Consider the following 57,671-nt stretch of genomic DNA (forward strand, 5'->3'; position numbering starts at 1 on the left):
GTCTTGGCATCAGCGATTCCACTCACTGGGAGGTTATAGTCTCGTTGAAACTTCCTTACTTCTTCCTCTGTTTCCGCACCGTAAAACGCTGTTGGGTTATTCCAATGTAACCCGTAGCCGAGTCTCATTAAGTCCTCTTTTAACTTTCTTACTTGCTCACTCGTCACGCCACGACGTAATGGGCTGGTTAGGATCTCTTCCATTTTCTTCAGCGTTACTTCATCCATAATCCCATTTACTACCAAACCATAATAGCGTTGGAACTGACGAACCACATTCGCTGTGTCCGGACCATACAATGTTGTCGGATTACTCCAATGCGTCCCAAAGCCAAGCTGCATTAAATCAAATTTCAACTGTTGAATTTGATCACTGCGCTTCCCTTCTTGGTATGGACTAGCCAAAATTTCATATATTTTTTTCTCGGTTACTTCATCCACAATTCCGTTGACTACTAATCCATAATAGCCTTGAAATTGGCGAACAACTTTGACTGTGTCTGGTCCGTACAAGGTCGTCGGATTGCTCCAATGCGTCCCAAAGCCGAGCTTCATTAAATCTAGCTTTAACTCTTGGATTTGATCGCTTCGCTTCCCTTCTTGAAACGGGCTAGATAGCTGCTCCGCTATTTTCGCTAGCGTCGCTTCATCTCCACGTCCATTCACCGTTAGTCCATAGTACGCCTGAAACTCACGTACCACCCGCTCCGTATCTGGGCCGAAGTAGTTTGTCGGATTACTCCAATGCGTCCCAAAGCCGAGCTTCATTAAGTCCAGTTTAAAGTCGATAACATCCGCCCGTCTTAAACCTGGTGCTAATGGCTGGTTCTTTATCTCTTCGATCTTTTTGTAGGTGACTTCGTCAATAATTCCATTGACCACTAATCCATAGTGGCGTTGAAACTCGCGAACTACATTCGCCGTATCCGGTCCGTAAAGGGTCGTTGGATTGCTCCAATGCGTCCCAAAGCCGAGCTTCATTAAATCTAGCTTTAACTCTTGGATTTGATCGCTTCGCTTCCCTTCTTGAAACGGGCTAGATAGCTGCTCCGCTATTTTCGCTAGCGTCGCTTCATCTCCACGTCCATTCACCGTTAGTCCATAGTACGCCTGAAACTCACGTACCACCCGCTCCGTATCTGGGCCGAAGTAGTTTGTCGGATTACTCCAATGCGTCCCAAAGCCGAGCTTCATTAAGTCCAGTTTAAAGTCGATAACATCCGCCCGTCTTAAACCTGGTGCTAATGGCTGGTTCTTTATCTCTTCGATCTTTTTGTAGGTGACTTCGTCAATAATTCCATTGACCACTAATCCATAGTGGCGTTGAAACTCGCGAACTACATTCGCCGTATCCGGTCCGTAAAGGGTTGTTGGATTGCTCCAATGCGTCCCAAAGCCGAGCTTCATTAAGTCCAGCTTGATCTCTCGAATCTGTTCGCTTCGCTTCCCTTCTTGAAATGGACTGGATAGCTCCTCTGCGATTTTCGCTAGCGTCGCCTGATCTCCACGACCATTTACCGTTAGTCCATAGTACGCCTGAAACTCACGCACTACCCGCTCCGTATCTGGGCCGAAGTAGTTTGTCGGGTTGCTCCAATGCGTTCCAAAGCCAAGCTTCATTAAGTCGAGCTTCATTTCTAGCACTTGTTCATTGCGATCACCAGGTTGAAGTGAATCAGATGCGACAGAAAGTGTACTCATTTCCACATCTGACTCGACGACTTCCTCTTCGGTTGCATTACTGGTTGTTTCAGTCTCTTCTCCAATTTGTACTTCTTCAGACTCATCAACCTCGGACTCTACTTTTTCTTCTGTTTGATCGGTAGACTCTAGATGTGGTTCCGTAATATCCTCTTCGGTACTCTCTTTTGAGTGGATATCCTCAAATTGCTGTTCCGCTCCTTCTATTCCCTCTAATTCATCCTCGGCTGCCTTTACAATTAGTGGACTAAAGTGGAGTGAAAGAACAAGTAGGCTTGTAACGATTAACATTCCTGCACTTCTTATCCTCACTTTAGTATCACCTCCCTAGTTTGTATTTTATATTTAGACACTTCATTAGTATCGGATATTTCACCCTTCTCTTTCAATAAAACTTTTGTCGGATTCTCAAATATTTTGTAGATTTCCGTCGGTTTTTAATCAATATGAAAGCAAGGTTTAAAAGAATCGTGTACCACTTGTTTAAAAAACCCTATCTCCCCAATAAAAAATGCCCCATTTAGGGTGCATTTTTAAAAGTTTGAAGGATTGTGCCCTTAATTTTTCTCTTTCGACAGGTAATGTTCTATAATGGCTCCAGCCATGTCTCGCCCCTTACCAATAAAAGGAAAATGCGATAGAGGAGCAGGGGAGAATTCCACCTCACTAACGATATGATTTGATGTAGTCGGTTTTTTGGTAATATCGTTTGCGATAAAATCAATCCCACCATACTCGATGCCTGGAATCGATTGAATCACCCGAACAGCTAACTCATGATAATCTGGGTGGGCAGTTTCTGTTACATCGATACTGTCTCCACCTGCTGAAAGATTTGATTGACTTCGCAATGTAACCTCTCGCCCCTTCTCGGGAACGTCCTCCAAGCTGATCTTTTGCTTCTCCAATAAGTCGAGTTGTTCCGGATCTTCTGGTATTAGATAATCAGAAAGATAAGGGTTCTTTGCCCGAAGTAAATTTTTTTGTTTTATCAATTCTAATACTGTTGAAGTTCCATCCCCGGTAACATTTGCTCTTTTCCTATGTGTTGCAGAGATGACTTTATTACCTACTACGAAAAATCGGTAATCATCTCCACTTACATGCCGTTCAACTAATAAGCGATTTGTACTTTTCTTTCGCCGATATGCTTCACAGCCTTTATCCCATGCTTTTTTAAATTCCTCCAAGGTATGAATATTGGTTGTGATACCTTTACCTCTCGCTAAACTTGTTGGCTTAACAACAACTGGAAATCCTAGCTTTTGTGCAAATTCAACCGCTTCATCATAGTGTTCAATGCCAAAAACTTCTGAATCTACAACTGAGATCCCTTTCTTTTTAAGAATGTGCCGACTATCATGTTTACGATCACAGAGATTCATGCCTATTCTACTAGAATCATTCCCATTCATATTATGAAAACCAAATTGATTACCTTCCTTACTTTCAATTATCAATAATCGACTGGAAAGACGGTCTACTTTTAATCCTCTGCTAATAGCTGCATATTCGATGAGAGCAGATTTTATACCGATTCCCTTCCTTTTTTGTTCTTCTACAAACTCAGCTTCCTGTTTTAAAAATTTGCTTTCACCCTTTGGTTTATTCTCTTGCTGCCTTTGATTTTTTTTTAAAAATGAAAAAAAACTCATTCTTAATACCTCCAAATTTTATCCTCATGATACTGTGTACATCATTCGAAGACAGATATATTTAAAGCTTAAAAACCACCTAAACCAAGCATATAAATTAGCTTGGTTTAGGTCTGTAAATAATGTAATGAAACGAAGGCCCAGGTACAAGGGTGACTTGTGGAAAATATATTTCTACCGTTACCTCATTTTTATTAAACTCGCCATGGCACGAAGAGGTTTCGTTACTTTCCATGAAGTACTCTTCTGTATCTCTTGATACTTCTTTTTATATAGATTTCTTTCTTTTTGTAACTCTTTAAGTTCTTTTGAGAGTACTTGGAGCTCACTTTCTTTGTAACTTATAGAAGGTTCCTTTATTTCAAATCCAATCTTTATCGGCTTGTCCCAATTTTTCTCATCAACCCTTGTAACTTTATACTTCTTAGGAAGTCTATTGTTCACTATCTCTCTAAAATGATCTACCGACTCAACACAGCCTGAAACAATGATTGATGTCTTATTGTTTTTCAAGTGTTTAATATAACCGTTTAGCTTTAGCTCCCTCGCTTGTTTCTGAACCCATTTATCAAAGGACGTAGAACTCTGCTTTTTAGAAAGAAGAAAACGCCTTGAGTCTATATTCCCTGTCGGTAATGACGGTACCAAAAACTCATTAGCAACTCCACGCCTAAAAGCATCATGAATTGTATCAAAATCAAAATAGTACAATAGATTTTTCCTTTTTCCTTTTGTTTCAGGAAAATAATAATCAATAATCGCTTTAGGGATATCCCGCGCTTTTCCTTCCATCGGAAAGAGATGGTTCCTAATGGCCGCCCTGGAATTAATTTCAAGAATACTAGCTGTATTTGTTTCGTAATCAATAATCATATCAATCCCACATTGGATTAATCCAGGGATAGCTTTACAGGCATCAATAGCTATTTTTTTTATTTCATCTGACAAATCATCTGTGGCATCTGTAGAGTCTCCTCCTGATGACACATTGTTTTTTGTTTTTAAGAATACTCTTTCTCCTTCTTTTGGAATGCTATCTAATGTATAGCCTACCTTCTCCAAGGTGCTATGGACCTCTTTATCAATCGTAATAGGTAGACCATTCAAAGAAGGGTTTTTATCACGTTCTTTATTTTTAACCCGTAATAATGTTCTTATTGTGTTAACACCATCACCAACTACGTTCGCTGGAATTCGTTTAAATGCACCAATGACTTCATTCCCGATAACAAATACTCGATGGTCTATCCCAACTGCATATCTTTCCACAATAACCTCTGGATAATTTAAATCGTTCCTCACATAGGATAATGCACTTCTAAATTCTTCTTCACTCTTTATGTTGGCAATAACCCCTTTACCACCTGTACCTTTAGACGGCTTAATCACTAAGGGATAACCTAGTCTTTTAGAGTACTCTACAATCTCTTCATCTGGTACTACTCCACTAAACTCTTCACCCTCTGGAACAGGAATACCGGCTCTCAAAAGATATTTTTTTGTCAAATGTTTATCAATGCAGATTTTGATAGCCTCACGTGGAACAATACTCCCTCTAGAAACTACAAAAGTATATTCCTTACCTTCGTAAGACAAAGAATACCTTAATCGTGATTTTTTTTCAGTCGTATTGAAAAATTTAACCGTTATACCTCTTCTCCATGCCTCTAACGCTATACTATACATCGATAATGTATAGCCTTTCGCTTTTTGAGGTACCGCATCCTCTAAATGTGGTAACCATTCTTTATTTGCTTGTTCCATTAAATATCCCCCTACCTCATTCAATCAGGAATCATCAACCGTGATAGCATTTCGACTTCCAATGTTTACTATATGTTTAGCTAAAAGGAGAATAGGATCAATTACTTCAATTCCCATTTTCTCTGTATCCATTACTAAACTTAGCTCGGTACAACCAGCAATAATCGCTTTAACATTGGCCTTTTTCAATTTTTTCACAAGTTCTTTTAAAGCAACCGATATTCCATAAGAAGTATTTCCAGACTTAATTCCATTTTCTCCATAAATAATTTCCATCAATTTCTTTTGATCTTTCTCTTCTGGAACAACAATTTCATTTGAAATGTATTCTTCAAAAACACCCGATTTAACCGATCCATCTGTAGCCATGAGCCCAATCCTTGTTTCAGAAGAAAAGAGATCCCTTAGATGTAATTCTACAAGTTCAATTGCATTCACAATTGGAATAGGTGATTTCTGCTTTAATTCAGAGATAAATGCATGAGCTGTCATACACGGGATAACTGCAACATCAGCACCTGCGTAAAATAACTTATGCAAATTCTCAGTGAGCCTGGGAACTGGGCTTGTCCCTTTACCAAAAATATAATTTGTTCGATCTGGTATTTGAGGATCGTTTATTATAATCATATTTACATGATCTTGATCCATTTCGACAGAGGTATTTGTAATAACCCTATTAAATAACTCGGCTGTTGCAGCTGGCCCCATTCCACCTAAAACGCCAATTACTTTTGGAGACATTGTCCGACCATCCTTTTAAAGCATCAATTTGTACGGTATTCAACCTATACCTTAATCTATCTCTAAATCCTTTATTTCTTTGCGCATTCTACTTATAACATCATTATATACTTCCTTGGATGAAAACTTCCCATGATCGGTTTCAATATATTCATTTTCTTGAATCCAATCCTTAAATAAATAAATTCCATATTGCAGCCTTTCTTCTCTTTTCGTAAAAGTTAGGCTGTATTTCGGACTTTTTATAACAATACCTTTATAATTTTCATCTGGTTTATTAATTTCTAGTGTTAAGGACGCACCAATTTGTCTGTGCAAGCCATTCTGACCAGAAATAAAATTTCCTAAAGAATACGCTACAAATGTTTTTGTTCCCCGTGAGTTTTCGATCCATTCAGGAGGTTGTAGAACATGAGGGTGATGACCAATAATCACATCTGCGCCTGCATCAGATAGTGACGCTGCAAGCTCTTTCTGTTCTGCGCAAGGATCCAGATGGTATTCCTTCCCAAAATGCATATTAACAACAATAACGTCCGCTAAATTTTCTTTTTTTATTCTTCTTAATTCTTTTGTTAGCTTTAATGCGCTTGTTTTCTTGAGTGAATTTACTAAGTAAGGTTTATTGTCAGGTATTTTTATACCGTTCGTCCCTTTAGTATAAGATATAAAACAGATCTTCAAGCCGTTCTTATTGAATATACGCAACCTTTGTTTATCCTCTAAGGATTTATACGCGCCATCGTATTCTAAGCCTATTCTCTCTAGATTCTCTATGGTTTTCAATAACCCTTCTTCTCCCCGATCTAGAACATGGTTATTAGCAAGTGTCACAAGGTTCACACCCATATCTTTTAGCGCATAACCAATTTCTACGGGTGCGTTGAACTTTGGAAAAGAAGAAAGTCCTATCTCAATCCCAGCAATAATCGTCTCTAAATTAGCAACTGTAAGATCCGTCTTTCCTAACAAGTCTTTCACTCTCTCGAATTTCCCCAAGAAATTATATCCGGACTTCTTCTTTATTCCTCCATACACTCTCCCGTGTAAGAGTACATCACCAATTGCTGTTAAAGTCACTGTTTTGCCTTTGCTAATTTTCAAAATCATCACCCCAACATGCAAAATTATTCCTGTAAAGGAGGGCTATCATATTTGTATATCGACAAAATTGGAGCACTTATTGTATGTGATTTATTCCTTCACGCAGTATACTCGCTCTGTAGTTCATATGGTTTAATTTTTTATTAAACTCATTAACTTGCGAAGCGGAGCAGTTACTTTCCAGGAGCTACTGTTTCTAATTGCCTCATACTTTCCTTTCATGTTACTGTATTTTTTTACTATATAAGACATTTCTTGTTCCATTTCTTGTTTTTCTCGTTTTATTTGATTTAACTCTAATTTCAGCTCCTTGATTTCTTCTTCCTTAGACTTGCTTCTAATTTCAAATCCAACTTTTATAGGGTTGTACCACTCATATTCTTTAATACGGGCCACATTGGCTTTGTCAGGTCCAATGTAACAGCTTTTTAAAAACTCCTCTAAGTCGGATTTGTTTGAACTTGCTGCAACGATAACGACTTTTCCATTGTCAAGATTTTTTGTATAGCCATGTATATTATGAAGAAGTGCCCTTTTTCTTACCCATCTTCTATATCCCACACCTTGAACCTTTCCAGTAACAATATATCGCTTTGTATGAATCTGACCAATCGGAGCGTTTGTAATTTCAATTTCATTTACTTCCCTACTACTCATTAAATTATTGATCACTTTGTAATCAAAATAAAAATTGTTTTTGATTGTCTCTTTCGTTTCTGGGAAGTAGTAATCAACAATTGCTTTTGGAACATTTCTTGGTATTCCTGTCATAGGAAATAGATGTGAAGCAATTACAGCTGTAGGGTTTATCTCCATGACGACAGCTTTGTTCCCCTTAATGATCAGATCAACACCTGCATGTACAAGCCCTGGTACAGAGGAAACTGCCTTAACTGCAACTTCCTTAATTTCTGCTGGAAGCTGATCAGTAATGTCTATTGAATCTCCGCCAGAAGATATGTTACTTTTACCACGTAAATAGATTAATTCTTCTTTCTTTAAAACACTGCTTAAAGAATAACCCTCCTTACGCAAAAAAGTATGAACTTCTTCATCAACTTTAATTAATCGAGTAGCTAAATGAGGGTTCTTTTTTCGTTCTTCATTTTTCTTCTGTATCAATTCTTCGATCGTGCTCTTACCGTCACCTGTTACATTAGCCGGAACCCTTTTTAGGGCAGCTACCACTTTATCCTGGACTACATAAACACGAGCATCTTCTCCTGAAATGAACCTTTCAATAATGACATCAAGATAATTTAATGTGGATCTGACATAGCGTAAGTTTTTTTTAAAACCCTCGTCAGTATTAATATTTGTAACGACACCTTTTCCTAAGCTACCAAAGGTCGGCTTAATCACAAGCGGATAACCAAGCTTCCGCGCATACTGGATAATCTCTTCATCCGCAACTTCTTCCTTAAACCTTTTACCTTCGGGGCATGGCACTCCTTCCTTTTCTAAATACTTCTTTGTTTGCTCTTTATTCGTACCTATGTCCACTGCTTCATTGTGGACTTTATCTCCTCTAGACCTGAAGAAAAAATGTGTTCTTTCATCAGAACTCAGGGAAAACATTTTCCCAATCGGATTAAAACCAATTGCTTTTAACTTAGCGTTAGAAGGAGTGTTGTAATACCATTTTAATGTTAAGCCTCTTCTCCATCCCTCTAGAGCTACCAAATAAGCGCAAAGATTAAACCCTCGAACTCCTCTTACAATTCTCTTTGCTATGTCAGTTGAATGCTCTAGGTTTTGCTTCAATCATACCCCTCCTTCAACATCAAACGAACCGTACAGAGCAAAATAATCTTATCCGTTTGCCTGTGGTCTAATTAAACTTTTCGCATAATCGCCTAATTTTCTCAGAAAGACTGTTGATTTCCACGAACGACTTTGTTTAATTTTCATTGCTTCTTTCTCAAGTCGGTTTTTTTCTTTTTCCGCTCGGCGTAACTCTTTTTCCATCTTCTTCAGTGCAGTTTCCACAGACCGTAGATTTGATGGGTTAAAGCCTTCACTTATTTCAAATCCAACCTTTACAGGAGATTTCCAAGCCTCCTCCTTTATCTTTTTTACTTCGGCCTTATTAGGTGCAGCAGTAAAGATCTCCTTAAATGCATTAACCTCTTTTTTATCTGTTCCTGCAACTACAACGTCAATATCCCCATTAGAAAGGTTGTTAATGTAACCATTCAGTCCTCTTTCCAACGCTTGAATACGTAACCATTGATGGTAGCTTACTCTTTGCACAAAACCAGAAACTGTATATTTTTTCGCATATAACTTGCCAATGGGAGCTGGTGAGACTTCTACTTCTACAGATGAACGGCTAGATAATGGCTCTAGTACTGTATTAAAGTCAAAATATATTCTAGATTTTTTGTTTTGGCTCCCTTTCGTTTCTGGAAAGTAATAATCAATGATAGCAGAAGGAATGTCGCGTGCCTTCCCTTCCATTGGAAATAAAATTCCTCCAATTTGAGCAGTTGGATTTAACTCAATGACGACAGCTGTTGATATGGATTGGTTTAGATCAGCAATAATATCAACACCGCCGTGATGTAAGCCAGGAATTGCTTTAATAGCATCTATTGCAATCTGTTTGAGTTCATCAGGTAGCTCATCGGTCACATCGATTGGGTCTCCCCCTGCTGATACATTGGTTTTTTCCCTTAGCAAAATTTTCTCCCCTTTATTCGGGATACTTTCCAATGTATAGCCAGACGATTGGATAAAATCCAATACCTCGTTATCAATTTCAATTAAACAGCTAAACAAACGTGCATTTTTCTTCCGCTGCCGATTTTTTAAGTCAATTAATTCGGTAATTGTATGATAGCCATCCCCAATAATATTTGCTGGCAATCTGTTATAAGCCGCAATGACTTGATCTTCAACGACGTATACTCGGTATTCCTCCCCTGATACATAACGTTCTAATATAACTTCCGGATAATTTAAATCAGAGCGTACATAAATTAAAGCCTTTTGCAAAGATTTTACGTCCTTAATATTGGTTACGACACCGTTTCCTAAGCTAGCATTGGTTGGCTTTAAAACAAGTGGGAAGTTGATTTCCAATGCATATTGAATAATTTCCTCATCTGTTGAAGACGCCTCAAATTTTCGTCCTTCTGGTACAGGAACGCCAGCTTTAGCTAACCATACCTTTGTTTCATCTTTATCGGAACCAATTCTTACGGCTTCATTGGTTACTTTATCTCCTCTAGTCCTAAAAAAGTAGTGAGTCCTTTCTTTAGAACTTAGTGAAAATAATCGACCTGGAGGATTCACCCCAAAGGTAATCATTTCTTGATATTTCTCATGGTCAACAGTATGCCATTTTAACGTTAAGCCACGTCTCCACCCTTCCAGTGCTACAGAGTATGCACACAGCTTTGTTTTTCTTGCGCTGGTTACAATGTCATTGGTAAGGTGAGGGAGACAAATTGAAGGATTACTCTCCATTATAACGACCTCCCCTAATTTCCCTCAATGGTTTATATCTAAATCTTGATTTTGGAATCTTCCTACATCCGTCCTTATTTTTCAAACAATCGACCGACCCATTTTACTATGTCCGCTATCTTTCGAAAGGGTAACGTAAGCTGCCAAGAAATGCTTCGACTATATGCTCGGTAACGCCGCTCTGCACGTCGTAACTCTTTCTGCACTGTCTCTAATTCAAGCTTCATCTTCTTTAATTGGTCCACTTGCATTTTTAAATCTGCTTTAACTTCAAACCCGACCTTTACTGGATCTTCCCATGACTCTTCAAAAACATCAACAACATCTGAACGCCCTGGATCTTCGAAGATAGCTTGCTTAAAGTCATTGACGCTTTCTGGATCAGTACCCATGACAATGACTTCGATGTTTCCATTTTCAAGGTTTTTTACAAAACCACTTAGCTTTCGTTCAAAGGCTTGTTTTCTCAAGCCTCGATGATAATCAATTCCTTGGACATCACCTGTTACTGTATATTTCTTGCCATAAACTTCACCTAAAGGAGCTGCAGATACCGTCGTCACTGAGGCTGTTTTTGTCACCAATGGTTCCAACACGTCTGAAAAATCAAAGTAAAACCTAGATTTTTGACCGTTCATCCCTTTTGTTTCTGGGAAGTAATAATCAATGATAGCCGCCGGGACATCTCGAGCGATGCCTTTCATCGGAAACACGAGCGAGCCAATTTGTGCCGTCGGATTTAACTCTAATACAACAGCCCCTTCTTCCACTGGTTGTTTGTCATCATAAAGGATATCGACGGCCCCATGAGGTAACTGCGGGACTGCCTGCAAGGCTTGTACCGCTAGCTGTTTGACCTCCTCAGGCAAGCTATCTAGTTGGTCAACAGGATCTCCACCGATTGAAATGTTGCTCTTATTTGTTAAAAAAACCATCTCGCCGTCTTCCGGAATCGTATCCAAACCGTACCCTTGAATGGCTAAGTGATTTTTCATCTCTTGATCTAGCTTAATGGGACAGCTAATCAACCGAGGGTTCTTTTGACGCTCTTCGTTTTTAGCCTCTATTAATTCTTGAATTGTCTGTTTTCCATTTCCAACAACATTGGCAGGAATGCGCTCTATAGCCGCTACAACCTTATCTCCAACAACGTACAACCGATAATCTTTTCCTGCCACATGACGCTCAACGATGACATCTTTATAATTGAGGACATGCCGAACGTGACGAAGCTGTTCAGCAAATGTTACTTCGTCTTCAATGTTTGTCACAACGCCTCGACCGAAGCTTCCATCTGTCGGTTTTACGACAAGCGGATAGCCGATCTCCGCTGCATATGAGATAATTTCATCGTCTTCAATCTCCGCTACAAAACGCCTTCCTTCTGGTATCGGAATGCCAGCCTTTGCGAGATATTCTTTTGTTTTCTCTTTATCGGCTCCAATCGCAACAGCTTCATTCGTTACTTTATCCCCACGAGTTCTAAAGAAATAATGGGTTTTCTCTTCTGATCGAAGAGAAAACAGCTTTCCTGGTCGATCAACGAACCACGTTTTGATCTCACGAAAAGCTTCAGAGTCCTTTGTATGCCACCGAAGGGTCAAGCCTCGTCGCCATCCTTCTAAGGCTACTAAATATGCATCAAATTCTGGCCCCCTTGCATCTTCAACGATTTCTTTCGACAGATGCGGTAACCATTGGTGATTAATTTGTTCCATAGAGAGTTTCCTCCAACACATGCTAATTAAGTCTTGCATCAAGTAAGTTTTTAAATGATTCAAATGACTTGCCATTTAATAAATCTGAAATTAAACGTTCTTCTGCTGCTAAAAATTCATCCCCAAGCCACCGATCCGTTTCACGATTAAATTCGTCATAATTCCCAGGCTTCGGGGTAAATTCACCAAATACAAGCCCTCGACTCGTTTTCAGAAAATCGATTCGAATGAAAGGTACAGGAATTTCAGAGCTAATAGAAGCCGCTAATTGGACTTCTTGTTCGGACGCTCCGTCACCTTTGAACAGGTCTCCATCATATTTTCCAGTCGTCATTTGTTTACCATCAGCTGTCCACCAACAGTACGAAAGCTCTGGAAATCGTTGCACCTCAAGAATGATAGCAACCTTCCCATAAAAGCAATAAAATTTCAAATCTCGTGCCGGTCGAAATGTGTCTTTATCTTCTAACAGGAGCTCCTCGATCATCCATGAGTCTTCCTTAACCGAACGAGAGTCCAGATCTTCTTTCATACTCTCTATAAGAGATTCCCAGCTATTTAAGGTTTTCGAGCGTTTGACATCAAGAATATTCCCCTCAGTAAACACAAGGTATACGCCGCGGGAACCCGCACCATCTTGAGGTTTGATCACAATCCGTTCCTTTTTAGGTATCGTTGAGATCGTGTACGTGTCATCAGAGACCCAAGGCCTATCAATATGAAGGGAATCCATGAAACGATAGGCAACTTTTTTTTGATCGAGTAGCCATTCTGGTAAGATGGTCCCGAATTGTTTCTTCCTTAATCTTATACTTAAATTCGCTCGAAAGGAAGCGATTGATTTTAGAGAAATCGTTTCTTTCTCATCTACTTCTCTTACAATAAATTCTGGTACTTCTTCAGCATGCAACCCAGACAAAGCTTCCCGAAAAATTGGCGCTTTCACATCTTGCTTCTCATTTTGATAGTGTCTCGCGGAAAGAAACAAAGCCTCACGATAAGCATTTTGTATTGAGGTCTTTGACTCGATCAAACGCCTCATGTATTCCACCATTTGACCTTGCTCTTTCGCCCGTTTCACCGAGTGTAGGAGATGGTCACGATCCATCTTCCCTAGTGCAATCAGCCGATCATTCGCTTTGTGTGTTTCGTTTATTAGCTTTTGTTCGACATTCATTAATTGTTGACGAAGTTCCCTAAGTTCAAGATGAAGTTGCTCATTTTCTTGAATTAATTGTTGCTTGGCTTTTCCTAAAAAAGCCGTTTTGATACTTTTACAAACAGTTATTGTTTTCCGCCAAACAGCGGTATATTTCCATAACCGGCTTTGTTCAATTTTCTTTTGGTCCCTCCGCAGCTTTTTCTGCTCATTCTGTAACTCTCGCTTCTTCGCTTCATGCTTCATAAATAAGATTTGCAGCTCGTGTTCCCGTTCCTTTTCGTGCTGTAATTCACTCTGAATTCCTTCTTTTGACGGATACGTTTTGCTCAACGTGACCACCTCCTTCTGCTATTTATGAATGGTTTGTCCGATCAAAAATGAACGATTCAATTCTTGAAATGTGCTTTGTGTAACCGAAGTTTGCCTCTACATATGCTTGCGCTTTTTCTACTTGAGATTCGTAAAAATCCGGGTTGTCCATTAGTTGTATTATTGTTTCCTGAACATCATCTGGTTCAGCATAAAGTGCAGCATCGCCAAACAACTGCTCATAGATTGGTGGAATAACGACAGGTACCCCTACCGCCATCGCCTCGAAAATGACTCGCCCAAACGCTTCAATCCAATCGGGATGCGTATAGTAGACGAATACATCAAGTGTAGCTAGAAACTCCTTTGGATGCATTTCCCCAAATTCATAGACATACCAGTTTTCAGGTAACTCACCGACTACCTTCTTTGGTGCTGCTGCACCACCAAGAACATGGACTTCAAATGGGGCAGACTCTGGGTAAACTTTAAAAAGTTCCGTTCGATCGATAGGCCACTTCACATACTGGTCACGAGAATGCCGACCAATTTTGATCTTCTCTGATCGAAGCGGACGGGATGCCCTTTTCCATTCTTGTACATCGATAATATTGACCCAGTCCTCACTGGCTAAGGAAATCGGATGCAGTTCATGGCTATGATGTGTTAGCAAAGCTTCGCGGACAAGTGGCCCAATCGGATACCATGTACCTGTCGTCCCGAAATATTCCTTCATACGTTTCGCACAATCAGGAATCGTATACAATGTATTTCCTTTTTTGCTATAATCCCGCTTCGGCGGCTGATTTACGATGACATTCACACGCTTTGCTTTTACATTAGGTAAATATTTTTGCCACTCCTGTAAAACTGGGGGGTGACGGATAATCAATAAATCACAGCTAATTTCCTCACCATAGACAACCATTTGTACAAGATCCCCATCGAGAAGCTCGCGGATGTGCGGGTTCATTTCTTTACGTGATTGAAAATCATACCGTGACATTTGCATAAGACCCGTCCGAAGCCCTTTTTGTTTCTGCGCCTTAATTTCTTCCACATTCGACATATTGGTCCCGCCTAGTAGGCGAAACTCGGAAGCAATGATTACATCAAAATGGCGCCGCCCATCAGCTGTTTTTTTCTCCCGCTGTGGCCACATAGGCTCCGGCACAGCAAATAAACGGGGTTCCTGCGGGAAATCATAGCGGAGGGACTCTGCCACTCGATGATAGTGCGAGTAACTGTCGAAATACTCTTTACGCACGCCCATAAAATATCCGTGAAAGCCAAATGCATGATTTCCGGTCAAAGATCCCTTGGTCTGTCTTTGAAAGGAATATGGACCTGACGCTAAGTCAACAACAGCTTTTTCACCAAACACTTTTTTTAGGCGGCGTTTAAATTCACCATCAGCTCCAAACCGTACACTGTCCCAAAAACCAAGCTTCTCCATGACAAGATTCTTGCGAAACATAAGTGAAGACATGTTTGCAAAAATATATTCTCCCGGCTTCCCTCTTCGAAAAAATGTTAGATCTTCTGTCATCCTTGCTTGCTGAGAAGTATTGGCAATCACCTGAGGATGTTCCATCAAATGGGTAACTTGCGTTTCAATCTTTGCTGGGTGTGACCAATCATCAGCATCATTAATCGTGACAAACTCGCCTGTCGCTTGCTGTAATGCTATATTTCTTGCCACATAAGCACCGCTATTGATCTCCGTTTTTAAATACTTCACTCGATCATCGATCGCTGCATAACGCTTGATCGAAGCGGCTGTGCTGTCAGTGCTGCAGTCGTCAACGACCAAAATCTCTATATTTGTCCAAGTTTGCTGCAAGATCGACTCAATAGATGTAGCAATCCCATCCTCTGAATTGTACGCAGGGATGATCACCGTTACTTTCGGCTCCATATTAGGTTTAACGTTAGTTGCTTTTGCTGCCACATCAATCGAATCGTACGGTGTTCGTTCTTTTTCGCCCGTTTGCTTTAGCCTAATAGGGGCAATATTAAAATGTGCTAAAGCTTTATTAATCCATTTGACCCGATCTAAAGGGTGCTCTTCTAAGTTGGCTGCCGCTAAATACAAATCTGGATGTGGATACTCTTTTATTTTATCGGCTATTCGTTGCTTCCCTTTTTCAATCTCGTCAAGCAATTTATAGCACTCAGCCTCAATGATCGCTGCACGCCGTAGAAATGAACGCTCCGCTTTGCCTGCAGTTGCTTGTTGCAAATACGTTAAACATTCCCGAGCATCTGTGCGCGTATATTGATTTGCATGCCATAAAGCTAGCTCCCAAGCGGCAAGCTGCCTTAAGTAACGATTGTCCGCTTTCAGTAGTCCCCTTAAATCAGCCAAAGCTCTCTTGGTAAACCCTAGTTCATACAAGCTATATTTCAGTTTCTTTATCCGCTGCTGGGCTTTTTTCTTTTTCCACGATGAACTAAACAGCTGTCTCCAACCTTTTTTTCTCGTGACAAGTTGAACGATCATTTTAAGCAACTTTTTCACTTGTCTTAGAAAAGCAACTGGCCAGCTGTTTTTTATTCCATAGTAGTAAGTTTCGAGCGCTCGCAATTTGCGGCGCTCTCGTTCATTCTCTTTCTCCATATTAGAGATCTCTAGTTCTAGCTGCTGTATTTCCGAAAGCAGCTGTTCATTTTTTCTTTTTCTACCCTCTAATTCAAACTTCTGCTCGTTCATCTTCATGTAAAAACGTCTCCAATCTTGCAGCATGTTGAGAATAACCAAATTGGTTTTCAACATAGATGAGCGCTTTTTCTACCTGGCTTTGATAATATTTATCATCTGCCATGAGCTCCATTACTTTCTCTTGTACTTCATTGATTTCAGCATAAATGGCAGCCTCACCAAACAGCTTTTCGTATTCATGCGGCACAATGACCGGAACGCCAGTAGCCATTGCTTCAAATACAACTCGACCGAAAGCTTCAACCCAATCTGGGTGTGTAAAATAAACGAACACGTCCAATTCTGCTAAAAACTCACGCGGATGAACCTCACCAAATTCTCGGACATGCCAATTGGCTGGCAAAGACCCTAGAACCTTGGTAGGTGACTTAGCACCACCGAGTATATGAACTTCAAAAGGCTCCTTGTCCGGATAAATTTGCAGCATGGTTGCTCGATCCTTTGGCCATTTTACATATTGGTCCCGAGAGTGGCGCCCGATTTTTATTTTCCCGTCCTTTTCTCGACGTGTAACTCTCTTCCATTCTTTCACATTAATAATATTGACCCAATCTTGATCTGAGAAAGGAATCGCTTGCAAATCCTTATGGTGGTGCTCGTATAAAGCTTCCCGTACATTCGGTCCAATCGGGTACCAAATGCCTTTTTTGCCAAAATAGGCTTGTAGGTGAGCGATACAGCGAGGAAGCTCATATAAAACACTACCGTTGTCACCATAGTCTCGCTGTGGTGGTTGATTCACAATCACGTGCACACTTTTTGCCTCTACATTTGGCACATAACGCTGCCATTCCTGAAGAATCGGAGGGTGGCGAACGATGAGCACATCACAACTTACCTGCTCTCCGTAGACGATCATTTGCACTTGATCGCCATCAATTAACTCCCGAACATTAGGATTGATCGCTTCAACCGAATTAAGATCATAGCGAGATAACTGAATTAAGCCTGTGCGGAGCCCCATCTCTCTTTGCGCTTTGATTTCTTCCACATTCGACATATTCGTCCCGCCTAACAAGCGGAACTCTGATGCTAAAATGACATCAAAATGCCGCCGCCCCGCTGATTTTGGCTGACGGTTGGGAAGCATCGGCTCCGGTACAGGAAATGGACGCTCTTTTTGTGGAAAGGAATATCGAAGCCCCTCTTTACTCGTTCTATGAAAATGATCATGCGCCTCCGCATACTCTCGGCGCGCCCCCATAAAATAACCCGGAAAACCAAAGGCAGAATGGCTCGTCAACGATTCCCCTGACTGACGTTGAAAAGATAATGGAGCTGTAGGTAGTTCAACCACAGCCTTTTCTCCAAATGCGAGCTTGATGCGTTTAACAAACTCTGAGTCTCCGGCAAAGCGGACACAATCCCAGTAGCCCAGCTTGTCCATCGCAGGCTTCCGACGAAACATGAACGATGACATGTTCGCAAAAATGTATAAGCCTGGCTTGCCGCGACGGTAAAATTTTAAATCATTGGTCGCACGTGCTTGCTGCGAAAAATTCCCAATGATATTCGGGTGCTTTAACAAGTGTCGCACTTGAATTTCAATTTTTCGCGAATGGGACCAATCGTCTGCATCATTAATCGTGACAAAATCCCCTGTTGCATGCTGTAATGCTATATTTCTTGCCACATAAGCACCACTGTTTGTTTCTGTTTTTAAATAATGGACTCGATGATCTTGCTCCGCATATTGATGGACAATCGATGCCGTTTCATCCGTACTACAGTCATCGACGACAAAAATTTCAAGGTTCGTCCATGTTTGTTTTTGCATGGATTCAATTGAGGTTTGAATCACACTCTCAGCATTAAAAGCCGGAATGATAACCGTTACCTTTGGTTGCTCATCATTCTCGCTGCTTTCATCAATACCATTAACTCCCAGTGCATCATACGGGCTTTTTTCGTCTGCCTGCTCGGTCAACTCCAACGGTTCCGTCCCATAGTGCGCAAAGACTTTGTTAATCCATTTCATTCGTTGTGCGACCGTTGTTTCAAGATTGGCTGCAGCTAAATAAAGATCAGGGTGGGGTTGAGTCTCGATCATTTGTTGCACTAGTTCTTTTCCTTGCTCTCTCTCTCCTAAAAGGTCATAGCACTCAGCCTTAACAATAGCTACAGCACGCAAATCATCACGATCTTTTACACCGGTAGTAGCAATGTCAAGATAACGGAGGCAAGCTTTTGCATCTTCCGTCGTATACTGGTTGGCATGCCATAACGCTAACTCCCAGGCAGCCAGACGCTTCAAGTAAGGCTCGCCGCTTTCACGACAAATGAGCTGGAGGTCCTCCAAAGCTCGATTAGTAAACCCTAGATTGTATAACCGATATTTCAACCGTTCAATTTTTCGCAACTGTGTCTGTTTCTTCCCAGGCTTAATAACACGTTTGATCGCTTGTTTTTGCTTTTCCGTTAGCAAGCTAGAAAGAAACTGTTTTTGACTTGTTTTTAAGGCTTTATATAAGAACCAATCTACAAGCCCAATCACACTCTTTTTTACTAATCGTAGCATTTGTACCACCGCCAACTTAATCGTTAATTGAATCCTCTGTCGCTGCCTTTTTCTTCGTCCTCACAACACGACGTTTTGTTTTCTTTTTTTCTTCTTTTTCAGGCCCCCTGTATAGCTTTACCGCTTCTTCTGGATCTCCGTCGAAACGAACCTGACCTTTTTCTAACCAAATGGCCCGGGTACACACTGACTCTACAAACTTCATACTATGGGAGACAATAATAACCGCCTTTGCCCGCTCCATCATTTCTTGAATCTTCTCACTCGCCTTTTGCTGGAAGGCTACATCTCCAGTGGAAAGAGCCTCATCAATAATAAAAATATCAGGTTGAAGCGTTGCAGCGATACTAAAGCCAAGCCGCGATTTCATCCCACTTGAGTATGATTTCACAGGCTTATCCATATGTTTCTCCAACTCTGAGAATGCGACAATATTCGGGTACTCTTGTGCCACTCTTTCCTTTGGTATCCCTAATAACATACCGTTTAAATAAACATTGTCCTTACCCGATAATTGTGCATTAAATCCAGTACCATAACTAAGAAGGGACGTCGTTTCACCAGAAAGCTCGAGTTCGCCCTCATCAGGTGTCAGAATCTTCGTCAGTAGTTTACACAACGTGCTTTTTCCGGCTCCATTATGACCGATAATTGCTACGACCTCCCCTTCCTTAATATCAAAACTAACATTTTTAAGCGCCCAAAACGTTTCATTTTTAAAATTGAAAGACATCCCTATATTTTCAGCTTTAACCACCGTTCGCTCTTTCACGTTCGCCTCGGTCTTTTTTAATTCCAGACGTTTTCGAGGTCTTCGTACTTTCACTGGAATCGTTTCTTTGTATTTTTCGATGACCTCTGCCGGCTCACCAATCGCACGGATTTCACCTCGATCAAGCCAAAGGAGGCGATCACAATTTTTCCTCGCATAGCGTAAACTATGAGTCACGAGGATGACCATCTTTGCCTTTGAGACAAGCTCTTTCATTTTTGCCGCAGCTTTTTTACCGAAAGCTGCGTCCCCCGTATTTAACGCTTCATCGAGGATGAGGATTTCTGGTTCGAGAAACGCAGCTACGCTAAACCCTAGTCGGGCCTTCATCCCGCTCGAATAATATTTCATCGGTTGGTCAATAAATGAACCGAGACCAGAAAATTCATGAATTTCATCAATAAATTGGTCAATTTGATCTTTTTCAATTCCGAGCATCATTCCATTTAAATACGCGTTTTCTCGTCCTGTGAGTTCCTTTTTAAACCCCATTCCTAAAGAAAATAGAGCAGAAACACGCCCGTCCACATAAAGCTCTCCTTCATCAGGCTTCAATATCCCTGAGAGCATTTTACAAAGCGTTGTTTTCCCCGCACCATTTGAACCGATGATTCCAAGGATTTCACCTTTGTACCCAGTAAAATCAAGGTTGCGCAGCGGCCAAACGATTTTGCTTTCTTCTTGGCCCTCGTTTGTCTTGCTTTTTCGACTAAACCAATTAAAAATATGCGACTTATAGTCATCGGTACGGTAGCCTGAATGAAAAGAGACACCGAGGTTAGTCGCCTGAATCACGACTTCATTTGCTTCTTTTATTTGTTTGTCTTGATTCGTCATAGATAAAGTCATTAGAAAAACCTCTTTTTATAAAGCTTTAATGATTTTATGTTCGTTTCGACTGTAATAGCGAATAAGCAATATGATGGCAACGATCGATGTTATGGCAATAATGGACAGGCTGAAAAATGGTGGGCTTTCATGCCACAAGAGAACAGATCGATACGAATAGATAATAACGGCGACTGGGTTAATATCAAAGATCCAGCTATATTGCCCAAAGTCTCGATTAAAGATGATGGCAGATCCGTAAAAGAAAATCCGCAAAATATGACCTAATATGTTATCGATGTCGCGAACAAATACACAAATATAGGCAACGAACAAACTGATTGCGACTAAAAACAACAGCTGTACTAAAATAATAAGCGGCAAATAGACCACTTGCCAGCCAGGAGTGACTTGAAACACTAATAAAAAGATCGCAATGATAATAAGACCAAACAAAAAGTTAAAGGTTTGAGTCGCCGTCATCGCAAGAGGAAAAATGGACTTTGGTAAATAAACTTGATTAATGATCGATGAATATTTCGTAATCGACTTTGCTGATGTATTGACAGTTGTATTTATCCAGCGCCAACCAACTAATCCAATCACTAAGAAAACGGCAAAATCATCCCCACCACGACCTAGCAGCACGCCAATAAGGAAGTAATAGATCACTACGTTAAGGAGCGGATCTAATAACCACCAGAAGTACCCTAAGTAACTATTCCGATGCTCCGCTTTCAGCCCTGATTTTACAAGGTAAACTAAAAGATCTTTACGTTTTAATAATTCATTTATATATTCACGCATAAGTGTTTCTCCACCGCCATTCTTCATTCATCAACCTAAACAACTACACTAGAAAAACATTGTTCATGGAAGCTATCGTTTTTCTTATCCTTCCAACCTACTAAAGAGAGTAAATTTTCTTAAAGATGTAAGAAAGAACGGAAGATTTCCGTTCACCATACCCCATTATCACACACTGACAGCAGATGTCTAGGTAAAAGTTTTTGACAATCATTAATCATTTCGATAAATACTTTTTTAACGATCGCCAGACATAGTGCATGAAGTACCATCCACTCTTTACAAAGCTTAGCTTTTCATTTTCACGATACAGGCGCCAATTTTGCTTCGCCATTTTCCACTTATTATGTGAAACCGAATTGTGCACCACCCGATACTTCGCTAATACATCCTGTAAGCCATAGGCAATAAATCCTCGCTTGCATAAATGTAACCATAGCGCATAATCTTGCCGGGACCGCATATTCACCATTTGGACATGACCCGTTTTTTCTTGATCAAGCATGACCGTCAGGCAACCGATAACATTTTGCTTTAATAACTCATGGTAATCAACGTTTTCCGGTACGTTCACAACCTTACCCGTTTCAGATCCATCTTCTGTCATTGTCTTGTAACTTGTAAAAGAAAACGCCACATTTCGTTTTTGCATAAATTCAAGCTGCCGTTCGAGTTTTTCAGGTAGCCACTGATCATCACTATCTAAAAAAGCTAAATAACGGCCGCGCGCATGTTGAATCGCTGTATTTCTACTTACCGCAGGCCCGCTATTTTTTTCTAATTGAATCAACCTAATCCGTTCGTCTTGAGACGCATAACTCTCAACGATTTGAACGGTTCGATCGGTGGAACCATCGTCCACAATGACCATTTCCCAATTCGAAAATGTTTGGTTTAAAACAGATTCGATGGTGTCTCGAATAAACATCTCCGCATTATAGCAAGGGGTTATAATTGAAACGACTGGACCATCTACATTTATTCTTTCCATTTATATCACCATCAAGAAGTCTTCTCGTTTTTTCTCCATAGCGTGTCATACCATTCCACTAACTTCTGCTCTTCCACTTCCCAATTTAATGTTTCAAGAACAGCCCGCCGTCCGTTCTCTCCCATTTTTAATGCTTCCTGCTCATTGTTTCGTAAGTAATCAATGGCTGCTTTTATTTCCTGTTCATCTTCGGGATTGACCGCCATGCCACAGCGGTGCTTTTCGACAAATGCTTTCCAAGCAGGAAAGTCAGAACATAAGATAGGAATACCTGCACTCATGTACTCAAAAAACTTCGTTAATTCCTTCTTTTTAAAGTGATCTGATGGGGGAAATAAGGCGACTCCTGCTAGCCAGCGGTGCTTCACATAGGATTCATCGATATCTGTTTTCGGAATGTAGCGATCGACACCCTCCATGTGTAAGCGATCCTTCGCTTCTCCTGCTAAATGCTCCATTTGCTCCGCAAGGTTTCCTGGACATTGACCAATTAAATGAACGGAAATGTTTTCATCAACCAATGGAAGCTTCGCATGCTGAAAAGCCCCTCGATCAACCCTTACATTTCCAGTGTATAGTAATTTATCTTCGATTGGCTTATCTGTACGATTATGGTGAACAAGCTTTTCGTTTACTAAAGGGTAATTTAAAATACATTTTCCGTTCGGATATTTTTCTCGGTAATATTTTTCAGCTAAACATAGCTCTAGCTTTCGTGAAAAAAGCCGTTCAACGAGCCGATACGCTTTGGCACAAAAACGCCTAACAGACTTCGGTAAATATTCTCTTTCCATCATTGCGGTTTCGTAGTCTTCATGAATATCATAAATGACGACGTTGCTTTTCTTCTTAAGCAACCATGCGACTGGAAGTAACTCCGGGTCATGTATTTGATAAATATCGGCCTTTAATTTTCTTGCCTTCCAATAGGCTTCCAACGTAGAAATTCCGATTCGCAGTAAACGATTGTTTCGTCTGTTGATCGATTTTATATTGACAATGCTTGATGGGATGACCTTTTCCGCATCTGGAGCAAGCAAGGTGACATCGTACCCCGCACGTTGTAACGATTGGCATTGTTTATAATAAATCCTCGGATCTAACGGATGATGCACCGTCGTGATATGGACAACCGTCTTTTTTTCTTTCGAACACATAAAAGCTACAACTCCTCAATGAACACCATCTGCTTTTACGATCTTTTCAATGTGTGTAAAAATAATGTTTCGTACTGCTTTACGATCTGTTTTGCATCAAAGTCTTGAACGCGCTCTAGACCCCGTTCAATCAAGGAAGCTCGTTGCTCCGGAGAGAGGGTAAGAACATGTTGAATCTTGTTCGCCATTTCGTCTACGTCTCCAACTTTACAGAGGAACCCATATTTCCCTTTATCCAGCACTTCCTCTGGACCCGATTTACAGTTCGTTGATACAACTGGAGTTCCTGTGGCTAATGCCTCCGCTATTACATGACTGAACCCTTCGTGAATGGAAGACAGGACAAATACGTCTGCATGTTTAAAATAAACATAAGGGTTGCTCTGAAAACCTAAAAAATGAACACGGTCCGCCACCTTTAACCTTGCAGCTTCCTGCTGTAATTCTTCCTTTAACGGGCCTTCTCCTAAAAGAATGAGCTTACTTTTCGTTTGCTCATTTACTTTAGCAAACGCCTGAAGCAATGTCCGCTGATCCTTTTGCGGCACTAATCGTCCAGCTGTAATGATCACCCTATCACCGGTATGAAACAGTTCCTCATGCTTTGGCTCCATTATCCCATGGTCCATCTTATCGGCTATTCGCTGTAAATCAACTGGGTTATAAATGACTTGAATCCGTGAGCCACGAATTTTATAACGGCGGACAAGGTTTTCTTTCACTCCTTCTGATAAGGAGACGATTTGATGAGCAAACTTGTAAACCACCCCGAATCCTAGAAGCTGGAGGTTTACGACAAAACTCCCCCCGAGATTATCCGCCTCTCGGACGACATTTTTCGCCTTCGAGAGTGACAATCTATTTGCCACGATGGCAATCGTATTCACTCTCGGAATTGTACTAAACACGAGATCAATGTTTTCTTGTTTAATGATCCTTGCTAATGAAAAAATAGACCGGCTCAGCCGTTTCGTTTGTAGCTTAATAAAACGGATATCCTTCTCCACTTCCCCCTCATAGGAACCATCAAAGTTAAGAGTGACAAGGGTAACAGAAAAGCGCTCTCGATCTAAATTGTTCATGATGTTTAATAAAGTGCGGGCTGCTCCCCCGCCCCCCATTTGATAAATAAAAAACAATACGTTTATTTTTCCCATTATGGACAGCCTTTCTTCACTTCAATTTAAACAATCCTTTATTAATACATCCTTCATAATAGTATCTCTAAAAAGAATATTATACAAAGGTTATCAAAAATCGTCTCTATCTCGAGTTTATTTTACTTTTTTCTACTTCTTCTAACATGATTCGATTTTCTTAATCGTGTTACTATCCTTTTGCCGTTTAAACATATCTGGTTCTCTCAGCTATAAAGTAGCCATTGCATTTTAGTCCATAACTCCTACCTAATCATTCGGACCAAATCCTTACGATTGTTTCCATGGTTCACATTTACATCACTTCTATCATTCGCTATAATATACAAGACTTATTTCGTGTCATTTCACAATTTTTCGCCATTATTCTATTTATTATTGGCTTTGTCTTTTTAGATTGGAGGAACACATGTGAAAAACTATTTATTTTTAATAGGGATGCTTGTTTGTATTGTCATATTATCTATCGGTTATGTGCATTACAACGCAAAATTAAAAACGATCGCAAATGATGCTCACGAACAAATTGAGGCCTCCCCCTTAACTAGCCATGGAGATCGTCACACGGTGAATCGTAAGGAAGATGGCAACTCAACGCAACAGCCAGAAGCGGACGGACTCATTGGACAGCTGTTACAAGAGAAAGATTCAATTACAATTACGGCATTTGGCTCTACCTCATTAACGAGCAGCGTAGACTCTAATGATGAGGCATGGCCGAATGTCATGATCGATCAAATGAATGACCAATTCGGGACAGGTGCAGTCACCCTTTCCATCGTCGATGTGGGCCGAACCATATCGACCGATGTCATCCAAGGAGATTATGCGAACCAAGTGATCGACAGCAACCCTGATATATTGTTGATTGAGCCGTTTATGTTAAACGATAACGGACAAGTATTACCTGAAGATACACTCTATGTGTTGGAACAGTTATTAATTCAATTTGAAAGTGACTTACCAGATACTCACGTGATCCTCCTTCCTGCGAACCCAATTTACGGGGCAAGCTACTACTTAAGTCAAATCGAGATGTTGAAGGCTTTTGCGAACAATCACAACTTTTCGTATGCCGATCATTGGGAGGCATGGCCAAGCACGGAAGACGGGGGCCTTGAAGACTTTTTAGAGAGCGGTAGACCGAACAAAGATGGCCATCAAGTGTGGGCTGATTTTATGGTTGACTATTTAACGACAAATGAGTAAGCAATTACTAAAGCACCTCTCAATGTACAGTTACTCCAGTACAAAATTGGGGTGTTTTTTCAAGCAGAAATCTCCAATACAAGACTCTCTCTCCGCTTGTCATAGTTATGAGGGGCTCTAGCACTTCCACCAAATGAGAGCGTACCCTTTTGGGACGAGCAAAAAAGGAGCCACGTTCAGCTCCTTTTCTTCACTTTCAATCCATGTTAAAAAATCCCTAGTAGCTTCTTCTTTACGATCGGCTGAGGCGGCGGCCCCATAACATGCTGATTCTTAACGAGAAGTTCTGCATTTTCTTGGAATTCATAGGCTTTACTAGAACCATAGTTTTTTTCGACTAGCGCAAACGCCTCACGAATCCGAAACGTTCGCTCCGTTACGTTATGTGCATCCGATGCCAAAAAATGCGTAAGGTCAGCTTCAATGATCTGCTCGGTAAATTTCTTAATTTTTTTGCCAAGATGACCTGTAAGGCTGGACGTAGTTATTTGTGTCAAAGCTCCCCCATTGACAAGATCGTACAAAAGCCCGGGGTTTTTTAAAAACTCGTGATTCCGTTCTGGATGAACGATGATCGGAATAATGTCCTGAGACAGCAATTGAAAGAACAGCTTGTCTGCATAACGAGAGACATGATTTGATGAAAACTCAACAAACAAATACTTCCCTTGATCAGCCAACGTCAAGATGTCGCCTGACAGAAGACCATCCATCACATCACCGGATATGCGAACCTCCTGCCCTGGTAGAATTTCAAGAGGAATGTTTTCCTTCTGAATAGCCTCATTTAATTTGCGTACTTTTTCTTTTACAACGGCCGCTTCATTGTGATAATTCGGATGTAAATGGTGCGGTGTTGCAATTATTTTCGTAATCCCTTCCTTGACTGCTTCCCGAGCCATGACGAGGCTTTCCTCCAGTGATGAGGGTCCATCATCAATCTCGGGCAAGATATGACAGTGGATATCGATCATCCAAACACACCACCTAAATATTGAGTGCTACCGGTCACTTTCCCCGTAGTAATAATACATGTTACTATTTCGTAATTCTTTGTTGTTTAATACAACACCGAGAAGGTTGGCATTCGATTTATCTAACAAATCTTTCGCTTTTAACGCTTCCTCTTTTTGCGTCTTCCCACTTGAAATGACGAGAACCGTTCCGTCGCATTTGCTGCTTAAAATTTGTGCATCGGTTACAGCATTTAAAGGAGGTGAGTCGATAATCACGATATCAAATCGATCTCTTACTTCTTTTATAATAAGCTCCATCATTTTAGAGTTAAGAAGTTCTGCGGGATTCGGAGGAATCGGTCCACTTGTAAGTAGGGACAAGTTTTCAACTTTTGTCTCTTGTATCGCTTCCTCTAGCGTTTCTTGTCTCATTAACACTCTCGTTAATCCACAAGTATTCACTGCTCGAAATGTATAATGAGCTGTTGGCTTCCGCAAATCCGCGTCAACAAACAATACGTTGTGACCGTTTTGAGCCATAACGACAGCGAGGTTGGCTGACGTTGTAGACTTACCCTCTCCTGGCCCAGAAGATGTAACAACGATTGTTTTTAGTTCTCGATCAACTGCGGCAAACTCAATGTTTGTCCGAATGATTCGATATTGCTCGGAAATGGGCGAATTTTTTTTAATGTGAGTAATAAGCTCTCGTTGCTCACTTCCATTTTTTTGCTTAGATCCTTTTCCTAACAAGGTGTACACCCCTTTTATCTAACTAAACAATAAGTTTTTTTTCTTCTGATTTTTCAAAGTTCGGGATGACACCTAACACTGGTAATTCCAGTACATCCTCGACTTCTTTCTCATCCTTAATCGTCGTATCTAAATAATCTAATAAAAAGGCAATTCCAACTGCCCCCATTAGACCTACAACAAAAGCGATCGCCATGTTCAACATCGGGTTCGGACTAACTGGTGATGGCGAATCTCCTAGCTCTGCTGTAGAGAGGATGCTCACATTATCTACATTCATTATCTCAACGATTTCGTTTTGAAAAACGAGGGCGATTTCATTGGCAATGGCGACAGCCATTGCTGGCTCCTCATGCTTAACAGTAATGTTGACAACTTGAGAGTTATTTTCACTATTGATCTGTAAGCGTTCATTCAACTGGCTATATGTATCTTCCAATTGTAAATTATCAATAACTTTATCTAAAATGGCCGGGCTCTTTATAATGACACTGTACGTATTAATTAAATCAATATTTGTGCGGATATCTTGAGAGTTAAATGATTGATTATCATTTGAATGATTGACAAGAATTTGCGTAGAACTTTGATAGATTGGCGTCAACAAAAAAAAGCTGACGAACCCCGCAAGACAGACTGCAAGCACAGGTAAAGCGATGATAAGCTTGAGCCTTCTCATAATCGTATGGAACATTTCCTTTAAACTAATAGTTTCTTCCATTTATACTAATCCTCCTACAAGATTGTGACGCTCTCTTCACTAACTCTTCGATTATATCATATGATCAGAGCGGCTACTTACAAAAATTCGATTGTAAAAGTCCTCCATAAATCTTATAATAATTTCGTACACTTCTGCAAGATGTGACAATTTTTTACGCATATAGAGAGCGAGGATGACAAATGAAAAAGGCCTTGATTGCCATCGGACTGATTTTAGGAACGATTACTGTAGCAATTATCGGGTACGGTATTTACTTATATTCAAGTATTCAAAATACAGCTGGCGAAATGCATGAACCTCTAGACCGAGGAGATAAATCGGACAAACGCGATGCGGCATTTGATATAAGTGCTCAAGATCCGTTTTCGATCTTAATCGCTGGTGTAGATTCCAGAGAAGACACACATGCCGGGCGATCGGATACGTTGATCGTTCTCACCGTTAACCCGAAGGAAGAATCGATTAAAATGTTAAGCATCCCTCGGGATACTCGAACGGAAATCGTTGGACGCGGGACTGATGACAAGATCAATCACGCGTATGCTTTTGGTGGCGCCCAAATGACCATTGATACCGTTGAGAACTTTTTAGACATTCCGATTGATCATTATGTAAGCATCAATATGGATGGATTTACTCAGCTGGTTGACGCACTAGGCGGTGTTTCCGTCGAAAACGCGTTTGCCTTTTCACAAAACGGTTACCAGTTCGAGGAAGGAGAAATTTTCCTTGAAACAGGTGACGAAGCACTTGCCTATGCACGGATGAGAAAACAGGACAATCGCGGTGATTTTGGTCGTAACGATCGCCAGCGTCAAATCGTTGAAGCTGTCATTAAGCAAGGCGCACAATTTTCTTCTATTACAAAAGCAGGTGCCATTTTAGATGCAGTCGGTGAATCGGTAAGAACAGACTTGCAGCTTGATGGCATGTGGGAACTTCAATCGAACTATCGAGGCGCTGCCAAAAATATCGAGCATCTCGAAATCACTGGTGAAGGGACAAGAATCAACAATATTTATTATTTGATCATCCCTCAGGAAGAGATCGCTCGAGTCCAAGGAGAATTAAAGTCCCATTTAGAATTGTCATAAGCCGCCTATGGCAAAAAGAATGAGTCTCTTGAAGCAAGCAGCTTCTTGAGACTCTTTTTATTCCATCTATGTCTTTCATCACTAGCAGAAACATGATTAATAGAGTCGTTTAGCTCCAAGATAGCGAGATGCCCAATAACTATTATTCATGCTCGCAATGGTGACACCCGTTGAGGAACCGCTGTGGATGAACTGGTTGTTTCCAATATAAATACCGTTATGTGACGGTCCACCCGTCGTATCGAAAAAGACGATATCCCCCACGCTTGGTTGTGAAACAGAAGTCCCAGCATTCCACATTTGTGCGACGGTTCGAGGAATGGAAACGCCTTGTTGCGCAAACACATATTGAACAAAACCGCTACAATCAAAGCCCCTCGGTGTCGTTCCTCCCCAAACATAAGGTGTCCCAATGAGCTCACTTGCATTGGCCACGATATTTGTAATGGTCGCCCCTCGATTTCCTGACGGCGCTGTATTGCCTCCAGATGAGGAAGACTGCCCATTGGATGTATTTGGCCTCGGATTGACATTTAACGCATTTAACGTTTGCGGCCCTGCAATTCCATCGACGGTCAACCCCATTTTTCGCTGAAACTCACGAACCGCTGTTGTCGTCCCTGCACCAAAAATACCATCAACAGACATCCTATAATAACCTAGATCTTTTAATGACCGCTGCAAGTCACGGACAGCATCACCTCTAGATCCTTGACGGAGAACGGTCGTTTGCTGTACCGGGGCATTGTACTGCGGGGCAGATGCAGCCGGTGCTTGATTCGTCAACGCAGCTAACGTCTGTGGCCCTGCAATTCCATCAACTGATAAACGATTCGCCCGTTGAAACTCTCTAACAGCCTCCGTTGTGATACGTCCATATTGACCCGTGATCGAGTGATTATAAAAGCCTTTCGCTTTCAGCTTTTCCTGCAAATCTCGAACCGCTTGTCCACTGGAGCCGAAACGTAGAATCGTAGAATTCGATGTGGAGCTAGGCGTAGAACTAGACGTTTGCTGTCCCCCATTATTCCCATTCATTTGGGAGAGCAACGCATTCAGTGTCTGTGGTCCCGCAATTCCATCAACCTGCAAGCCGTGCTTCATTTGAAATTCACGAACAGCGTTCTCTGTAATAGAACCAAAGTACCCAGTAGAAGTGTGATAGTTAAAAAAACCTTTCTTCTTCAAAGCCTCTTGCAGTTCTTTCACATCCGGATGAGATTGGCCTTTTCGAAGTGTTTGATCCCCTAACGCGGCATCAGCCGTGTCATATTGAGTCGCAAGAAAAAGACCCGTGGCAAAAGTCGATGAAATCACTACTTTTTTTAATGTGGATGATCCTTTCATGGAGTACCTCCTTAAGTTTTTCAATCATCGCTAATAATATCGGCTAAATTCCTTAAGACTTAAGGACATTCCCTTGATTTTTTGTTCCAATTTTTATGAAATATTAAAAGAGTAGCGACAATAGGCGCCCAACCTCGGACTATTCTAGCCTTAATTCATTTAAAATAAGTATATTTTCCTATAAAAAAACCAACCAAAAATTTAAGAGTAAATTAAGAATTTTTCGGTTGCTAGTTTAAGGAATTTACTTCATAATAATGACAGTAATAACTCGGAAGGGGTCAATTATCGAATGAAGAAAAAAGTTGTGCTTATTGTTTCAATCTCCCTTGTAGCCCTCATTGCAATTGGCTTTGTCGGCTACCGCTACCTGCTACCCGCTCAATTTGCGTCATCAGATTTCATGGATGACGGCGAGATTTTCGGAGAAAGAGTAGGAGATTTAATGATGGTTCAAGAGTCTCACGGACTTTTCTCAGGGAAAGTAGAACCGGAAAAGAATGAAAACATCTACTATGATCCCGAAAAAGGAGCAATAAAAGAAGTGTTCGTCGAGGAAGGCGATGAAATTGATGAGGAGACACCTCTTTTTGAATACGAATTAAACGAGGATATCGATGATGAGCGAGATCAACTCCAGCTCCAATTAGATCTAGCATACTTGCAAATCAACGAGTCAGAGAAAAAGAAACAGAAGCTAGACAAATCAATTAAGAATGCAGTGGATGATGAAGAAAAGGAAATGCTTGAAGAGGAGCGCGCACAGCTAGATTTTGAGTTACGCCAGCTTAATTTAGAAGCTGCGCAAACAAAGAAACAACTAGACCGTCTCGTGCCGGCTGAGGAAGAAGCGATCGTGATGAGTAAAAGCAGCGGGATCGTGCAGTCAATCAATCAAGATTTAGTTGAAGGGATGCAAGGTGAAGCGATGAATTCACCGTTTATTCAAGTCGTCTCAACGGGCTCTTATCTTGTAAAAAGCCAAGTTAATGAATTTATTCTTGATACACTTGAAGTGGACATGCCAGTAAAAATCACAAAGAAAACAGGTGGAGACGAGGAATGGGTTGGTGTGATTACCGATATCGGTAAAATTCCTGTTGGCAGTGATCAGGACGACATGGGGTACGACATGTACGATTCAAATCCTCAATCTTCAAATTATCCGTTCACTGTTCGAATTGATGAACATGAAGGGCTTGAAATTGGCTTTCATGTCAACATCGAACCAGTGCTTCATGATGAAGAGGGCGGAACGGTCGTCCTTTTTGAAGAATATGTACAGTTCGATGACGATGGACAAGCTTTTGTATGGGTAGCTGATGAAAACTTGTTAACCGCCAAACGATTTGTTGAAACAGGAGCTAGTGATCCTGAAAACTTTACAATTGAAATCGTTGACGGCTTAACGGAAGATGATATTATCGTAGGCCCTAGTCCTTCGCTCGAAGAAGGAAGAGAGGTTATGATGTATGATGATTTCCTTGAATAACATTTCAAAGTCGTACAAGCTAGGAAAAGAGGAAGTCCCAATTTTAAAAAACATCTCCCTATCGATTAAGGAAGGCGAGTTTGTCGCCATTATGGGCCCTTCTGGGTCTGGGAAATCGACACTCATGAACATTCTCGGCTGCCTCGATCGGCCTTCGACAGGTCATTACTTACTCGATGGGCAAGATTTATTAACGCGAAAAGACGGCTTACTTGCAGACATTCGCAACCGCTCGATCGGCTTTGTCTTTCAACAGTTCCACCTGTTACCTCGGCAAACGGCGCTACAAAATGTCGAATTGCCTCTTGTCTACGCAAAGGCGAAAAAACAAGAACGGCGTGAGCGAGCGCTAGACGCATTAAAAAAAGTAGGTCTTGAGGACCGGGTGCGCTTTAAGCCCACACAGCTTTCTGGAGGACAAAAACAACGCGTGGCTATCGCTCGTGCGTTAGTCACCAATCCTCGATTTATTTTAGCCGATGAGCCGACAGGCGCCTTAGACTCTCGGTCCAGCGAACAGGTATTAGAGCTATTTTCTTCTCTTCATCAAGAAGGAAAGACTGTCGTGATGATTACACATGACCACGACGTTGCAAAAAAGGCAGAGCGTACGATCTTCATTCGTGACGGCGAACTACTCACGGAGGAGGAGACGTCTCATGTTTGAACATATTCGCATATCGTTTCAATCGATCTTTGCTCATAAGCTTCGCTCCGCTCTTACGATGTTAGGAGTCATTATTGGGATCGCCGCCATTATTGCGATTGTGTCCATTATTGAAGGACAAAGTGAAGCATTGAAAAGTTCTATGATTGGTTTAGGGAACAATACGATTAATGTTGTTTATGAAAGTACGGACATGATCCGCGGCAGGGGTGAAGATCACTATTATTACGAAACGACCTCGTACATGGCAGCACCTCCAATTGAGGAGGAGACGGTCGAAGCGATTCGTTCCTATCCAATGGTGAATCAGATATCCCTTTACCATGAATCGTGGAATACACAGGCTTATCATATGACGAACTCATCCTACCCACAAATGTTCGGTGTGGACGAGACATTTTTAGAGCTTTTTCCGATCTATATGGTCGAAGGGCGGACGTTCCGACCAGGCGAGTTTGACTCGAAAAACCAAATCATCCTTATAAGTGAAGGCGCAAGAGATGAGCTATTCCCTGATGGAGATGCCGTGAATCAACTTGTCGATTTGTCTGGTATTCCATTTCGTGTCGTCGGTGTCTTCTCAGAACGAACGGAAGATGACTGGCTTTACGGTGGTTGGTCACAGCCAAAGATCTATGTACCAAAAGGGGTTTGGCCATTACTTGAAGGTTTTGATAGCCCCACGCAAATCGCAGTGCAGGCCACCTCTTCCGATCATATTCAGGAGGCAGGAGAACTAGCGGCCATCCATTTAAACAGTGATTTAAGTCCATACGAAATGGAAGCCGCTCAGTATACGGTTGCTGACATGGAAGCTATCGCAGAAGAAATGGCCGAATTTAACCGAGCATTTGCATTGTTACTCGGTGGAATCGCCAGCATTTCCTTATTAGTTGGCGGCATCGGGGTGATGAACATTATGCTCGTGTCCGTCACAGAACGAACACGGGAAATCGGAATTAAAAAAGCGCTCGGAGCAAAACGACACGTTATTCTCCTTCAGTTTTTGACGGAAGCCGTTGTCCTTACAAGCTTAGGAGGAGCGCTCGGAATTTTACTCGGGCTTGGCGGAGCGAAAGTGATTTCCTCCTTCATCGGAATGCCTTTTATTATTTCCCTTCCAGCTGTCATCGGTGGTTTATTGTTTTCGATGATCGTCGGAATCATCTTCGGCTTTTTGCCGTCCTTTAAAGCATCAAATTTACAGCCAGTAGACGCATTACGTTATGAATAAACGAACAGCCACGCCCATAATGGTGTGGCTGTTTCACTTATGATGTTCATATTGATAAGGCAAATACAACAGAGACGGATCGTTATATTCCATCATACCTACTTCAATGCACAGCTCGATCATTTGATGAACCCCGTTAAATTGTTGACGATTGCGCTGGTGGATACTCACAAGTGCCTCTTCTGTAATCTTTTTTGCTTTTTCAATGCTTTGATGTTCAACCGCATCAACGACTTCCTTCATCTTATCTAGAAAGTAGACCGTTTTTCTTAACGTCCGAATCAATAAAATTTGTCGTATATGGACAGGTGTATATAATCTATACCCGTTCTCGAGATTCCGCTCTGGTGAGAGAAGGCCTTCCTTTTCCCAATGACGGATGGCTGACGTCTGGACATTAGTCAATTCCGCAGCCTCACCGATTGTCATTTTATTTTTAATACGCCTATTGTTCAAGGTGGTAACATCGGGTTCTTGCAGCATCGCCAACGTTTGATCCGCTAGCCGTTTTTCCTCATGCAATTTCGCTTGTTCCTCATTAACGAGCCAAAACGCCTCATTCATCTCTTTCTTTTGGATGTGTCGAAGCACGTCATAGGTCAGTTGATAGCCAAAGCCAGGAACCATGGATCGTAAACAACGAAAATAGGCAAGATGAACCTTCGTGTAGAGACGGTACCCATTCTCGGCACGCTCAGGTGCTGGGACAACTCCCCACGATTCATAGTGTCTTAATGCACTTGTACTAATATGTAGCTCATCGGCAATTTCCTTTGGCTTGAAATAGCGCATCCTCCCACCTCCCAATAAATTAGGTACTTTAGGTTAGCAAAAATGAAAGCAAAACACAAACCTTACTGAAGAACATTAAAGTATAAAGAGAAACGATCCTTCAACCTATTATGCTTTATTCCTTTCTATATTGCTCTTACATCATTGTTATACCAACGATTGAGGCATTATACAGACGGGAAAAACGTTGCCATGAACTTTCCAATGGGATTCCAATTCCTAAGCAGTACATGTCCTAACGATCCGATCCATGAGCAAAGTATCTCGCTAAACTTGCTTTGCCCTCTTTCGTCCAAATATGTTAGTCTAACCGCTTTCCATAACATAACGAGCAAAACATCCATTCCCTACCATTCTCTAATTTCCTTAATTTGTATTTATTCATAGTCGTTTTATCATAGGGAAGGTTGCAAAGCTATGTCTCTTTGCAACCGTGTTCATTACAGAAAAATACTTTTTAAAGATCATTTTTCTCCACTTAAACAGTGAAAGAATCCGTTTCCATCTAGTCTATTTACTATTTTTACATATAAAATCAAGTCATTCCATTAAACATCTCATAGATTTGATATAAATCTACTAGTTGCCCTTATAAATACGATGAGTTTTTGATTATTTTCCTTCATCATGAAATCACTTTCATAAAAAGGGAAAACGTTTTTAAATCCTAATCTGACAAGGTGCTTGTATACATTTTCCTACCTTTTCTCCCCCGTTTTCCCGTCATTGCACGGGTCTTGCGAGAAAGCTAGACTGAATGTGTACATCGATATTGGGGGGAGAAAGAGCGGATAGGTCTGGTCTAACAAAGTAAAAAAAGGATTAAATTTCCTCTTGATTGTCTCAGGCCTTTGTTTGCTCTGGATGTTCCTTCACTATCAAAATCCTAAGGAGGAATGAGTATGGAGAGAATGAAACCAAATGCTTGGAAAGGAGTCGTACTATCAACAGCGATCGTTGTCAGTTCGCTACTTCCTTTCACAGCACATGCAGCTGAAAGGGAGTCTGATACCCCAGTATGGACACGTCAGCACGCATCAAATTTTGTTCTTACTGAGGACAACACGGCACCTGAAATCAATGATTTTGAACATGTGGCTCCTGATTATTGGATTTGGGATACATGGCCGTTAAAAGATCGTGATGGGAAGGTTGCTACTGTCAATGGCTATAAGGTGGCTTTCGCTTTAACTGCTTCTAAAGAGTACACATGGCACGGACGTCACGATGTAGCAGAAATTCGTTATTTCTACTCTAAAAACGGTAAGGACTGGACGATGGGTGATATCGCCTATGATCCAGACGAAGCCTACGGTTCAAGACGTTGGGCAGGATCGGCCATCATTGATGAAAACGATCGAGTCCATCTTTTTTACACTGCGACTGGTCGTGAAGGAGAAGAGGTACCATCCGTTGAACAGCGACTAGCCAAGGTGACATTTGACATTGAGGCGAAAAAAGGAAACAAAGGTGTCTCGCTTTCTAATTGGGGTGAGCATGAACTGTTGCTTGAAGCAGACGGAGAATACTACGAAACAATGGATCAAGCGACGGGAGACATTCTCTATTCATTCCGCGATCCTGAGTTTTTCAAAGATCCAAAGACTGGTGAAGAGTACCTTCTCTTCGAGGGTAATACGGCTGGCTATGAAAAAGTAGTAGAACCTCACCATATCGGAGATGAAGAATTCCGTAAAAATCATGAGGTCCCTAAGGGTGCCGAAGACTTTAACGGAAACATCGGCATTGCTAAGGCGTTAGATGATGATTTATCCGAGTTTGAGTTACAGCCTCCTCTTCTTGAGGCAATGGGTGTGAACCAGCAGCTTGAGCGTCCACACGTACTTGAAAAAGGCGGAAAGTATTACTTGTTCACGATTAGTCATGAGTTTACGTTTGCACCAGGATTATGGGGTCCAGATGGACTGTATGGGTTTGTCGCTGACTCACTTCATGGTGACTATAAACCATTAAATGAAAACGGACTTGTTGTCGCAAACCCTGAAAACAATCCATTCCAAGCCTATTCATGGTATGTCATGCCTAATGGAACAGTGCTCAGCTTTGTCAACGAGTTTCTTGATGTAAACGGCGACCTACAATTTGGTGGGTCATTCGCGCCAACTCTTAAACTATCCATTTCAAACGATACGACAAAAGTGACAGGTGAGCTTGGCGAAGGACAAATCATTCCTTCAAACTAAAACGAATAGAGGAGGTCCAAACATGAGAAAGCAAAGCATGTTAGTGGCGACTGCAATCATCGGCCTTTCGACGATCTTTTCACCACTAGCAGATTCTGCTACGGCTGAAGATCGAACCGGTTCCAATTGGACGAGAGAGCACGTTTCAAAAATCGAATTAAACGAACAAAACACCGCACCGATCATTAACGCTGACGAATTGGAAAAACTCGATGACGACTATCATACGTGGGACACTTGGCCGTTAAAAAACAAAGATGGCTCGGTGGCAACCGTTAACGGGTATAAAATCATTTTTGCCTTGTCGGCCCCAAGTGATGTCTTACCAGGAAAAGTCCACGACATCGCTGAAATCCGTTATTTTTACTCGAAGAATGGCAAAGATTGGGTAAGTGGCGGTCCAGTGTTTGAGGAAGGAGACGCCCTAGGCTCAAGGCAGTGGGCTGGATCAGCGATGATCGATGAAAATAACCAAATCCACTTCTTCTATACGGCGACTGGTCGAGAAGGTGAAGAGCCTCTTACCTATGAGCAACGATTTGCGAAAGCTTCGGCTGATGTCGTTACGTCAAAAAATGGCGTTTCGTTCGATAACTGGTCAGATCACCAGATCATCCTAGAAGCTGATGGTGAATACTATCAAACAAAAGAGCAAGGAGATCAAGGGGATATTGCTTACGCGTTCCGTGATCCAGAATTTTTTAAGGATCCGAAATCTGGAGAAGAGTACATTATCTTTGAAGGTAATTCAAGCGGTGCACCAGCCGACCGCTCATGCTTACCTGAACATAGCGGATCTCCAGAATTTGCTGAACATCACGAAGTTCCAGAAGGGTCTGTGTTGTTCAATGGTAGCATCGGGATCGCCAAAGTGACGAATGACGATTATACAGAATTCGAATTGCTCCCTCCTTTACTAGAGGCGAACTGCGTCAACCAAGAGCTTGAAAGGCCTCACATTATCGTAAAAGGGAATCAATATTACTTGTTTACAGACACCCATTTTGATAAATTCGCCCCTGGTATTACAGGGCCAGAAGGGTTATATGGCTTTGTGTCTGATGAGTTATTTGGTGACTATGAACCGTTAAATGGCAGTGGATTAGTCATTGCCAATCCTGAGGAAAACCCATTTCAAGCCTATTCCTGGTTAGTGCTGCCGAACGGTACGGTCATTAGCTTTGTCCACTTCACCGACATTGGTGACTTAACGATTGGAGACATCGGTCACCAGCCGGAGGAGTTTCAATTTGATCACTTTGGTGGTATGCCTGCCCCATCTTTAAAAATTGCATTAAACCAAGATCGCTCACGCATTGTTACTGAGTTAGGGCAAGGTGTCATTAAATAATGTTCACTTGGAGTCAGTCTTCCCTTTAGACTGGCTCCTCTCTATACACAAGGTAAAGGAGGAGAGCGAAAAACATCATGAAACGTTATCTCATCATCTTGACAATTATCGTCATCGCCATCGTCCTTTGGTTTATCACGAATAACGATGAAGAAATTGAACAGGAGCCTCCAGAAACACCGCCGGAAGAAGAGCCAATCGATGGAGTGGCCGCCCTATGGTCATTTGACGAAGGTTCTGGCCACACGACCGTTGAATCTCGCTCCGAACAAGAACATGACATTCATTATGTTTTTAACGAAGCCGTTGATAAACCGAATAGTGAGCCTCTTTGGAGAAACGGGATTTCGGGACACGCGCTACTGTTTGACGGCTATTCCACATGGATATCAGCTGATGCCTCTACCCTTGACCTTCCCGAAGGTTCCTTGACACTAGAAGCTTGGGTCGCTCCTCGTGCCTTTGAATGGGGAAACGACGACAAGCTTTCTTCCATCGTGAGTTTTCATGATAAAGAAGAGAAACAAGGCTTCCAACTAGGGGTGTTTCGTCACGGAACGTGGTCATTCCAATTTGGGACAGGCAAGGAATGGTTTGAAGTATGGGCAGAGGAAGAATTTAGCCTTCCGCACAACGAATGGTCCCATATCGTCGCTGTACTGTCTATGGAAACGAACGAGGTCGTCCTATATCGTAATGGTGAGCGGGCAGGCCATTTAGTCATTCCGCCTGAGGTAACGATCGAATTCCCAGATGAAGAGCTTCGAATTGGTAAAAACAATGCCCCCGCAAACATTAGCGACACATTCGATGCGAGTATGTTTAATGGCCTGATTGATGAGGTTGCGGTATATGAAACGGCGCTGGATCAACCGATAGTCGAGGAGCGTTTCAGCGAATATGCTGCTGAGGGGCTCCCTGACCCTAGCGAGGAACTTGCTTGGGATCGCAGCCGGTATGAAGGGGATCGTCACCGGCCACAGTACCATTTCACCGCTCCAGAGCACTGGATGAACGAGCCTCATGCTCCGCTCTATTTTAATGGTCAATACCATTTATTCTATCAATTCAACCCAGCGGGACCTTATTGGGGGAACATTCATTGGGGACATGCAGTGAGTGACGATCTGATTCACTGGCAAGACTTGCCGATCGCCTTAGCGCCGGAAGCCGATCAAGTGGATCCCGATGGCTCTTGGTCTGGGGACAGCGTGATTGATGAGGACGGTAACCCTGTTTTATTGTTTACGGCAGGGAACGACAGCATGACACCTAATCAAATGATCGGCTTAGCCAGAAGTACGTATTTAGAAGAACAAGACCATGAGTTAATCCATTGGATGAAACACCCAGAGCCTGTTGTCATGCAAGAAGAATTTGAGACCGATCGAGGGGTGGTATGGCATGGGCAGTTTCGTGATCCATTCGTGTTCAGATCTGGAGATCAATGGGTTCAGCTCGTTGGCTCTGGCATCAAAGACGGAGATGAGCCTGTCGGTGGCACCGCCCTCGTATACACATCAGATGATTTGGTGCATTGGGAATATCAACATCCGCTCATGATTGGCGATGTCCATGCCTATCCAGAAACGGGTCATGTGTGGGAGCTCCCTGTTATGCTACCCATTGGTGAAGACGAGCAGGGAGACGAAAAGCATGTATTCCTCATCAACCCTTGGTTTGATGGCGAGAGCGAGCATGCGGTGAAATATGTTTGGTACTGGATTGGCTCGTGGGATGAAGACACTTCTCAATTTATACCTGATCAAGAAGAGCCGCAGCTGTTAGATGTTGGCGAGCATTTCACAGGACCGAGCGGCATGGTAGATGAAGAAGGGCGATCGATCCTATTTTCGATTACGCAAGATAAACGAACAGAGGAAAGTCGTTATCAGGCAGGCTGGGCTCATAATGCCGGTCTCCCTCTCGTCCTATCCTTGCGTGACGGTCACCGTTTAGGAGTAGAGCCAATCCCTGAAGTGGAACAATTACGTGAGGAGCGGTTGTTTTCTCTCGAAGGTCCTACTTCAATTGAGGAAGCGAATCATCAATTGGAAGGGATTCGTGGAGACATGTTGGAAATCGAATTGACCCTCGACAGAAAAGACGCGCACAAAGCAGGAATTTACGTTCGTCAATCACCAGATCGGGAGGAAGAAACGTTACTTTTTTACGATTTTGCCGAACAGACATTAAATGTGGACCGAGAACGTTCTAGTTTATCAGACGAGGTAGAAAAAGGCATTCAAGGAGGTCATGTTGAGATCGATGGCGACCTTTTAAGGCTACGTATTTTTCTTGACCGCTCCATGGTTGAGGCTTATGTTAATAGCGTAAACAGCTTAACCACTCGCGTCTATCCGACGAAAAAAGACGCGCTCTCCTTAGAGCTATTTTCTGAAGGAGAAGCCGAAGTAAAGTCGATGCACGTATGGCGACTAAGTAGTGCTTTTAATACTCGATCTAAAGAAAAGTCTGACCCCCATGCCCATATGACGGCAGGCGAGGTCAGACTTTTATATTGCACGAAGATTTAGAGGATGTACAAAAATCCGAGGAAACATAGATACGAATCTATTCGTTACATTCCCGTGCCTTGCTCTTCTTCCCCTTCTTATCTTTCTTTGCCTTTTTTGAACATTCACTTCTGTTCAATTGGACGGGGACATGGAAATCATCCACGTTGATATGACCCCAACCACCGGTCGCATGATCCACGATTAAAATATAACTTTCAGTACCTATATAATCAGAAGCATCCCAGTGCACCCTGTAATAAGCTTCATTGTTTCCTCCTGTTGCTTTTTTCAACATTTTTCCGTCCGATTCCCGAACGAGAGCGACATAGAGATCATATATATTGTCTCCTCCTGAAACTAAAAAGTTGATCTGGCCGTTCCCACCAAGCGTGAAAGTCTCGGAACGCATCGCCCCCGTTTGTGAATCATCGCCTGTCGTTAAGCTCCACAGGTGGTAGGTTCCTACATGATTAAATGGCCCTCCCCACCCCCAATCGGTTCGATCCGTCACATCATCAGGACTGAACGCATCACCGTAAAGGATCGTCCAACCTTCCAGCCCCTTTTCAAAGCTAGGATTTGTAAGGTTACCAGTTGGAGGAGGATCGACGACAACAATATCAGTACTAGCTTCATGCCCTCCATCCCTCGTTTTTGCCGTAATCGAAACAGACCCTGATGCATGAGCTGTTACTCGCCCGTTCGTAACAGTCGCCACCGAAGGATCACTTGAGGTCCAAATGACATCCTTATTGGTTGCTTGCTGCGGGGAAACAATAGGTGTGACGTATTGTTCGGTTCCCGCCATCATCTCCTCTTTTTCACGGTTCAACTCAAGACCTGTGACCGATACGTCTTGATAGGCCGAATTCATTTCCCACACCTTCATAGACTTCACGATGACGGAATCTTCATGGTCATTGGCCCACAACTGGACACCCGTTGCGTCTGGCCTTGTCGGATAGGCTCTCGTTGTAATGTTTTGCAGACCGTTCAAGTACGCTTCAATCATCGAGCGGTCGAGGAAGACCCTCATGTTCATCTGCTCTCCGCCAAGATCAACCTGACCTCCTTGATACCATCCTTCCAAGTCACGATTCAAGCTCGAGCTTGTGCGATCAACCCAAAACTCCTTCGCGCTTTTTTTATAATAAAGGATCGTTTCCTCTTCCCCGTCAGGCGTCCTCCTGACACTTAGACCGGCCTCATTCGCTTGCCCGTGATCGAGCTCTAGCTCAATTTCGAGCATATCTCCTTGAATTTGAGAAAGAATCTCGTTCGCTTCAGCAAATGGCGTATCTTCCGTTATTTCTACTAATAGATCGCCTCGAAGCGATTCCACTTCCTCAATTGGTTCCATCCCGAGACGATTATCGTCACGGAGGTAGACATGAATCGGTAGACCAAAATTGTGAGCATAACCTGAATCATAATCAATTAACGCCGTTCGCCTTCCTTGGGCAATGCTATAAATAACCGTTCGCCCATCTGGTGTGACAAAGCCTGCTGGTCCTGTAAAATGATCACCAAAATCAAGTAATTTCGGCTCTTCATCGTCTGGAATGAACCTTGCCTTTTCCTTATCCCATGTTCCGATCCAATACCACGTATAGCGAGATTGGAATTGCTCTTCTTCCATTTTCGCTGGGTTAATAAGCAAAATATGCTTTCCGCTATCCCCTAGTGGTAGAAAGATCGGTAGCTCCCACACACGTCCAGTCTTCGGGTATTTTTCGAAATCGCCAACGTATAAGTATCCGCGGTACTCCCACTCTTCAAAGCTCGAATCCTCAGTCGAATAGACAAGCGCCGTTCCCCCTACTGGGTCGCCCTGTTCGGTTTCCACTCCTGACGTAATGAGCATGAACCACGTATCGCCATCTTTAAACAGAAACGGATCACGAAACTCTCCTAAAATGCCTTGACCAGGCTCTTGGTCTAAAAGAACCTCAGGATGCTTTTCCCAGCGATTTAAATCGAGGTCACCATCTTTGACAAACGTGCTTCGTGCAATGTTAATCCTCTGATTCGGCGTACGACGGTCATCACCCGCGGTATAAAAGATGACTGGGTTTCCATCATCATCAATGACCGCATCTCCGGCCCATGCTCCATCTGGATCTACATCGTGCCTCCCTGGAATGACAGCATCACGGGCATCTCGCCAATGAATCATATCATCACTTACTAAATGCCCCCAGCGAATATGGTTCCAGTAAGGGCCACGAGGGTTGCTCTGATAAAACACGTGGTATTGTCCATTAAAATAAAACGGACCACCCGGCTCATTTTGCCAGTGAACAGGCGGAGCTGCATGATATTGCGGACGGTGCGGATCATTTGCCAAAATACTACGATCGATGCGCATATTAGGGGTCGGCAAGTTCCCACCGACTTGGTCGAGATACCGCTCATATTCTTGTTGAACCTCCTCAGGAGATAGAGCCCGACCTCTTAGCTTCACCTCATCTAAAAGGCCGCTAAACATGTTGAGCGTGAAGCCGTACAACCACATTCCTTGGTTGTTCTTAGCGATTTTTAACGGCGTTGCGCTCGGCTTAATCAACGTCCCTTTCGGAAAATCACGCGAGGCTACCTTTTCTCCATTTAAATAAAGAACTACTTCCCCTGTCGAGCTTCGATAAGTAGCTGTAATGTACGACCATTCTTCAAGCGGAAGGACAACATCTGACATCACTTCAAACCAATCATCGCCTGTCCCAAACTGCAAGCCCCACGTGCCGTGACGGTAATGCCCGAAAATGAAGCCCTCCTTCTTCTCTCGATCATGCTGGTTCATAATCGCAGACAAACGTCCCTCATCCCCGTGCTCGAAATTTCTTGGTGCCACCCAAGCCTCAAGCGTGATCTCGTCTTCAGGAACGGGGATATGATGAGGCGGACTCTCGATCCATGTGGAGTAACCGTCAAACAACAGCGTCCCGTTTTCAATCCCATCATTTCTCCACATCGGATCACGCGGTGGTTGATACTTCCCTTCATTTAAAAAATAATGGATTCGCTGCTTTCTTCCGGTTACTTGCTCTTTCGTATGTTTTCCTTCTTGTTCATCAAAGGACCAATGCCCGAGCAACTCCCGCGAAAATGTGGAGTTATATACATTGAAATCATCCACGTTAATGTGACCCCAAGGCCCTGTCGCATCATCTACAATCTTGATGTACACTTCCTCGCCTACATAGGCCGACGCATCCCAGAATACCCGTTGATATGTCTCTGAATTACGCCCGGTCGCTCTAAATAATTCTTCCCCATCGGCTACCCGAACGAGAGCGACATAGAGGTTTTCAATGTCATCACCCCCACCGATTAAAAAGTCGATCCCGCCGTTCCCGCTTAACACAAACGGACTTGAGTGCAATTCTCCCGTTGCTTCGTCTCCAGCTGCTTTAAATCCCCAAAGATGATAGTCACCCGCTTGATCAAATGTGCCGCCATCGCTCCAATGCGTGTCTCGCACTAGGCTTTCCGGACCGTAGGCATCACCACTAACAACCTCCCAGCCGCGAATCCGATCAGGATGAAGAGCGGTATACTCAAAATCATGGTTGAAAATACCTGGCTCCACATTTCCATGCAATGAAGCGGTCGGCGGAACGTTGACATCGTCTAGGTTCAGGTGCCCTTCTGTCGACTGATCGACAATTTCAATGTAATACACGTCGTCCACATAAGCAGAGACATCCCAATGAACCCGGCGGTATGTGTCATTGCCGTGCCCCGTCTCTTTCATCACAACCTCCCCATCCTCGGCTCGAACGAGGGCTACGTATAAGTTTTCAATGTCTTCATCTCCACCGATCAGAAAATCGATCTGCCCATCTCCCCCTAATGTAAACGTTTGGGAGCGCATCACACCGACCTTGGAATCATCACCTCTTCCACCCCATATGTGCCACAGATTATTTTGCTTAAACGGCTGTTTGTTCCAATAATCAGCTTCGTCGGTAACCGCTCCATCGCTAAAGGCGTCTCCACGAACAACCGTCCAGCCCGTTAAATCACCTGTTTCAAAGCTAGGATTCTCCATTTCATAGGGTCCTTCTTTTTTTTCTTGATTGAACACTTGAATATCATCAAGATTGATATGGCCGAACCCGCCAGAATGCCTATCGACCACTTTTAAAAACATCGCTTCACCTAAATAATCAGAAGCGTCCCAGGTCACCTGTTGATATCGCTCATCATTGTGACCGGTTGCCCGGAACAATTCTTTTCCATCGGACGCCCTAACTAAAGCGACGTAGAGCCGCTCTTCATCTTCTCCACCGCCTATGCGAAAACGAATCGTTCCATCTCCGCCTAGCTTAAATAAGCTAGAGGTCATCATCCCTGCACGAACATCCGCCCGTTCTTCGTTCGCACCAGCAAATCCCCACAAATGGTAGCTGCCTTGATGACCAAAACGACCACCCCAGTACTCCTTCTGGTCCGTAATGACTCCTTCAAAGGCGCTTCCAAATGTCGTCCAGCCCGTGAGATCCCCCGTTTCAAAATCTGGATTTTCAATGTCATTCGGGAGCTCTGCTACGTTGATTTCACTCGGATCAATCCCGAAACTACGCTTAAATTCCTGCGGATAACTTGGGATGAATTCTGCCTGAGATAAAGGATAGATTTCGAGATTTTTCACATAAATTTCGCCTTCATCGCCAAACAATTCGACTCCCAAGCTGTCATGATCGGGAAAAATTTGCTCGGTAAACACAACCTCGCCCTCATTGAAAAACACTTCAACCGAGGACCGGTCAACCAATAAGTGAACTTTGACCGTTTCTTCTTCATGGAAAGGAGCCAGATGCTTTGCAGCAAAGTCTGGATGGAAGTGGACCTCGCCTGATTGTGTTCGATCCACATACACATTGTTTTCCGTTCGATCGATGCCAACAGCTGTCCATTCCCCCTCACCTTTTCTAACATGAAATCCTAGTTCGTTCGCCGTTGTTTTCGTCCAATCGATTTCAGCGATGATTTCGAGCGTGTCCCCTTCAGCCTCAGCAAGGAGCTCATTGGAACTAGAAACGCTCTGATCAGACCAACTTCGCTTTTTCCCGCGAAGGCTTTGAAGTTCTTTAACAGGAGTTTGTGTTAACACAAGTTCGTCGTCTACTTCCTTTAATGATAGCTCCCTTGGGACGGTCATTGCACTCCGCCAAGGATCGGTTGGAGTCTCTCCACCATAATGAGGGGTGCTCATCCAGCCAAGTAACAGTAGACGATCGTCTGGGGCATTGCTCCACGTCACCCCTGCATACATGTCGGGCCCAAAGTCGAGCCAGCGTATTTCCTCTTCATCCGGGGTAAAATGCGCACCGTCAAAATCGCCGATAAAATAGCCCATCCCTTGGCTCCCCGTTGGACCGTTGGCTACACTTGTGATCAGTACCCATTTATGCTCGTTTCCTTGTTTGTTTACTGGGAGTTTTATAAGGTCCGTACATTCCCAAATCCCAAGGTCCCCATTGATTTCTGGCGTCTCAAATCGGCCTTCCTTCGTCCATTCCCTTAGATCAGGAGAAGAATAGAAATCGGCTTGCTTCCCCGTGGCAATGACCATCCGCCATTCATTTGATTCCTCATGCCAAAACACCTTCGGATCGCGGAAAACACCGTCACCTCCGTTGCTTACTTTTGCTTCGTCGGGCATCTCAATGACAGGATTTCCTTCGTACGTTTCCCACGTCCGTCCTTTATCATTGCTGTAGGCGAGACCCACCGTTTGATGGTCCTGACCAAACTCATACGTGAAAATCGCAACTAAAACCGGCGTTTCACCTGATTGAAAGCCGCTCGTATTTTTCTCATCAACGACGGCACTTCCAGACCAAATAAAGCCATGTTCATCAGGGTATAACGCAATCGGTTGGTGCTCCCAGTTGACGAGGTCGGTACTGATCGCATGCCCCCAATACATCGGTCCCCATACCGTTTCTGTCGGATTATGCTGGTAAAATAAGTGGTACTCTCCATCAAGGTACACCATTCCATTCGGGTCGTTCATCCAGTTTTGTTCAGGTGTAAAATGAAATTGGGGCCGGTATTTTTCATCATAATAATCCAAAGAACCGCTCCCTTCTGCTTCCACATCCCCACTTGCACGAACATCTAACAACGGTTGGCTTAACATCAATAAAATCAGCAACACAATCAACCATCGATTAGGTGAACCTCTTTTCATTAAAATCCATCTCCTTTTATAGGGTAGTAAAACAGGACAAAGGATAAAACCCACCTTGAAAATCGTTCAAACATTGTTCAAATCACTTAAAATAAAAGCGCTTTCATTTTTATCTGCGCCTTTCTCCCCTGCCGCAAAAGCCGCAGGGGGGCACCTGTTACGCGTAAATTCCGTTCAACTCCCAAACGACCATCGACTCCACCACAAGAGCTTCGTCCCCAAAGAGCGATAGCCCCTTTGCGCTCCCCAATGTAGGGTATACTCGTGTCGTTAAACTTTTCACGTCATTCATATACGCTTCAACGAGAGACTTATCTAAAAACACTCGCAGCCGAAGCGGTTCATTTTTGGCAATGCCTGTCGCTCCACCTTGAACTCCCTTTGTTTTTTCATGCTGATCAAGCGTGGTCTTACTACGATCGACGAAAAAAGCTTGGGTGGAGAAGTCATAATAAAGCAACGTCTCCTCCTTACGATCATCGGACTGACGGACGTACAAGCCGCAGCACCCTTCCTCTCGGGCTTGAAACGTCACTTGAATTTCCAACATATCACCTGAGATTTCTTTTAATTCTTGATTGACGGCAGCAACCGTTTTCTGACTCACGTCAAGTAATTTCCTTTTACGAAGAGTCTCTACTTCTATGATCGGCCTGAATTTTAGCCGATCATCTCCCGCCAAGTAAAGCTCAACAGGCAACCCGCCATTGTGGGCCCAACCCGAAGCGTATTCATACTCGATCGGCCGTTCCCCTTGAGCAATCGTAAAAAGGATGAGGCGTCCAGTCTTTGGATCGATCATCGCCGAAGGTCCGGTAAAGTGAAAATCACCTAAATCAAATAGCTGCGGCTCTTCCTCGTCAGGGAGAAACCGTCCGTTTTCACGATCCCACGTCCCGATCCAGTAAAAAACCTCCACATCTGCCTCATCCCCTATCGGACTAATGATGAAAATGTGCTTTTCTTTCCCGCGACTATCGGTTCCGAGCGGAAGCAAAATCGGGAGCTCCCACACCCTCCCTAAAAAAGGGTACTTCGCTCGATCACTTATGTAGAGGGGGCCTTTAAACGTCCATTCATATAAATCGTCTGATTCAAATAACAGCGCTGTTCCACCCCGGCCGTTCATACCAGAGCCGACTAGTTGGTACCAGATCGCCCCTTCTTTCCAAACAAACGGATCGCGAAATCCATCGTCATCTAAATCGAACCCTTCTGGCTGAATCAATACAGGCTCTGAGTGCTTTATCCATTTCTTGAGCTCTATGTCGCCATCTTGCTTCACGGTACTTCGCGCTAAGCCGATCCGCTGATTCGGAAGACAGCGATTGTCACCAGCAGTAAAAAATAAAACCGGAACACCTTCTTCATCGTAATGGGCACATCCTGACCACGTTCCATCAGGGTCCACATGATCTTTTTCAGGTGAAAGGGCAACAGGCAGATCCCGCCAATGGATCAAATCCTCACTAATCCAATGACCCCAATGAATGTTTCCCCAATACGGTCCTTGTGGATTGTGCTGATAAAAAAGGTGATACCGCCCTTTATAGTAAAGCGGGGCATGGGGTTCATTCATCCAGTGTCCCGGCGGTGAAAGGTGATATTGCGGTCGATGGACATCGGATCCAAACTCCTCACGCTGAATCGCCATATCCTTTTCAGCAATTTCCGGGATTTGCCCATCATAAATAGACAAATACGCTCGCCATTCCTTAAGAAGTTCTTCTTCCGTTAACGCTCGGCTATATATGCGGACATCATCGATCAAGCCACTAAACATCCCGAGTGAAAACGTGTCCTCGATCATCTTCGGATCATTGTGCTTCCCAATGAGCAAATCCGTATCGGCGCAAGCAATCGGAATGCCTTTCTCTCCGTATGTGTTCGCCACTTGTGTTCCATTTAAGTAGAGAGCCATAAAGCCGTCGGTAGGATCATAGGTGGCCGCAACGTGCGTCCATTCGTTTTTCGGCACGGTGATCTCCCTGCTAGAAACTTTCAACCAGCCCTTCGCTAATCCGACGTGAAATGCCACCACGCCATGGGGTTGAAAGCCAAGGATGAATCCTGTCTTATCCTTCGGTACATGCTGATTAACGAGCGCTGCCATTACATCGTCATCAATGCCGCCATAGGAATGGGGGGCGACCCAAACGGATATGGTGAGCCCCTCTTTTAAAGGGGGGAATGCCTCCTTCTTCCTTCTCACATATGTTGAATACCCATCAAACCACAACGAATGCCCGCGAATCCCCTGTCGTCGTTTAATCGTTCGACTAGGCTGAAACACAGCCTGCTGGAACACGTGATGAACCGCGTCTTCGATGTGTTGAACCTTATCTCGCGTAACGTGCCCTTCTCGTTCGTTAAACGGCCAATGGGCCAAAAGGGCATGATCAATTAAACCTGCTTCACCTCTCACAAGCTTCCCCTCCATCTTTCATATAAAAGCCGGAACAGTAGATTCAGCTCCGGCTCATAGACTTGCTGCTTATAAAACGAACCTTTAATCAGTGGGCGTTGAGTGAATCAGGACATTAGCGTCCGTTATCTCCCGCCTAAATAGATTCAGCTCCGCTCTCTATTTTGAGGCGGGAGTTTTACGGACGGTTATTGTGATAAATTTTCGTTAAAACGATCGAGGCCCTCTTGATAAATCTCCATTAATTCATCAAGCCCCATTCTCTCAAGCTGGTTCACATACGAATCCCATTCTTCCTCAACTCCGCCATTTAACAACCAAAGGGCTTGTTGCTGATTCACGAAATCTAAAATTTCCATTTCCAAACGGTTGATGCGGTCAAGCTCTTCCTCCGTGAAAAAGATATCTGGGTAATTCTCTTCCACTAAATAAGGAGCATACACTTCTTCAATGTCGTTCAGACGCTGCTTCGCACGCGGTTCCATATCGACAACCGTTCCAAAGTGCTCAGCTAGTACGACCGTCGGACCGTTCGGTGCTACTTTTTGCCGCAGTTCGCCCATCGCAACGCCTTCGTCTAGCTCTTTATTGACGAGCATCCCCTTTTCATCTTCCTCATAAATGATCCCGATCGGACCCCAACTTATTTGCGCGGACATCTTCGGATCATAGAGCTGATCGACCCAGCGCATCGTAATTTCCGGATGCTTGTTCGCAGATGTAATCACGAACGCGCCTCTATCGTATTCGGAGTAATTCGATCGACCGACCATTTGATGACCATTTGGCCCTTCTAACGGTGGTAAGAGCACATAGTCGTCCGCACGCTCCGGCCCAACAATTTCCTCTGTCTCCCACCAAATGTAGGCACCTAGCGTTGGTGGGTTCGTCTTCCCTTTAGCAAAATATTGACTGACATCATGGGTAAATGCTTCTGGATCAATTAGCCCTTCATCCACCCAATCGTGGAAATAGGCAATCGCTTCTTTATACTCTGGCTGAACAGCAGTAAAAATGACATTACCGTCGCGAACGATACGATGATCCACATTATCTGGAATCCCGAAGGCGGCAAACATATCGCCGAAGTTCCCTGTCCAGTGATTGTGCATAAAGCTAAAAGGAATGACATCCTTCTTTCCAGTGCCATTCGGATCTTCATCGCGAAAGGCACGGAGCACATCCCCAAGTTCATCAAGGGTGGTCGGCATCTCAAGTCCTAGCTCATCTAACCAAGCTTTGTTGATCGATGTAAAGTTCGGGACCGCGGCTAATCCCATCTCTTCCGCTTTCGGCAACGAATAAATGTGGCCATCAGGAGCCGTTACCATACTTTTTAGCTCTGGGCGTTGCTCAAAGATGGCTTGCAGGTTTGGCGCGTACTCCTCAATTAAATCTTCTAACGGGATGATCGTACCTGCTTGACCGTATTTGACAATCTCATGATCGGAAAACTCAGCATTGTAAAAAGCATCGGGGAGATCGTTGCTCGCAAGCATTAAATTTTTTCGTTCTTCATAGCCATCACCAGGGATATTATCCCAAGCGATATGGACATTGGTCATCTCCTCTAACGATTGAATGATTTCCATTTCATTAAAATCTGGTGCTAATGGCGCTTTTGGTGACACAAACTTTAACGTGACTTTTTCATCGACGATCGGCAATCCCTCTCGATGAAACTCATGGGCTCCTTCACCGTCGCCCTCCTGACTGCCAGTGCTGTTTGAACACGCGATCACCCCTACCATCAGTGCCATGATTAGTAAACATACAGCTAATCGTTTTCTCATTTACATGCGCCCCCTTTTTATATCGTTTGCTATCCTTGAAACCCGTCGTATGCTGCCCCTACATTTTTGAACGCTTCATAACAAAGAACATAAATCGCATAACACGTAAAGCTCGTCATGAACACCATCAATACAGGGATCTGATAAATGAAATATCCAGCTAAAACGATAACGCCCACGCTTAAGCTTGTATATTTAAGTTGACTTGTCGCGATCAAAAACGCATTGCGAACTAAATGCACGACCGGCAAGTCAAAATGAACAATAACCGGAAATAAATACACCGTTGTAAAGCTGAAAAGGATCAACATGAAGCCAATAAGTACTGTGACACCGAAACCGCCAATGGATTCCATTGGCTTTAACAATGGTAGATTGGCAAATAAAAGTCCCGCAAGCGGTAGCCACACCAAGGTGAGACCGATACTGACTTTCACGTTTTTTCGACAATGGTGAATAAATGGCTTCAGCACATTCGTTTCTTTTTTCATATGCCAATCACGAAGTACACCAAACATTGCTAATGTAGCCGGAACGAATGTAATAACAGGCAAGCAAGCAAGAAGCCATAACAAGTTCAAAAGAAAGAAATTCACGCAGCGTTCTACTAGTTGATAGAGCTTGGAATCTAACAAACTCATTAGTCATCTCTCCTTATATGGCAGGACTTAACCTTTAATCCCACCAATCATGACGCCTTGAACGAAGTATTTTTGCACAAACGGATAGACGATGAGAAGTGGCAAACTTCCGACGATAATCACCCCGTATTTAATCAAATCAGCAATTCGTTGTTGGGCAGCCATCGACTCTAAGTCGCCGACCATCGTGGCCGCAGCCTCATTTTGGATTAGAATGTTCCGCAAAATGAGTTGAAGCGGGTACAGGCTTTCATCGTTTAAATAGACGAGAGCATCAAAGTACGAATTCCAATGTCCAACCGCATAGAACAGAACCATGACAGCAATAATGGGCTTCGACAAAGGTAAGACAATCTTCGTGAAAAACTTCGTATTGGAGCATCCATCAACCTTTGCGGCCTCTAGCATTTCCTGCGGGATCGTCGCCTGGAAGAACGTCCTTGCGACGATAATATTCCAAATCGCCACCGCCTTCGGAATGATCATCGCCCACATCGTGTTGACCATCCCAAGGTTTTGGACAACCAAGTAAGTCGGAATCAAGCCACCTGAGAAAAACATCGTAAACACGAACATCATCATGAAAAACGTGCGACCGTAAAAGTCTTTGCGTGACAAAGCATAGGCTGCTGTTAACGTCAGGCTGACATTAAGAGCAGTACCGAGCACCGTGTAGATAATCGTATTTTTATAACCGGTCCAAATTTTCCCGTCTTGGAAAATACGGGAATACCCTTCGAACGTAATCTCCACCGGGTAGAGCCACACATCCCCAGCAAAAATGCGATCGGGATTGCTGATAGAGGCAATGACGATAAAATAGAGCGGGTAAAGAACCGCAAGCAACATGAGCGTTAAAAGCGTGATGTTGATCACATCAAACAGTTTGTCTTCCTTTGATCGTCTAATTGTGGACAAGCTCATCTTTTTCCACCCTCCTTTACCATAAGCCGCTACCTGAAAGGCGTTTGGCGACTCGATTGACATACCATAGCAGGAAGAGATTAATCACGGCATTAAATAAACCGACAGCAGCGGCAAAGCTATACTGTGCTTGCTGAAGACCGACCTTATAAACATAGGTTGGGATGATTTCAGATGCACTTTGATTCAGCGGTGTCTGCAGCAAATACGCTTTTTCAAATCCAATATTCATGATGTTTCCAACGGATAAGACGAGCAAAATCACCGCAATCGGGAGGATGGCTGGTATATCGACGTGAAGAATCCGTTGAAACTTGTTTGCACCGTCCATTATCGCGGCCTCATGAACCTCAGGATTTACCGCGGCAAGGGCAGCTAAATAAATAATCGCGGCCCAGCCTGTTTCCTGCCAAAGACTTGAACCAACGTAGAGCGGTTTAAACCACGACGCCTCTGCCAAAAAGCGAATCGGCTCCACGCCTACTAGCATTAAAAAGTTGTTCACTAATCCATTATTCGAGAAAAACACGTAGGCCATCCCGACTAACACTACGACGGAGATGAAATGCGGCGCATAAATGACCGTTTGGACAAATTTTTTATACCGTTTGAACACCAATTGATTCAGCATTAACGCAACAATGATCGGCGTCGGGAAAGTTAGAATTAATTGCAACGCACTTAAGGAAAAGGTGTTATACATTAGATCCCAAAATTGATATGACTCAAAAAAACGGATAAAATGTTCAAGCCCTACCCACGGACTTCCGGTAATCCCTAGGCCCGGGGAGTAGTCACGAAAGGCAATTTGCACGCCGTACATCGGAATATAGTGAAAGACAATAAAGTAAACTAGCGTAGGCAGCAGGAACAAATAAAGCTCCCAATTTTGTTTGATTTGTTTCCAGCGCTTATTTTTCTGTCGTCTTGTTGGCTTAGAGTTGTTCACTGGGTGCAAAGGAACTTGTGGCGGCTGCTGCGAGAAGGTTTGTTTCTTTGCTGCTGGCTCCACGGCGCCTTCCCTCCTTTTTTTCTTCAAAGTCTCAAATACGCGCTTTGATTTAAACGATTACGTAAACGTTTTTATTTCCTCCCTGTCACGTGCTCCCACGTGCTCTGCAACGCATAAAGCTCTAACGAAACTAACCTCACCTCTCCCCCTTTCACATAAAATTCCATAGCCTTGCTATCATCTTCTGGGAAAATCAAATCGGTTATGACCACTTCGCCATCGTTTAAAAAAAGCTCAACAGAAGATTTATCCACAAAGATGTGGAACGTCACACAGCCTGTTTCTCCTTTCACCTGTATTGAATGCCGACCTTTAAACGCCTGATGGAACTCGCTCTCACCTGAATGTTCACGATCGACAAACACTTGCTGATCATTCGTCCGATAGCCGATAATAGTTCCCTGATCGTGACCAGAGGATTTCCTCACGTTAAAGCCAAATTCTGAGGCGGTGAGATTTTCGACTGTTGCGACAATTTCAAATACATTTTCCGCTTGATTGGCTAGCACATTCACCGTCTCATCCACCATTTCATTTTCTATCACGAGCTTGCTCTGACGGAGGGTACGCAATTCGGCAATCGGCTGTTGCACCAATGTAATGTCTCCATTGACCGTTTCTCGAAGCCCCACTTCACGAGGAATTGACATCGCGCTCCTCCACGGGTTAGTCGGCAATTCATTGGCATATGTCCAATCGCTCATCCACGCGAGCCATATTCGCCTGCCGTCCGCACTTGGTAGATCGGAAAACGACTGAGCTGCGTAAAAATCCCGTCCGTAATCGACCCATAACGTTTCAGATGCCGGACGATCATTGGTAAAGGACACGCCGTCAAACTCGCCGATAAAATATTGACCACCGGAACCGCCTGCAATCGCCCCTGCGCCTAAATCCACTTGCAGCACCCATTTTTTCTTTGCATGATTCCCGTCGACTGGAAGCGGGAAAAGGTCTGGGCATTCCCACACACCACCATGGGCACCGTCTGTACTACCGAATTCGCTCAAGTAATCCCACTCGATAAGATTTTTCGAGCCGTACAGCATCACTTTTTGTCCTGCCGCTACCACCATGACCCACTTGTTCGTGTCATCGTGCCAAAACACTTTTGGGTCGCGAAAATCCTTTTCTTCTCCATTGGTGAGCACCGGATTGCCGTCATACTTCTGCCATGTTCGGCCTTTGTCCTGGCTATATGCAAGACTCTGAGATTGTATCCCCAGTTGTTCATCGTGGTGGGTAAAAATGGCGACAAGTCCCTCACCACCAGTGAATAGTCCTGACGTATTCTCCCAATCGACAACAACACTCCCTGAAAAAATCATTCCATACTCATCGGGCTCCAAGGCAATCGGCAGGTGCTCCCACCTTAGCAGATCTTGGCTCACGGCGTGACCCCAATGCATCGGTCCCCATTTCCGGCCATTCGGATGGTACTGATAAAACAAATGATATTCACCCGCATAATAGACGAGCCCATTCGGGTCATTCATCCAATTCTCCTCGGGGGTAAAATGAAATTGCGGTCGGTACTTTTCCGTATAATCGCTCACTCTATCTGTCGGTCTTTTTACATTTGGCACCGTACCCACTCCTCACACTCTGTTTATTTGGTCTTTCAATAATGATTGTACGTCTTCAAGTCTCGGTAACGCGGAAATCGCCCCTCTTCTTGTAGCCGTTAACGCCCCGCAAACATTGGCAAACGTTAAAAGCATCTCAAGCAAGTCTGGATCGCTTAGAATGTCTTGCAACAGCTCATACTTGAGCAACGGGGCAAGTCTATAAAGAAATCCGCCCACAAAAGCATCTCCTGCTCCCGTCGTATCGACCGCTTTCACCTTGATGGCTGTCATATAGCCTGAGCTTGTTTTCGTGTAATACGCGCAGCCAGCTTCTCCCTTTGTCACGAGCACGAGCTTGACCGAGCCTATGAACAAGGATTTGGCGGCAGTGAGTTCTTCCTCATCGCCAGTTAAGAAGGCCAGCTCCTCTTCACTTAGTTTTAAAATGTCTACATTGGGAACCTGCCCGAGAATGGCCTCCCTTGCTTGCTGTTCATCTCCCCATAACGGCAGCCGGATGTTCGGATCAAAGCTAATGATCATCTCGTTTTGCTTCGCGTAGTGTATGGCTTGAAGTGTCGCCTCTCTCACCGGATTGGTAATGAGCGAAATTGAGCCAAAATGAAAGATAGCCGCACGTTTAAACCACTCTTCTTGTAAATCAGTAGGTTTGAACAGCATATCGGCTGACGGCTCACGGTAAAAGAGAAAATCCCGTTCACCATCATTGTCTAAGGATACGAAGGCGAGAGCGGTCTTCGCCTCTGTTGTTTGCAAAAGGGGTTTTGTGTCCACCCCTTTTTTGCGAAGCGTCTCGATTAAAAAGTCACCAAATGGGTCGGCCCCTACCTTTCCAATCATGGATACGTGACCGCCGAGATGAGCGATCGCTGCACTCACATTAGCAGGGGCACCGCCTGCCTCTTTTTGAAACTGATGAACATCCTTTAATTTGTCTCCGTTTTTTAACGGGACAAAATCGATTAATAGCTCGCCAAAGCACAGTATATCCGCCATGATCACACCTCGTCAGTTTAATTTAAACGTTTACGTAATCGATTACGTCATGAGCATAGGAGATCGCTCTCCACTACACAGAGTCACGTGAAATCAATTGGGTCGGCAGTAAGATCGACTTTTTATCTGATCGCTTCTGATGCCCTTTCTCGATCCGCTCCAATAAAACATGGACCGCCTTCTCCCCTATTTCATAGGATGGCTGCTCGACGACGGATAGTGGTGGGGTCGTAATTTTCATCCAATCATAATTATCAAAGCCGATAATCGCGATTTCTTCTGGGATGTTGATCTGATGTTCATTGATGTACCGCAATGCTCCCATCGTCATTACATTATTCGACACAAACAAGGCCGTAACCTGCTCCTCTGAGATTAATTTCTTGGCCAAATTGTACCCTTCCTGAAAATTAGGATGACCTTCTTTAATAAAAGTTGGCTTTACTTCCAAATGATAGCGTTCATGGGCTTCCTTATACCCTCGCAACCGTTCATCACTCGTTGTAATCCCTAAATAGCCTGAAATAAAGCCAATTCGCTCGTGCCCTTTCTTAATGAGTGTTTCAATCGCTTGGAACGTGCCTTGATACCCATCGGCCATCACCAGATCGCCGTCATAGCCCTGCGGTTTCCGGTCGATAAAGACGACGGGGTAATCCCCGGAAAAAACGCCGTCATACTGAGAGATGTCGGAAGCCGTCGGTGCAATGATGAGTCCATCAATTAACTGGGTATTAAAAAGTTTAATTTGCTCAAGCTCCGTCTGCAGATCTTCATGGGAATTCCCTAAAATGAGGTTATAGCCTTTCTGTTTCACAATTGTTTCAATCCCATTTGCGATCGACATAAAAAAGAAATTTGACGTGTCCATATGCAGCATCGGCACGATTAGCCCGATCGTCATAGATTTCCGACTGCGCAAGCTTTTCGCGACTAAGTTTGGCTTATAGTCTAGCTCCTTCATCGCTTGAAAGACTTTCACCTTCGTTGATTCTGATACAAACCTCGTCTCATTAATCACATGAGAGACGGTTGCGGTTGACACATTTGCTTTTTTTGCCACATCCTTAATACTCGCCATAAGTTCTCCTCTTTCGAAGCGCTTTCATCATTGATTTAAATACTACGTAATCGTTTAAATGAAGCTTATAATATTCCGAACTTTTTGTCA

38 protein-coding genes are annotated in these 57,671 nt (G+C 43.2%); 8 read left to right on the plus strand and 30 right to left on the minus strand.

What is annotated here, in order from left to right:
- The 16 genes from E2L07_RS03605 to E2L07_RS03680 form a co-directional block, all read right to left on the minus strand.
- Positions 1 to 2,012 (minus strand): peptidoglycan-binding domain-containing protein (locus E2L07_RS03605; protein WP_208401973.1); only part of this gene is annotated, 2,012 nt, incomplete at its 3' end.
- A gap of 245 nt (positions 2,013 to 2,257) precedes the next feature.
- Positions 2,258 to 3,355 (minus strand): ATP-binding protein, encoded by a 1,098-nt coding sequence (locus E2L07_RS03610; protein ID WP_134228862.1) that lies wholly within the window; start codon positions 3,353 to 3,355, stop codon positions 2,258 to 2,260.
- Between the two features lie 180 nt (positions 3,356 to 3,535).
- Positions 3,536 to 5,119 carry a sugar-transfer associated ATP-grasp domain-containing protein gene (locus tag E2L07_RS03615; protein WP_134228863.1) on the minus strand — a complete coding sequence of 528 codons (1,584 nt, stop codon included), beginning with the start codon at positions 5,117 to 5,119 and terminating at the stop codon, positions 3,536 to 3,538.
- A gap of 24 nt (positions 5,120 to 5,143) precedes the next feature.
- Positions 5,144 to 5,863: a cysteate racemase gene (gene cuyB, locus E2L07_RS03620; RefSeq protein ID WP_134228864.1), complete on the minus strand. Its 720-nt coding sequence runs from the start codon at positions 5,861 to 5,863 to the stop codon at positions 5,144 to 5,146.
- 51 nt (positions 5,864 to 5,914) lie between these two features.
- Entirely contained in the window at positions 5,915 to 6,967 is a 1,053-nt protein-coding gene (locus tag E2L07_RS03625) for a CapA family protein (RefSeq protein WP_243854896.1), read from the minus strand.
- Positions 6,968 to 7,099: 132 nt separating this feature from the next.
- A complete protein-coding gene (locus E2L07_RS03630) occupies positions 7,100 to 8,731 on the minus strand; it encodes an acylphosphatase (RefSeq protein WP_243854897.1) in 1,632 nt (543 codons plus the stop codon).
- A 48-nt stretch (positions 8,732 to 8,779) separates the two neighbouring features.
- On the minus strand, positions 8,780 to 10,438 hold the full coding sequence (locus E2L07_RS03635) for an acylphosphatase (protein ID WP_134228865.1): 1,659 nt from the start codon (positions 10,436 to 10,438) through the stop codon (positions 8,780 to 8,782).
- 74 nt (positions 10,439 to 10,512) lie between these two features.
- A complete protein-coding gene (locus E2L07_RS03640) occupies positions 10,513 to 12,156 on the minus strand; it encodes an acylphosphatase (protein ID WP_134228866.1) in 1,644 nt (547 codons plus the stop codon).
- A 22-nt stretch (positions 12,157 to 12,178) separates the two neighbouring features.
- Positions 12,179 to 13,648, minus strand: a complete 1,470-nt coding sequence (gene tupA / locus E2L07_RS03645; RefSeq protein ID WP_134228867.1) for a teichuronopeptide biosynthesis enzyme TupA — start codon at positions 13,646 to 13,648, stop codon at positions 12,179 to 12,181.
- A 22-nt stretch (positions 13,649 to 13,670) separates the two neighbouring features.
- A complete protein-coding gene (locus tag E2L07_RS03650) occupies positions 13,671 to 16,346 on the minus strand; it encodes a glycosyltransferase (RefSeq protein ID WP_243854898.1) in 2,676 nt (891 codons plus the stop codon).
- Entirely contained in the window at positions 16,321 to 18,867 is a 2,547-nt protein-coding gene (locus E2L07_RS03655) for a glycosyltransferase (RefSeq protein WP_134228868.1), read from the minus strand. Before E2L07_RS03655 ends, E2L07_RS03650 begins: the two co-directional genes overlap by 26 nt.
- Positions 18,868 to 18,883: 16 nt before the next feature.
- Complete coding sequence (locus E2L07_RS03660) at positions 18,884 to 20,488, minus strand: ABC transporter ATP-binding protein (protein ID WP_134228869.1); 1,605 nt, start codon at positions 20,486 to 20,488, stop codon at positions 18,884 to 18,886.
- Between the two features lie 15 nt (positions 20,489 to 20,503).
- Positions 20,504 to 21,274: an ABC transporter permease gene (locus E2L07_RS03665; RefSeq protein ID WP_053430245.1), complete on the minus strand. Its 771-nt coding sequence runs from the start codon at positions 21,272 to 21,274 to the stop codon at positions 20,504 to 20,506.
- A gap of 217 nt (positions 21,275 to 21,491) precedes the next feature.
- Positions 21,492 to 22,265, minus strand: coding sequence for a glycosyltransferase family 2 protein (locus tag E2L07_RS03670; RefSeq protein WP_053430244.1), 774 nt, complete (start codon positions 22,263 to 22,265; stop codon positions 21,492 to 21,494).
- A gap of 11 nt (positions 22,266 to 22,276) precedes the next feature.
- On the minus strand, positions 22,277 to 23,422 hold the full coding sequence (locus E2L07_RS03675; RefSeq protein ID WP_134228870.1) for a glycosyltransferase: 1,146 nt from the start codon (positions 23,420 to 23,422) through the stop codon (positions 22,277 to 22,279).
- A gap of 35 nt (positions 23,423 to 23,457) precedes the next feature.
- Entirely contained in the window at positions 23,458 to 24,579 is a 1,122-nt protein-coding gene (locus E2L07_RS03680) for a glycosyltransferase (RefSeq protein WP_134228871.1), read from the minus strand.
- A gap of 411 nt (positions 24,580 to 24,990) precedes the next feature.
- On the opposite strand from E2L07_RS03680, the gene E2L07_RS03685 reads away from it, so the two are divergent.
- Positions 24,991 to 25,788 (plus strand): SGNH/GDSL hydrolase family protein, encoded by a 798-nt coding sequence (locus tag E2L07_RS03685; protein ID WP_134228872.1) that lies wholly within the window; start codon positions 24,991 to 24,993, stop codon positions 25,786 to 25,788.
- A 206-nt stretch (positions 25,789 to 25,994) separates the two neighbouring features.
- Here E2L07_RS03685 and E2L07_RS03690 read toward each other — a convergent pair whose 3' ends face one another.
- The 3 genes from E2L07_RS03690 to E2L07_RS03700 are packed head-to-tail and all read right to left on the minus strand — an operon-like array spanning position 25,995 to position 28,218.
- On the minus strand, positions 25,995 to 26,762 hold the full coding sequence (locus E2L07_RS03690) for a tyrosine-protein phosphatase (RefSeq protein ID WP_134228873.1): 768 nt from the start codon (positions 26,760 to 26,762) through the stop codon (positions 25,995 to 25,997).
- Positions 26,763 to 26,789: 27 nt separating this feature from the next.
- On the minus strand, positions 26,790 to 27,497 hold the full coding sequence (locus E2L07_RS03695) for a CpsD/CapB family tyrosine-protein kinase (protein ID WP_134228874.1): 708 nt from the start codon (positions 27,495 to 27,497) through the stop codon (positions 26,790 to 26,792).
- A gap of 22 nt (positions 27,498 to 27,519) precedes the next feature.
- Complete coding sequence (locus tag E2L07_RS03700; RefSeq protein WP_134228875.1) at positions 27,520 to 28,218, minus strand: YveK family protein; 699 nt, start codon at positions 28,216 to 28,218, stop codon at positions 27,520 to 27,522.
- A 182-nt stretch (positions 28,219 to 28,400) separates the two neighbouring features.
- Between E2L07_RS03700 and E2L07_RS03705 the strand changes: the two genes are divergently transcribed.
- On the plus strand, positions 28,401 to 29,315 hold the full coding sequence (locus E2L07_RS03705; RefSeq protein ID WP_053430228.1) for an LCP family glycopolymer transferase: 915 nt from the start codon (positions 28,401 to 28,403) through the stop codon (positions 29,313 to 29,315).
- 96 nt (positions 29,316 to 29,411) lie between these two features.
- On the opposite strand, the gene E2L07_RS03710 is transcribed toward E2L07_RS03705, so the two are convergent.
- Positions 29,412 to 30,662 (minus strand): C40 family peptidase, encoded by a 1,251-nt coding sequence (locus E2L07_RS03710; protein ID WP_134228876.1) that lies wholly within the window; start codon positions 30,660 to 30,662, stop codon positions 29,412 to 29,414.
- 292 nt (positions 30,663 to 30,954) lie between these two features.
- Here E2L07_RS03710 and E2L07_RS03715 point away from each other — a divergent pair, with 292 nt between their 5' ends.
- From E2L07_RS03715 to E2L07_RS03725, 3 genes are read left to right on the plus strand one after another with little or no spacing between them, the layout of a single operon-like run.
- On the plus strand, positions 30,955 to 32,154 hold the full coding sequence (locus E2L07_RS03715) for an efflux RND transporter periplasmic adaptor subunit (protein ID WP_010899798.1): 1,200 nt from the start codon (positions 30,955 to 30,957) through the stop codon (positions 32,152 to 32,154).
- Complete coding sequence (locus E2L07_RS03720) at positions 32,138 to 32,821, plus strand: ABC transporter ATP-binding protein (RefSeq protein WP_010899799.1); 684 nt, start codon at positions 32,138 to 32,140, stop codon at positions 32,819 to 32,821. Before E2L07_RS03715 ends, E2L07_RS03720 begins: the two co-directional genes overlap by 17 nt.
- Positions 32,814 to 34,055, plus strand: coding sequence for an ABC transporter permease (locus E2L07_RS03725; protein ID WP_134228877.1), 1,242 nt, complete (start codon positions 32,814 to 32,816; stop codon positions 34,053 to 34,055). Before E2L07_RS03720 ends, E2L07_RS03725 begins: the two co-directional genes overlap by 8 nt.
- Positions 34,056 to 34,088: 33 nt before the next feature.
- Here the strand turns inward: E2L07_RS03725 and E2L07_RS03730 are convergent, their stop codons facing one another.
- On the minus strand, positions 34,089 to 34,847 hold the full coding sequence (locus tag E2L07_RS03730) for a TioE family transcriptional regulator (RefSeq protein WP_134228878.1): 759 nt from the start codon (positions 34,845 to 34,847) through the stop codon (positions 34,089 to 34,091).
- 902 nt (positions 34,848 to 35,749) lie between these two features.
- On the opposite strand from E2L07_RS03730, the gene E2L07_RS03735 reads away from it, so the two are divergent.
- From E2L07_RS03735 to E2L07_RS03745, 3 genes are all read left to right on the plus strand, one after another.
- Positions 35,750 to 37,051 carry a glycoside hydrolase family 68 protein gene (locus tag E2L07_RS03735; protein WP_134228879.1) on the plus strand — a complete coding sequence of 434 codons (1,302 nt, stop codon included), beginning with the start codon at positions 35,750 to 35,752 and terminating at the stop codon, positions 37,049 to 37,051.
- A 22-nt stretch (positions 37,052 to 37,073) separates the two neighbouring features.
- The gene (locus E2L07_RS03740; protein WP_134228880.1) at positions 37,074 to 38,402 is read left to right on the plus strand and encodes a glycoside hydrolase family 68 protein; all 1,329 of its coding nucleotides are present in this window, start codon (positions 37,074 to 37,076) and stop codon (positions 38,400 to 38,402) included.
- A gap of 77 nt (positions 38,403 to 38,479) precedes the next feature.
- Positions 38,480 to 40,939 (plus strand): GH32 C-terminal domain-containing protein, encoded by a 2,460-nt coding sequence (locus E2L07_RS03745; protein ID WP_134228881.1) that lies wholly within the window; start codon positions 38,480 to 38,482, stop codon positions 40,937 to 40,939.
- Positions 40,940 to 40,976: 37 nt separating this feature from the next.
- Here E2L07_RS03745 and E2L07_RS03750 read toward each other — a convergent pair whose 3' ends face one another.
- The 9 genes from E2L07_RS03750 to E2L07_RS03790 all read right to left on the minus strand — a co-directional run bounded on the left by E2L07_RS03750 (position 40,977) and on the right by E2L07_RS03790 (position 57,581).
- A complete protein-coding gene (locus E2L07_RS03750; protein ID WP_134228882.1) occupies positions 40,977 to 47,120 on the minus strand; it encodes a GH32 C-terminal domain-containing protein in 6,144 nt (2,047 codons plus the stop codon).
- Between the two features lie 157 nt (positions 47,121 to 47,277).
- Complete coding sequence (locus E2L07_RS03755) at positions 47,278 to 49,545, minus strand: GH32 C-terminal domain-containing protein (protein WP_243854899.1); 2,268 nt, start codon at positions 49,543 to 49,545, stop codon at positions 47,278 to 47,280.
- A 188-nt stretch (positions 49,546 to 49,733) separates the two neighbouring features.
- Positions 49,734 to 51,338: an ABC transporter substrate-binding protein gene (locus E2L07_RS03760; RefSeq protein WP_134228884.1), complete on the minus strand. Its 1,605-nt coding sequence runs from the start codon at positions 51,336 to 51,338 to the stop codon at positions 49,734 to 49,736.
- Between the two features lie 29 nt (positions 51,339 to 51,367).
- Positions 51,368 to 51,979: a YesL family protein gene (locus E2L07_RS03765; RefSeq protein ID WP_134228885.1), complete on the minus strand. Its 612-nt coding sequence runs from the start codon at positions 51,977 to 51,979 to the stop codon at positions 51,368 to 51,370.
- 27 nt (positions 51,980 to 52,006) lie between these two features.
- The gene (locus tag E2L07_RS03770; RefSeq protein WP_134228886.1) at positions 52,007 to 52,903 is read right to left on the minus strand and encodes a carbohydrate ABC transporter permease; all 897 of its coding nucleotides are present in this window, start codon (positions 52,901 to 52,903) and stop codon (positions 52,007 to 52,009) included.
- Between the two features lie 16 nt (positions 52,904 to 52,919).
- The gene (locus tag E2L07_RS03775) at positions 52,920 to 53,852 is read right to left on the minus strand and encodes an ABC transporter permease (RefSeq protein ID WP_208401977.1); all 933 of its coding nucleotides are present in this window, start codon (positions 53,850 to 53,852) and stop codon (positions 52,920 to 52,922) included.
- Between the two features lie 134 nt (positions 53,853 to 53,986).
- The gene (locus E2L07_RS03780; protein WP_134228887.1) at positions 53,987 to 55,501 is read right to left on the minus strand and encodes a glycoside hydrolase family 32 protein; all 1,515 of its coding nucleotides are present in this window, start codon (positions 55,499 to 55,501) and stop codon (positions 53,987 to 53,989) included.
- A 12-nt stretch (positions 55,502 to 55,513) separates the two neighbouring features.
- Positions 55,514 to 56,500, minus strand: a complete 987-nt coding sequence (locus E2L07_RS03785) for a PfkB family carbohydrate kinase (RefSeq protein WP_134228888.1) — start codon at positions 56,498 to 56,500, stop codon at positions 55,514 to 55,516.
- A gap of 73 nt (positions 56,501 to 56,573) precedes the next feature.
- The gene (locus tag E2L07_RS03790; RefSeq protein WP_134228889.1) at positions 56,574 to 57,581 is read right to left on the minus strand and encodes a LacI family DNA-binding transcriptional regulator; all 1,008 of its coding nucleotides are present in this window, start codon (positions 57,579 to 57,581) and stop codon (positions 56,574 to 56,576) included.
- Between the last annotated feature and the right edge of the window lie 90 nt (positions 57,582 to 57,671).

Origin of the sequence: Halalkalibacterium halodurans (genome assembly GCF_004376175.1) — a bacterium.
Lineage (GTDB): Bacteria > Bacillota > Bacilli > Bacillales > Bacillaceae_D > Halalkalibacterium > Halalkalibacterium halodurans.

Bases quoted from the DNA above. Each gene is read 5' to 3' on its own strand.
- E2L07_RS03610 (WP_134228862.1), bottom strand. From the start codon at position 3,355: ATGAGTTTTTTTTCATTTTTAAAAAAAAATCAAAGGCAGCAAGAGAAT.
- E2L07_RS03615 (WP_134228863.1), bottom strand. From the start codon at position 5,119: ATGGAACAAGCAAATAAAGAATGGTTACCACATTTAGAGGATGCGGTA.
- cuyB (WP_134228864.1), bottom strand. From the start codon at position 5,863: ATGTCTCCAAAAGTAATTGGCGTTTTAGGTGGAATGGGGCCAGCTGCA.
- E2L07_RS03635 (WP_134228865.1), bottom strand. From the start codon at position 10,438: ATGGAGAGTAATCCTTCAATTTGTCTCCCTCACCTTACCAATGACATT.
- E2L07_RS03640 (WP_134228866.1), bottom strand. From the start codon at position 12,156: ATGGAACAAATTAATCACCAATGGTTACCGCATCTGTCGAAAGAAATC.
- E2L07_RS03650 (WP_243854898.1), bottom strand. From the start codon at position 16,346: ATGAAGATGAACGAGCAGAAGTTTGAATTAGAGGGTAGAAAAAGAAAA.
- E2L07_RS03655 (WP_134228868.1), bottom strand. From the start codon at position 18,867: ATGCTACGATTAGTAAAAAAGAGTGTGATTGGGCTTGTAGATTGGTTC.
- E2L07_RS03660 (WP_134228869.1), bottom strand. From the start codon at position 20,488: ATGACTTTATCTATGACGAATCAAGACAAACAAATAAAAGAAGCAAAT.
- E2L07_RS03665 (WP_053430245.1), bottom strand. From the start codon at position 21,274: ATGCGTGAATATATAAATGAATTATTAAAACGTAAAGATCTTTTAGTT.
- E2L07_RS03670 (WP_053430244.1), bottom strand. From the start codon at position 22,265: ATGGAAAGAATAAATGTAGATGGTCCAGTCGTTTCAATTATAACCCCT.
- E2L07_RS03675 (WP_134228870.1), bottom strand. From the start codon at position 23,422: ATGTGTTCGAAAGAAAAAAAGACGGTTGTCCATATCACGACGGTGCAT.
- E2L07_RS03680 (WP_134228871.1), bottom strand. From the start codon at position 24,579: ATGGGAAAAATAAACGTATTGTTTTTTATTTATCAAATGGGGGGCGGG.
- E2L07_RS03690 (WP_134228873.1), bottom strand. From the start codon at position 26,762: ATGATCGATATCCACTGTCATATCTTGCCCGAGATTGATGATGGACCC.
- E2L07_RS03700 (WP_134228875.1), bottom strand. From the start codon at position 28,218: ATGGAAGAAACTATTAGTTTAAAGGAAATGTTCCATACGATTATGAGA.
- E2L07_RS03705 (WP_053430228.1), top strand. From the start codon at position 28,401: ATGAAAAAGGCCTTGATTGCCATCGGACTGATTTTAGGAACGATTACT.
- E2L07_RS03710 (WP_134228876.1), bottom strand. From the start codon at position 30,662: ATGAAAGGATCATCCACATTAAAAAAAGTAGTGATTTCATCGACTTTT.
- E2L07_RS03715 (WP_010899798.1), top strand. From the start codon at position 30,955: ATGAAGAAAAAAGTTGTGCTTATTGTTTCAATCTCCCTTGTAGCCCTC.
- E2L07_RS03720 (WP_010899799.1), top strand. From the start codon at position 32,138: ATGATTTCCTTGAATAACATTTCAAAGTCGTACAAGCTAGGAAAAGAG.
- E2L07_RS03725 (WP_134228877.1), top strand. From the start codon at position 32,814: ATGTTTGAACATATTCGCATATCGTTTCAATCGATCTTTGCTCATAAG.
- E2L07_RS03730 (WP_134228878.1), bottom strand. From the start codon at position 34,847: ATGCGCTATTTCAAGCCAAAGGAAATTGCCGATGAGCTACATATTAGT.
- E2L07_RS03735 (WP_134228879.1), top strand. From the start codon at position 35,750: ATGGAGAGAATGAAACCAAATGCTTGGAAAGGAGTCGTACTATCAACA.
- E2L07_RS03740 (WP_134228880.1), top strand. From the start codon at position 37,074: ATGAGAAAGCAAAGCATGTTAGTGGCGACTGCAATCATCGGCCTTTCG.
- E2L07_RS03745 (WP_134228881.1), top strand. From the start codon at position 38,480: ATGAAACGTTATCTCATCATCTTGACAATTATCGTCATCGCCATCGTC.
- E2L07_RS03750 (WP_134228882.1), bottom strand. From the start codon at position 47,120: ATGAAAAGAGGTTCACCTAATCGATGGTTGATTGTGTTGCTGATTTTA.
- E2L07_RS03760 (WP_134228884.1), bottom strand. From the start codon at position 51,338: ATGAGAAAACGATTAGCTGTATGTTTACTAATCATGGCACTGATGGTA.
- E2L07_RS03765 (WP_134228885.1), bottom strand. From the start codon at position 51,979: ATGAGTTTGTTAGATTCCAAGCTCTATCAACTAGTAGAACGCTGCGTG.
- E2L07_RS03770 (WP_134228886.1), bottom strand. From the start codon at position 52,903: ATGAGCTTGTCCACAATTAGACGATCAAAGGAAGACAAACTGTTTGAT.
- E2L07_RS03785 (WP_134228888.1), bottom strand. From the start codon at position 56,500: ATGGCGGATATACTGTGCTTTGGCGAGCTATTAATCGATTTTGTCCCG.
- E2L07_RS03790 (WP_134228889.1), bottom strand. From the start codon at position 57,581: ATGGCGAGTATTAAGGATGTGGCAAAAAAAGCAAATGTGTCAACCGCA.